The following is a 57007-nucleotide window of genomic DNA, read 5'->3' on the forward strand; positions in this document are numbered from 1 at the left end:
CGCACCATTCGGCCAGTCGGGTCAGGGAGACTCCGGCGACCGTGACGTCGGACACGGAGGTGGTGGTGAACTCGGGCCACAGATCGCGACCGAGCGGGTTCGGCACGGAGGCGCGCAGCGAAGGGATGAGGTGCGTCAGGGTCATTCGACACCTGCTGACTGAAGGTTGTTCACAAGCGACGGTTCTACGCCGCCCCGGCGGGCGCCGGTGCCCTCCTAACGGAACCCCGACGGGCGGCCGGCCGAAACTAACGGTTCGCGAATGGGCGCCTTGCGCGGTCCGGTCGCAGCCCGCAGAGTGCGCGTCGTGAGGCTGAACCACCCGATTTCGGGGGGAAAGCGTTAGGACTTCGGTCGCGGGCGTATGGATCGCGTTAGGACGGCCTTCCGGGCGGTCGGATTCCACTTGTATGGGTGCTTGGTTCCGGCAGAGCGCCGGATCCCCGTGTCTCGCCGATGGTCGGGACGCGGAAACCCGGATGGAGACATTCCCGTGTTGGACCTGATTTGCGTTGTGGGGATCATCGCGCTGGGCGCGATCGTCGCCCTGGTCGGCAGAGGGGTGGAGAAGCTGTGATCTTCTTCAACCTGCTCGCGGCGGCACTGGCCGTCGCCTCGATCGCGTACCTCGTTTACGCCCTGCTGAAGCCGGAGAAGTTCTAGATGACGTTCTGGCTCTTCGTGGCGCTGCTCGCCACGCTCGTCCTGATGCTCGGGCTGTCGTACCGCCCGCTGGGCGACTACATGGCCGCGACCTTCACGTCGCGGAAGGATCTCCGAGTGGAGCGCGGCTTCTACCGGATCATCGGCGTCGACTCGCGGGTCGACCAGAGCTGGCCGGTCTATCTGCGCAGCGTTCTGGCTTTCTCCGTGCTCGGCGTGCTGCTGGTGTACGCGCTTCAGCGGGCCCAGGCGGTGCTGCCGTACTCGCTCGGCCTCCCCGCTGTTCCGGAGGGGTTGTCGTTCAACACGGCGATCTCGTTCGTGACGAACACGAACTGGCAGTCGTACTCGCCAGAGGTGACCATGGGCTACACGGTCCAGATCGCCGGTCTGGCCGTGCAGAACTTCCTGTCCGCCGCTGTCGGCATCGCGGTCGCCATCACGCTGGTGCGCGGTTTCGCCGCCCACCGCTCCGGCACCATCGGCAACTTCTGGGTTGACATGACCCGGGCGACGCTGCGCATCCTGCTTCCGCTCTCGATCGTCTTCGCCGTCGTCCTCGTCGTCGGCGGCGTTGTGCAGAACTTCAACGGGTTCACCAGCGTGAGCACCATCACCGGGGGCACGGCGACGATCCCCGGTGGTCCGGTCGCCTCGCAGGAGGTGATCAAGCTCCTGGGCAACAACGGCGGTGGATTCTTCAACGTGAACTCCGCTCACCCGTTCGAGAACCCGACGGCGTGGACGAACCTCGTCGAGATCTTCCTGATGCTGCTGATCCCGTTCTCCCTGCCCCGGACGTTCGGCAAGATGGTCGGCGACAACCGCCAGGGCTACGCGATCCTCGGCGCGATGGCGACGATCTTCGTCGTCTCGCTCGTCGCACTGACCCTCTTCGAGCTGCAGGGTGCCGGCACGGCGACGCAAGCCGCCGGCGGGGCGCTCGAAGGCAAGGAGCAGCGGTTCGGCATCCTCGGCTCGACCCTGTTCGCGACCACGAGCACCCTGACCTCGACCGGTGCGGTGAACTCGATGCACGACAGCTTCACTCCGCTGGGCGGGATGATGACGATGATCAACATGATGACCGGTGAGGTCGCGCCAGGTGGCATCGGCGCCGGTCTCTACGGCATCCTCGTCGTCGCGATCATCTCCGTCTTCCTCGCCGGGCTGATGGTCGGCCGCACCCCCGAGTACCTGGGGAAGAAGATCGGCTCGCGCGAGATCAAGCTCGCCAGCCTCTACATCCTGATGACTCCGACGCTGGTGCTGCTCGGCACGGGCCTGAGCTTCGCGATCCCGGCGATCAAGGACAACATTGAGAAGGTCTCGATCTTCAACCCGGGCCAGCAGGGCTTCTCCGAGGTGCTGTACGCGTTCACGTCGGCGGCCAACAACAACGGTTCGGCGTTCGCGGGTCTCACCGCGAACACGCCGTGGCTGAACGCCGCGCTGGGAGCCACGATGTTCCTCGGCCGGTTCCTGCCGATCGTCTTCGTCTTGGCACTGGCCGGTTCTCTCGCGGCGCAGGACAAGGTCCCTGCGACGTCGGGCACACTGCCCACGCACCGGCCCCTGTTCGTCGCCTTCGTCGTCGGCGTGGTCATCATCGTCGCCGCACTCACCTATTTCCCCGTTCTCGCGCTGGGTCCCCTGGCGGAAGGGCTGCACTGATCATGTCGACACTCACCAACACCGCGGACCCGCGCGGACAGCACCACCAGGATCACGGTGACAGAGCACCGAAGGGCGCGTTCAACGCCCGGCAGCTCATCGCCGGCCTGCCCGGCGCGTTCCGCAAGCTCGACCCGCGCGACATGTGGCACAACCCGGTCATGTTCATCGTCGAGATCGGCGCGGCACTGACCACGATCCTGGCGATCGCCGAGCCGTTCCTCGGCCAGCAGAAGTCCGGCGGGACCGTGACGACCATCGCCTTCACCTGGTCGATCGCCGTCTGGCTGTGGCTGACCGTGCTGTTCGCCACCCTGGCCGAGTCGGTCGCAGAAGGCCGCGGCAAGGCGCAGGCGGCCAGCCTGCGCAAGACGCGCACGACGACGGTCGCCAACCGGGTCACCGACTACGACGAGAAGTCCGACGCGGCAGCCACCTCGGCCGCGGTCACACAGGTCGCATCGGCCGATCTGACGCTCGGCGATGTCGTCGTGGTGACCGCCGGCGAGCTGATCCCGGGCGACGGGGACATCATCTGGGGGATCGCCTCGGTGGACGAGTCGGCCATCACCGGCGAGTCCGCCCCGGTGGTCCGCGAGTCCGGCGGCGACCGCAGCGCCGTCACCGGAGGCACCCGGGTGCTCTCCGACCGCATCGTCGTGCGCATCACCAGCAAGCCGGGTGAGACGTTCGTCGACCGGATGATCAAGCTGGTGGAGGGCGCCGCCCGGCAGAAGACGCCCAACGAGATCGCGCTGAACATCCTCCTCGCCGCGCTGACGATCATCTTCGTGGTCGTCGTGCTCGTGCTCGGCCCCACCGCGGGGTTCGCGAACGCCGCTCCGAGCGTCACCGTTCTCGTCGCCCTCCTCGTGTGCCTCATCCCGACCACGATCGGCGCTCTGCTCTCCGCGATCGGCATCGCCGGTATGGACCGGCTGGTGCAGCACAACGTGCTCGCCATGTCGGGCCGTGCGGTCGAAGCGGCCGGCGACGTGACGACCCTGCTGCTCGACAAGACCGGCACCATCACCTACGGCAACCGCCAGGCCGCGGAGTTCACCGCGGTCGAGGGCGTGGCGCAGGCCGACCTGGTCAAGGCCGCGGCCCTCGCGTCCTTGAGCGATCCGACCCCCGAGGGTTCCTCGGTGGTGGCCCTCGCCGCGCAGCTCGGCTACACGCACGAGGGCGACCTGGCGGGCGAGGTCGTGCCGTTCACGGCGCAGACCCGGATGAGCGGCGTCGACTTCGCCGACGGCTCGCAGGTCCGCAAGGGCGCCGCGTCGATGGTGGTGGCGTGGGCGGAGGAGTCGGCCCGGGTGCCGTCCTCGATCCTCAGCGACCTGGACGAGAAGGTGCTGCACATCTCCGAGGCCGGCGGCACGCCGCTCGCCGTCGCGACCAAGTCCGCGTCGGGTGAGGCCACGATCCTGGGTGTCATCTACCTGAAGGACATCGTCAAGACCGGTCTGACCGAGCGGTTCGCCGACATGCGCCGGATGGGCATCCGCACGGTGATGATCACCGGCGACAACCCGGTCACGGCCAAGGCGATCGCGGCAGAGGCGGGCGTCGACGACTTCCTGGCCGAGGCGACCCCGGAGGACAAGCTCGCTCTGATCCGCAAGGAGCAGGAGGGCGGCAACCTGGTCGCGATGACCGGTGACGGCACCAACGACGCACCGGCACTCGCGCAGGCGGACGTCGGGGTCGCGATGAACACGGGCACGTCGGCCGCGAAGGAGGCCGGCAACATGGTCGACCTCGACTCCGACCCGACCAAGCTCATCGACATCGTCCGCATCGGCAAGCAGCTCCTGATCACCCGTGGCGCCCTGACGACGTTCTCGATCGCCAACGACGTGGCCAAGTACTTCGCGATCATCCCTGCGATGTTCGTCGGGGTGTTCCCTGGCCTGCAAGCGATCAACATCATGCAGCTGCACTCGCCGTCCTCGGCGATCCTGTCGGCGGTGATCTTCAACGCGATCATCATCGTCATCCTGATCCCGCTCGCACTGCGCGGTGTGCGCTACCGGGCCACCTCGGCCTCGTTGCTGCTGCGCAGCAACCTGCTGATCTACGGCCTGGGCGGCATCATCGCCCCCTTCATCGGCATCAAGCTGATCGACCTCGTCATCAGCCTGATCCCCGGATTCTAAGAAAGCAGAACGGAACTCATCATGAATGCTTCGGCACGTGGAACCGGGCGCCAGTACTGGGTCGGCCTGCGGGCACTGCTCATCCTCACCGTCGTGCTGGGGGTCGCCTACCCGCTGGTGGTGACCGGGATCGGTCAGCTCGCCTTCCCGAACCAGTCCAACGGCTCGACCGTCAGCTCCGGAGGCAAGGTCACCGGCTCGGCCCTGATCGGGCAGTCGTTCACCGACAAGAAGGGCAACCCGCTTCCGCAGTGGTTCCAGTCGCGGCCCTCCGCGGCCGGCAACGGCTACGACGGCGGCTCGTCCAGCGGCAGCAACTACGGCCCGAACAACCCCGACCTGCTGAAGGCGATCAAGCAGCGCCAGCAGACCATCGAGAAGACCGACGGTGTGAGCGCGAGCCAGATCCCGGCCGACGCGCTCACGGCGTCCGGTTCCGGTCTGGACCCGCACATCTCGCCCGCCTACGCCCTGCTTCAGGTGGACGCGGTGGCGAAGGCCCGCGGGATCAGCGCCGACTCGGTTCGCAAACTGGTGAACGACCACGTTCAGCAGCGCGACCTCGGCTACCTCGGCGAGCCCACCGTCAACGTGCTTCAGCTGAACATCGCCCTCGCGGCGATGGACCCCAGCGGCAACAAGTAGGAGAACGGTCGGATGGCGGTTCGAGGCCGGCTCCGGGTGCTGCTCGGCGCAGCACCCGGGGTCGGCAAGACCTACATGATGCTCGAGGAAGGGCATCGGCTGCACGACCTGGGCAAGGACGTGGTCGTCGCCGTGGTGGAGACCCACGAACGCGAGGCGACGGCCGCGCTGCTGCACGGACTCGAGCTGGTGCCGCGCCGGACGGTCGAGCATCGCGGCATCACCCTCACCGAGATGGACCTGGACGCCGTCATCGCGCGCAGGCCGGCCATCGCGCTGGTCGACGAGCTCGCACACACCAACGCCCCCGGCTCCGCGAACGCGAAGCGGTGGCAGGACGTCGAGCAGATCCTCGCGGCGGGGATCGACGTGATCTCGACCGTCAACGTCCAGCACATCGAATCCCTGAACGATGTGGTGGAGCAGATCACCGGCGTCCCGCAACGCGAGACGATCCCCGACTCCATCGTGCGCAGCGCCGACCAGATCGAGGTGGTCGACCTCACCCCGCAGTCCCTGCGCGACCGGCTCGCCGACGGCCAGGTGTACCCGGCCGCCCGCATCGACGCAGCGCTCTCCAACTACTTCCGGCTCGGCAACCTCACCGCCCTACGCGAGCTGACGCTGGTCTGGCTGGCCGACGAGGTCGACCACTCGCTGCAGCGCTATCGCGCCGAGCACGGCATCCAGGAGAAATGGGAGGCCAGGGAACGGGTGGTCGTCGCCCTCACGGGCGGCCCGGAGGGCGAGACGCTCCTCCGTCGCGGCGCCAGGGTCGCCGCGCGCTCGGGGAGCGGCGAGCTGCTGGCCGTGCACGTCGCCAGTCAAGACGGCCTCCGCGAGACCGACCCGGCCGCCCTGGCCGCACAGCGCAAACTCGTCGAGGAACTCGGCGGCAGCTACCACCAGGTCGTCGGCACCGACACCCCGGAGGCGCTTGTCGCCTTCGCGAAGGCGAGCAACGCGACGCAGCTCGTGATCGGCGTCTCGCGGCGCAACCGGCTCACGGCATTCCTCACCGGCTCGGGAGTCGGTGCGACGGTCATCCGCGAATCCGGCGACATCGACGTGCACATCGTCTCGCACGCCGCCGCGGGAGGCCGCAACCTGCCCCGCTTCCGGCGCACCGGCGCTCTGAGCGTCCGACGGCGCGTCTACGGGTTCGCCCTCGCGCTGATCGCGGGCCCGCTGCTGACGTTGGCCCTGACGCAGATCCGCAGCAGCGACTCGCTCACCGCGGAGGCGCTCAGCTACCAGCTGCTGGTGGTGGTCGTCGCGCTCGTGGGCGGGATCTGGCCCGCCCTGTTCGCCGCTGTGCTGTCGGGACTGACCCTCGACTTCGTGTTCGTCACCCCCTACAACACGCTCACCATCGGCCGGCCGACCCATCTGATCGCCCTGGCCCTCTATGTCGTCATCGCGGTGCTGGTGAGCGTGGTCGTCGATCAGTCCGCGCGCAGGACGCGAAGCGCAGCCCGTGCCGCTGCCGAGTCCGAGTTGCTGGTCACCATCGCGGGAAGCGTGATCCGCGGTGGGGACGCCGTGCAGTCCCTGGTGTCGCGCACCCGCGAGGCGTTCGGGTTGAAGGCGGTGCGGTTCTCCGCCGACGACGGCGCCGTGCAGAACGTCGACGGGGAGATCCCCGCCGACGCGGTCCCGACCCGCGTCCCGGTGGGGGAGCGCGGAGCCCTGGAGCTGTACGGCGACGACCTCCAGGCCGGCGACCGGCGTCTGCTCTCGGTCATCGTGACGCAGCTCGACGCCGCACTGGAACACGCCGACCTCAGCACTGCGGCGCAGGAGGTCGGTCCGCTGGAGGCCACCGACCGCGTCCGCACGGCCCTGCTCGCCGCCGTCGGCCATGACCTGCGCCGCCCGCTCGCGGCGGCGACGGCGGCAGTGACCAGCCTGCGCTCGGCGGGCAGCCGGCTGTCCAGCCGCGACAAGGTCGAACTCCTGGACACGGCGGAGGTCAGCCTGCGCAACCTCGCCGACCTGCTGACCAACCTCCTCGATGTCAGCAGGGTGCAGGCGGGCGTCCTCGCGGTCTCCCTGCAGCCCGTCGACCTCGAGGATCTGCTGCCGCCGGTCCTCGACGAGCTCGCGATCAAGCCGGGTGAGGTGACCATCGACGTGCCCGACGACCTGCCGCCGGTGACGGCCGATCCCGTGCTGCTCCGCCGTGCCATCGTGAACCTGCTCAGCAACGCCCTGCGGTACTCCCCCGCCGGTCAGCCGCCGCGCCTCAGCGCCAGCACCTTCGGCGGCCAGGTCGAGCTCCGCGTCGCCGACCACGGCCCCGGCGTGCCCGACGACCGCAAGGAGGAGATCTTCCATCCGTTCCAGCGGACAGGGGACACGGACAACAGCGCGGGAATCGGCCTCGGTCTGGCCCTGACGAAGGGGTTCGTCGAAGGGATGGGCGGAACACTCGACGCGGACGACACCCCGGCAGGCGGTCTCACCATGGTCCTCGCCCTCCCGGTCGACCGTGAGGACCTCGACGGTCCGGTCGCCGAATCCGTGAAGGACGTCTGACGATGAAGATCGTCGTGGCGGACGACGACCCGCAGATGCTCGGAGCGCTGAGGATCATGCTGGGCGCCCACGGCTACGAGGTCGCTCTGGCCCGCAACGGCAAGGAGGCTTTGAGCCTCGTCGTCAACGAGCATCCCGACTTGCTGATCCTCGACCTCGGCATGCCCCAGCTCAGCGGTGTGGAGGTGATCAGGGCGATCCGCGGCTGGAACACCGTTCCCATCCTCGTCGTCTCCGGCCGGACGGACTCGTCGGACAAGGTCGGCGCGCTGGACGCGGGCGCAGACGACTATGTCGCGAAGCCGTTCTCCGCCGACGAACTGCTCGCCAGGATCCGAGCCCTCACCCGCCGGGTGACGGGAGCGGTCGAGACGCCGGTGGTGCGGTTCGCGAACGTGTCGGTCGACCTCGGCGACAAGATCGTCCTCGTCCAGGAGGGCGGCACGGACAGGCCGGTGCGGTTGACGCCCACGGAGTGGCAGGTCCTCGAGCTGCTGCTGCGGAACCCGCGCAAGCTGGTCACCCAGCGCACGATCCTGACCGAGATCCGCGGCCCGCAGCACATCAGCGACTCGGGTTATCTGCGGCTGTACATCGCGCAGCTCCGCAAGAAGCTCGAACCCGACCCCGCTCGGCCGCGGTTCATCCTCACCGAGCCGGGGATGGGCTACCGCTTCCAGCCGGATCCCGAGCGGGAGAAGGACGGTTCGGGGTCGGCGCCGTGAGGCCGGGTGCCGCGGAAGCGCCCTCGGAGTTTGTTAACTTCTCCGCCTGAGAGAGTTCACATCCTGTACCCCTGCGACCGCCAGGGTGACGACCATGCATCGAAAAGTCTCCGCGCTCCGGCGCGCCGTCGTCGTGGGCGCCGTGGCGGCGTTCGGGCTCGCCGGCCTCGTCTCCGTCGCCGCTCCCGTCTCCGCCGCGCCGGCCTCAGCCGCACCGTCCGAGGGTCTCCGCATCACCGAGTTCTCCTATGGCGGGCTCGTCGCGGGCGCCCACGGCGACGGTGAGTACACCGAGCTCACGAACCTCGGATCCAGCCCCATCGACCTCACCGGGTGGGGGTTCGAGACCGGGACCACCGCCACAGCGGCCGGGGCGCTGTCGCTGTCGTCGCTCGGTGTCGTGCAGCCCGGGCAGTCCGTCATCGTCACGGATCTGACCGTGGCGGAGTTCCGCGCGGAGTGGAACCTGACGGCGTCGACCAAGATCCTCGACAACAACAAGACGCACACGCTCAACAAGGGACCGAGCGGCATCCACATCTTCGATGCCGGCGGCGCCGAGGTCGACGCGCTGACCTACAACGGCTTCCTGTCCGGCAAGGGCAAGGCCGCCTGGGTCGATGCAGCCCACGTCGGCGCCAAGGGCGACGTCGCCCTCGGCGGGTGGACGGTCGCCTCCAGTGCGGACGCCGAGCACAGCTACACCAGCGTCACCGGCGCCATCGGCTCGCCGGGGATGTCCACCCTCTCCGCGCCGTTCGCCGGCGCCCCGAAGGTGAAGATCACCGAGTTCGCCTACGGCGGCAAGGTCGCCGCGGCGAAGGGCGACGGCGAGTACACCGAGATCACCAACCTCGGCGTCGCCGCGGCCGATCTCACCGGATGGTCGTACGACACCGCGGCGACGGTCACCACCCCGGGGGCCCTCTCCCTGTCGTCGCTCGGGCTGCTGATGCCGGGTGAGTCGGCGCTGATCACCGACGTCACGCCCGCCGAGCTGCGGACCGACTGGGGCCTCCGCGACTCGGTCAAGGTCATCCCCGACAACGGCACCACGCTCAACAAGGGCCCGATGACCATCCGGCTCTACGACAACGGCAACACCCTCGTCGACTCCGTCGCCTACGCGAGCGGGTTCCTGTCCGGCAAGGGCGTCGCCGCGTGGGTCGACGCCGCACACGTCGGCCAGAAGGCGGGCACCACCGGGTGGACCATCGCGACGTCCGCGGACGCCGAAGCGAGCTGGGCCAGCGCGACCGGCTCCATCGGGTCGCCCGGCGCCTCCACCCTCGGCGGCAACACGCCGGCCGACGTCCGGGGTACCGGCGGCGGAAATCCCGGCGGCGGGACCGATCCCGGCACCGGCGTCGGCACCGGTGGCGTCGCGTGGCCCGGCCCGCAGACGGTCACGAACGTCGACCGGGGCGGCGTCTTCGGCCAGAACCTGTCCGGTCTCTTCTACGTGGCAGGCGCCACCCCCGCCGACGACTACATGTGGGGCGTCGCCAACGGCTCCTCCTCCGGCGGCAGCGTGAACACCAGCCAGTCGAGCTACTTCAAGATCGGCCAGAACAGCGACGGCACGTGGGGACCGGCGAGCGGCTGGGAGCGCGGCGTCCAGCTGCACTACTCCGACGGCACCGGCCAGCCCGACGCCGAGGGCATCACCTCCGTCGGCGGCAAGGTCTTCATCTCGACCGAGCGCGACAACTCCAACAACAAGGTGTCACGGGTGTCGATCCTGCAGTACGACCCCGCCCAGGTCGACTGGGCGAACCACTCGGCGAACGCCGCTCAGCAGTGGGAGCTCGAATCGGACCTCGGTCCCGGCACCGACGCGAACCTGGGCTCCGCCGATGCCAACCTGGGCGCGGAGGCGATCGCCTTCGTCCCGGACGGCTACCTGGTCGCCAACGGCTTCCGCACCGACGCCGGCACGCTCTACGATCCGGCCCAGTACGGTGACCACTTCGGCGGCGTCTTCTTCGCCGGAATCGAGAAGAACGGCAAGCTCTACGGCTACGTGCTCGAGAACGGCACGGGGAAGTTCACCCGTGTGACCTCCTTCTCCAGCGGCCTGAAGAACTCCGCCACCACCTTTTCGGTGATGGACGCGGCCTGGGATCCGTCCCAGGAGGCGCTCTGGCTCGACTGCGACGACACCTGCCAGGGGCAGACGTCGATCGCGAAGATCAACACCACTCCCGGTGACCCGGCCCAGGGGCACTTCCAGGTGACGACGATCTACAACCGTCCGACCGGCGGCCCCAACGTGAACAACGAAGGCTTCACGTTCCAGCCGATCAGCCGCTGCGATGCGGGTCTGCGCTCGGTCTGGTGGTCGAACGACACCGGCGACGGCGGGTACGCGATCAGCACGGCCAAGGCGACCTGCCCCGCGCCCATCGCCGGCCAGATCGGCACCACGGTGCGGACGGACTACGTCTATCAGGGCACGAGCGTGGAGGCGGTGAAGGACTCGACGGGTGCGTACCCGCTCCCGGTGACGGCGACCTTCACCTGCACCCACGTCAACGCCGTGTTCCTGCAGGCCTGCCCGTCCCCGGTCACCGTGACGGCCACGCAGGCCGCGACGACCGTGGCGACGCTGACCGACACGCTCGGCACGGTGACGCCGGTCGCACTCCCGGCCATCGCCATCCGCCAGGTGCCGCCTGCCAGCCCGATCGAGCTTCTCGTCGCGGCGCTGCCGAACCCGATCCAGTCGCGCTCCGACGCCGACCAGGTGGCCGAGGTCACGAAGGCGTACGAGGCGCTCACGAGCGAGGAGCAGGCTGCGGTCTCGGCGGACGCCAAGGCGACGCTCGCCGAGCGGCAGCGTCAGGCGGGCATCGCCAACCACGGCGACGCCGCCCACTCGGCGCTCGCGACGGGGGCGAACCTCCCCTGGTACGTCCGCGTGACGGCTGCCCCGATCGCCGGCACCGACGAGGGCCACGCGGCCTTCGTGGCGAAGCTCGGCGACGCCCGGCTCGTGGCCCTGTACGACATCACGTTCACGGACACGCTCGCCGGTCGCGGCTGGGAGCCCGGCGCGGGCGAGACGGTGACGATCGCGATCACCAGCCCGTCCTTCGCGGGGCTGACCGGCATCGGGATCAGCCACCTCAAGGCCGACGGCAGCATGGAGTCGGTCGCGGCGACCCTCGACGGGAACACGATCACCTTCACGGGGCGCTCGTTCAGCCCGTACGGCATCACCGCGGCGGCAGCGCCCGGCGGCGGCACCGCCCCGACCGGCAACGGCGGCACGACCGCCCCGGCGCAGACGGCCGGCTCGGGCGGGCAGCTCGCGAGCACCGGTCTGGAGACGGCACCGCTGATGCTCGGCGGTCTGACGCTCCTGCTTCTCGGGGCGATCGCCCTGGTCGCGCGTCGACTGACGAAGCGTCAGGCGAACTGAACAAGCGGAAGGGGCGGCACGCTACGCGCGTGCCGCCCCTTCTGCTCCCTCAGGCGCGCCGGAAGCGCGCTGCCGCCGGACAGTCGAAGGGGTCGCGGGCGGAGAGCCCGACCCGGTTCAGGTAGGCGATGACGATCCGGTAGGAGTTCACCAGGCCGGTCTCCGTGTACAGGATGCCGTGGGCGGCGCAGTGCTCGCGCACGAGCAGCCGAGCGCGCCGCAGATGCGGGCGGGGCATGCTGGGGAACAGGTGGTGCTCGATCTGGTGGTTGAGCCCGCCCATGAGCACGCTCATCGACCAGCCCCCGCGGATGTTGCGGGAGGTCAGCACCTGCTTGTTGAGGAAGTCGACCCGGGCACCCGCCGGAAGCTGCGGCATCCCCTTGTGGTTGGGCGCGAACGAGGCGCCCATGTAGACGCCGAACACGGCGAGCTGCACGCCGAGGAACGCGAACGCCATCCCGACGGGCAGCATCAGGAAGACGATCGTCAGGTAGACGGAGAGCCGCAGACCGATCGCGACCAGCTCCCGAGCCCGGTTGTCGACCGCCCCGGGAGCGAGGAGGGAGCGGATCGAGGTCACGTGCAGGTTGACGCCCTCGAGAAGCAGCAGGGGGAAGAACAGGTAGCCCTGTCGCCGGGTGATGAGCGCGAGGAATCCGGTGCGCTTCGCGGCGTCCTCCTCGGTGAAGGAGATGGTGTCGACGGCGATGTCCGGGTCTTTGCCGACCGTGTTGGGGTTGGCGTGATGCCGCGTGTGCTTGGTCATCCACCACTGGTAGCTCATGCCGACCAACCAGGTCGCGATGAGACGTCCTGCGCGGTCGTTGGTGGGGCCGGAGGCGAACACCTGGCGGTGCGACGCCTCGTGACCCAGGAACGCGAACTGGGTGAAGATCAGTCCGAGTGCGGCGGCGATGAGCAGCTGGAACCAGGAGTCCCCGAGCAGCACGAATCCGGTGACCGCGCCGAGCAGGCCGGCCGTGAGAGCGGCGAACATCGCGATGTAGAGGCCGCGGCGGCGTTCGAGGAGGCCTTCGGCCCGCACGCGCGTGAGCAGCTCGTTGTAGGTGCTGGTGACCGGAGGGCGGGCCTCCGAGCGCGGCCTGGTCTTCAAGACCGGCCCGAGAATGGTTGCGGTCATGCGTCCTCCGCTGTGTCGTGACGACTTCCCAGCCGAGGGTGTGGGCGAATGCCCGAGATGCCGCAAGCGTAGGCGCGCTTTCTGTGTGTTCGTCGGTGCGCCGCTGTGGAGACGGCGCCCGGTCTCGCGACCGGGCGCCGTAGCGATCAGGCCTGGCGGATGTTCGCGGCCTGGGGACCCTTGGGGCCCTGTGCGAGGTCGTATTCGACCTTCTGGTTCTCGTCGAGGTTGCGGTAGCCGCCGGTGGAGGCGATCTCGCTGTAGTGGGCGAAGACGTCGGCGCTGCCGTCATCCGGGGCGATGAAGCCGTAGCCCTTCTCCGAGTTGAACCATTTGACGGTGCCAGTGGGCATCTTTTCTTCCTTCATTCTTCGGGAGCCGTGAGGACGGCTCCGGTCGCCGCGCCCGAATCGGCGCGGACGGTGGTGGGCACCGCGGCGGACGCGGTGCGGTTCCGAGCGGCGGAGGAGGGCCTCCGCGTCGGCGATCGTGGGTGCGGTCCCGACGGCGCGCGAACGGCCGTCGAGCACACGGAATCGGCCGTTGTCGAGCTCGGCGATGCCGGCGTAATCGTCGCCGGAGGTGGCGACCCAGACGGTGTCGTCTGCTTGGCGCCAGGTGAGTGCGGCCGTGGGCCGCGGAGTGCTGGTGATGGGGAGTCCTTTCGCCTCTGCGGAGGCGGGATGTGGCCGCGGCAACGCTGCTGCGGGCGGAAGCTGAGGGCCGGGTCGTGGGCGGTGGATGCGGGCCTCTCGCATCGGAGTGGATGGCGGCCCCGCACGCGACACCCGGCTGGGATGGACCGGTTTCTGATGCGGGACCGTCTCGGTCACACGATCAGAAACGCGTGAACAAGCTCGGCGGAGCGGCGAACGCCCTCGGCCGAACTCAGCCCACCTTACACGGCGAGGGTGAACATCGCCTCGGTGTCTCACGGATCGTGACGCGGCTCGTAGCTCACGAGCCCGACGGTGTTGCCTTCGCTGTCTTCGACGAACGCCATCCACTCGTCGTTCCCCGCGGGGCCGATGGCGTCGTCGGCGTGGCTGAAGATGACGTGCGGCTCGCCGATGATCGTCACGCCTTCGCCGCGCAGTCGCTCCACCAGCTGCGCCACGTCGTCGACCTGGAGGTAGACGAGTGCCGACGGTGCGCCCTTCTCGAGCAGCAGGCGACCGATGCCGATGTTGAAGAACAGCAGGCCGGGCGGATCGAATCGCCCAGCGGGCGCTTCTCCGAGCAGGTTCTCGTAGAACGCGGCGGCGCGATCGAGATCGTCGGCGTGCTGTGCGACCTGCAGAATCTCCACGGAGACAGTATCCGGGGCGCGGGGCCGCGGGCGCCAGTCCTGTTGAGCGGCGGACAGCGGCCCTGTCGCCGCGCTGTGGCAGGATTCGGTGGTGAGTTCCGCGCCCGAGATCGTCCCCGCCGGCAGGACCCCGCGCTGGAGTCAGGCCCGGAGGGTCTCCATCGTGCTCGGGCTCAACGCCGCCCTGATCGTGGGGCTGGTCGTCGTCGGCGTGCTCGCCGGTTCGGTGAGCGTCCTGGCCGCTGCGGGCGACACGGTCGCGGACTGCCTCGCCCTCGTCCTCGGTCTGGTCGCGATCGCCCTGCGTGATCGGGACCCCGACCATCCGCACGCGAACCGCCCCATCGCGATCGCGGCTCTCGTCAACGGGTCGTTGCTGCTGGCCGTCACCGTCTCGGTTGTGGTGGAGGCGACCACCCGCCTGCGCGAGGGCTCGCCGCCGGTCGAGGGACTCCCCGTCGTGATCGTCAGCCTGGTGACCATGATCGTGATGCTCGCCGGCGCGTTGGTCCTCGGCCTCTCCGCGGGCGACGAGGACCTCCACATGCGGTCGGTGCTGCTGGACGCGCTTGCGGACGCGGCCGTCGCCGCCGCCATCGTGATCGCCGGCGTCATCATCCTGCTCACGGGCGGTGCCTACTGGCTCGACCCGGTTCTCGCGCTGGGGGTCTCGCTGGTGATCGCGATCGCCGCGATACGACTGATCGTGAAATCCGTCGCCGCGTTGCGAGGCAAGGCGGTCGACTTCGACGACGATTGACCCGACCCGTCGCGGATCGGGTGTGGTCGGATGAACGGAGGCGGCGTGCTCGCAACGATCGTCACCGCCGTCGCGGTCTTCGCGGGGACGAACCTCGACGACCTCCTCGTGCTGACCGTGCTCTTCCTGTCCGCGCGCGCGACCGGAAGGCCGAGCGTGACGAGGATCTGGGTCGGCCAGTACCTCGGGATCGGCGCGCTCGTCGCCGGCTCCGTCGTGCTCGCGATGGGTCTCGCCGTGATCCCCGACCGGTGGGTCGGGGTGCTCGGGCTGATCCCGCTCGGCCTCGGGGTCCGCGGGCTGGTGATCGCGATCCGCACCCGGGGGAGGACGGACGGCGAACCGCGGCTGCGCACGGCCACCGGCGTCCTGTCGGTCGTCGGGATCACGGTCGCCAACGGCGCGGACAACCTCAGCGTCTACACGGCCCTGTTCCGCACCATCGATGCGCCGGAGATCGTCCTCACCGTCCTGGTGTTCGCGGTCTGCGTCGCAGTCTGGTGCCTCGCCGGGATGCTGCTGGGCGCCCATCGCGCGGTGATCGCCGGGGTCCAGCGGTTCGGGCACTGGATCGTCCCGGTCGTGTTCGTGGTGATCGGAGTGGTGATCATCCTGCGGTCGGGGGTGCTCGCCGGCTGACGGACTACCCCACCACCTCCAGGCTCTCCAGCCGGGAGGCCGCCGCCGGGTCCGCGTACACCACTGCGTCGGGGTGCAGCCGCAGGAACGAGGCCGGGCAGGCGGCGTCGATCGGCCCGGACACGGCCGCCGCAACGGCCTCGGCCTTCGCCGTTCCGGTGGCGACCGCGATGATCGAGCGGGCGCGCAGGATGGTGCCGATGCCCTGGGTGATCGCTCGGTGCGGCACCTCGTCCGGGTCGTCGAAGAACCGGGCGTTGTCGGCGCGGGTGCGGTCGGCCAGCTCGACGACGCGGGTGATGGAGTCGACGGTCGATCCCGGTTCGTTGAACGCCAGGTGCCCGTTCGCGCCGAAGCCGGCCAGCTGGATGTCCACGCCGCCCGCGTCGAGGATCGCGCGTTCGTAGTCGCGGCAGGCCTGGTCGAGATCGGGGCGAGTACCATCCGGGACGTGCAGTGCGGAGGTGTGAAGACCGAGCGGGCGGGCGAACGCCTCCTGAAGGGTGGCGGCGTAGCTCTGCGGGTCGTCCGGGCCCATGCCGACGTACTCGTCCAGGGCGAACGCCTGCACCCAGGACACGTCGAGGCCGGCCGCGACGCGGGCGGCGAGGGCGCGGTAGACGCCGAGCGGGCTGGAGCCGGTCGCCACGCCGAGCACGGTCTGCGGGCGCGCGGTGACGGCACGCGCGATGCGGTCCGCGACCGCCTCGGCGAGTGTGTCGGGGTCGGTTACGACGATCAGTTCCATATGTCCTCATTCCTTGTATGATGTGTGCCCTGACAGGTTGAGAACCGGAGGAAGCAGTGCCACCTACGGCGCAGACGAACGATGACGGATCCGGTCCTGGGGGGCAGAAGCGGGTGCTCAGGTACCAGCACGTGTACGACCTGGTCGTGAACCTGATCCAGGACCAGAACCTCCGGCCGGGGGACCAGCTCCCCAGCACGGCCGAGCTCGCGGAGATGGCCGGCGTCAGCGTGATCTCCGTGCGGCGCGCCCTCGACGAGCTCACCCACCGCGGCAAGATCGTGCGGCACCAGGGTGTCGGCACGTTCGTCGCGCCCCGGCGCATCGTCAGCGAGCCGTCCCGTCCCGGCGCCCTCCTGCAGACCCTGCGCGGCCCGTCCGGCGACGACGTGCAGCTGGAGACGGAGCTGGTGAGCATGGTGGTCGGCATCCCGAGCGACCAGCACGCCACGGCTCTCGGCATCGAGCCGGGGTCGCCGGTCTGGGAGGTCACCCGCCTGCGCCGCCTCGGCTCCACCCCCAAGGTGCTCGAGACCGCCGTGCTTCCGCTGTCGCTCGTCCCCTCGCTGGACGAGGCGCACCTGGCCGCGGGCGGTTCGCTCTACGAGCTGCTGGCCGACCGGTACGGCTACACCGACGACTTCGTCGAGCAGGCGATCGAGGTGGACGAGCCGACCGCGTGGGAGCGTCAGCACCTGCTGCTGTCGGCCAAGGACAACGTCGTGCGCATCCGCGGGGTCAGCCTCGGCGACGACGGAGTGGCGTTCGACAGCTTCCAGCAGACCTACCCGGCGCACGACTTCGTCTTCTACGTGTCGGGGACCTCGCGACAGCGGCTGGTCGAGCCGCACCGCGACGGGAGCTGGGCGGTGCGACCGCTGGGAGCTCCGCGGCCCGCTGACCCGTCCGACTGAGCCGCCCCGGCGCTCACGACGCATCGCGGCGCAGCGGGTCGGGGCTCGGGACGCTCTCGAGCAGCTTCCGCGTGTACTCCTCGCGCGGATCGTTGACGATCTGCCACGGGTCGCCCTGCTCGACGATCCGCCCGGCGCGCATCACGACGATGCGGTCGGCGTAGGCGGCCGCCGTCGACAGGTCGTGCGTGATCATCAGGATGCCCATGCGGTGCTCGCGGCGCAGCCGGTCGAGAAGCTGCAGCACCCCGGTGCGCACCGAGACGTCGAGCATCGACACCGGTTCGTCGGCGAGCAGGAGGCGCGGGCGCAGCACGAGGCTGGCCGCGATCGCCACGCGCTGCCGCTGGCCGCCGGACAGCTCGTGCGGGAACCGGGTCGCGTACACCTCGGGGTCGAGCCCGACGTCGAGCAGCGCCTCCGCGATCAGCGCCCGGCGTTCGGCGTTGGACGAGCCGATGCGGTGCACCTGCAGCGGTTCCATGACGAGGTCCTGGATGCGGAGGTGGCCGTCGAGGGCCTCGTACGGGTCCTGGTAGATCAGCTGCACGTCGCGGCGGAGCGGCCGCCACTGCCGGGGCGACAGGCCGGTGACCTCCGTGCCGTCGATGCGGATGGAGCCGGAGGTCGCGGGCTGCATCCCCACCACCGCCTGGAGGGTCGTGGTCTTGCCGCAGCCCGACTGCCCGACGAGGGCGACGAGCTCGCCTTCGCGCACGACCAGGTCGATGCCGGCCACGGCCGCAACGGGGGCCGTTGTGGAGTCCTCGTCGGCGTCGGCGACGGCGATCACCGTCTCGTCGTCGCTCTTGAGCCGCCCGGTCGCGATGCCCTCCGTCGGCGTCGCGATCGGCGTCGGGGCCGGATCGGTGAAGTCGATCGCGCCTGGCACGGCCCCGCGCCGTGCGCGGCGCGCCTTCTGCCCGTAGACCACCCGGAGGTCGCGCACCTGCAGCAGGTCGGCGCCGTCGGCGGTGCGGTCGACCTCCGGCACGTCGTAGAGGTTGGGCGTCGCCTCGAACAGCTCGCGCGTGTACGGGTGCTTCGGCCGGCGGTAGAGGTCGTCGAGGTCCCCCTCCTCGACGATCTCGCCCGCGCGCATGACGGCGGCCCTGGTGCAGGCCTGGGCGACCACGCCGAGGTCGTGGGTGACCAGCACGAGCGCGAGGTTCAGGTCGCGGGAGAGTCGCACGAGGAGCTGGAGGATCTGGTCCTGCACGACGACGTCGAGCGCCGTCGTCGGCTCGTCCGCCAGCAGCACCCGTGGCTCGCACGACAGCGCCATCGCGATGACGGCGCGCTGCTTCATACCGCCGGACAGCTGGTGCGGGTAGCGGACGTCGGTACCCTCGGGGAGGCCGACCTGGCGCAGCAGTTCGCGGGTGCGCGCCGTGGCCGCCTTGCCGGTGGCGACCTTGTGAACTTCGAGCGCCTCACGGATCTGCCAGCCGACGGTGCGCACCGGGTTGAACGCGCTCATCGCACCCTGGAACACCATCGCGATGTCGGTCCACCGGTGGGCGCGCATGCCGGCCTCGCCGCGGGCGATCACATCCTCCCCGCCGACCAGCACCGAACCGGACACCGACGCGGTCGCGGGCAGCAGGCCCATCGCCGCGAGGATGGTGGTCGTCTTGCCGCAACCGGATTCGCCCACGAGCCCCACCCGCTCGCCGGGCGCCAGGGCCAGGTCGATGCCGCGCAGGGTGTGCACCGGCTCGCCCCCGCGCCCGTCGCGCGGGTCGAACCAGACGTTGAGATCCCGGATCTCCAGGGCGTTGCCGGTCATAGCGCGTCCTTCCCTCGACCGACGAGCGGTCGCATCCGCCAGGTCCTGACCGAGAGGTACGAGGCTCGCAGTCGCGGGTTGAGGGCGTCCTCGATGGCGCTGCCCAGCAGGTAGCAGCCCATGATCAGCAGGGCGACGGCGATACCGGCCGGAACGATCGCCCACCACGCGCCCGTGCTGATCGCATCGCGCTCGAAGGCGTGCTCCATGATCGTGCCCCAGGTGACCGCGGTCGGGTCGGAGAGTCCGAGGAAGGCGAGCGCCGTCTCGTTGAAGATCGCCAGCGTCACGGCCAGCACCGCGTTCGCGATGAGCAGTGGGCCGAGCTGCGGGAGGATGTGGCGCACGATCACCCGGGTGCTGCCCGCACCGATGGATTCGGCGCGCCGGATCGAGACGCGCTCCCGCAGTGTCTTGACCTGTGCGCGCACGATGCGCGCGGTGCTCGTCCACATCAGGAAGCCGATGACCAGCACGACGTGCGAGAGGCTCGGCCCCCAGACCGTGGCGACGACGATCATCAGCACGATCTGCGGGATGACGATGAAGTAGTCGGTGATGCGCATCAGCACGACGTCGGTCGCGCCGCCGAAGTATCCCGACAGGATGCCGAACAGGGCGCCGATCACGATCGCGATCACGGCCGCCGTGAAGCCCACGATCATCGAGACCCGGCCGCCCAGGAGCACCAGGCTGAGCACGTCGATCCCGCCGTCGTCGCAGCCCAGCCAGTGCTCGGGCGACGGCGGCGCGAAGACCGCGCAGCTCGGCTCCGTGGTGCTGTACGGGGCGAGGACGTCGGCTGCGACCGAGAGCACCACGAAGAACGCGATGATCACGATGCCCACGATCGCCGGGGCCGCGGTCAGGGAGCGTGCCAGCTCGGCCCAGACGCCGCCGCGCGAGTGCGAGCGCGCCGTGGTCTTCGGCGTTGTCGTGCCGGTCGAAGTTGCCATCGTCGTCTCCTTGGTCATCGGGACACCCGGGGGTCGAGGCGGAAGTACACGAGGTCGGCGAGGTAGTTCAGCAGCACCACGACGACCGTGATGAAGAGGAAGCCGCCCTGGAGCATCGGGTAGTCGCGCTGCAGGACCGCGTTGTAGAGGGCCCGGCCGATCCCCGGCCACGAGAAGATGACCTCCACGAGGATGGAGCCGCTCACGATCGCGCCGAGCGAGAGCGCGATCTGGGTGATCGTCGGCAGTGCGGCGTTTCGGAACGCGTAGGCCGAGATGATCCGCCGCCGCGGGAGCCCCTTCGCCCGGGCGGTGAGCACGTAGTCGGCTCCGAGGGTCTCGAGCATCGCCGAGCGGACGATGAGCGCGTTCTCCGCGTAGAGGCTGAGCACCAGGGTGAGCACCGGCAGGATCATGTGCCGGAGGGTGTCGACGAACTGATCCCAGGGCGACATCGCTATCGCGAACGGATCGTTCATCCCGACCGACGGCAGCACTCCGGCGAACAGGATGAGGATCATCATGCCGAGGAACTGCGTGGGGAACGCGTAGAAGACGACCGCGAGGTTCGTCGAGAGGTGGTCGCCGATCGTGCCGCGCCGCACGGCCGAGAACACCCCGACGCCGATGCCGAGGACGATCGCGATGACCGTTCCGGCGGTGACCATCGGAAGTGTGTTGGCGAAGGCCTGCCAGAGGTTCTCCGCCACCGGCTGGCGGTTGGCGAACGAGACGCCGAGATTCCCTTGGAACAGCTGTTGCAGGTAGAGCAGGTACTGCCGCCAGATCGGCTGGTCCAGTCCGAATTCCACCTCGAGCGCGTGCTTGAGCGCCGGCGAGGCGTTGGGAACGCGCGAGATGCGGGTGACAGCGTCACCCGGCAGCACGCGGAACAGGACGAAGTTGATCGACAGTGCGACGAAGATCGTCACGACGGCGAACAGCGAGCGTTTCCAGACGTAGCCTCGCATCCGGTCTCCTTCCGAAGCTTGACCTCTCGCGGTGGTGGTCATCATACTAAGCGCAATAAGAGTGTGAAACCGAGCACCGGATTCGAAAAAGCGACGTCACGAGGGAAGGTTTACATGAAGGTAATACGAGCCCTGGCCGCGGCCGCCGCAGTCGCGGTGACCGCCGGGCTGTTGGCGGCCTGTTCTTCCGGCGGATCGAGTGACACGGTCCTGCGCATCGGCGCCAGCGCCACGATCGATTCGCTGAACCCGTTCGTGTCGAGCTCCGACTACAGCAGCGTCGTCTACGAGTACGTCTACCCGCACCTCACCGAGTACGACACCAAGGACCTGTCGCTCGTGCCGTCGTTCGCCACCTCGTGGAAGACGTCGGAGGACGGCACCACCTGGACGTTCGACACCGTCACGGGCGCGAAGTGGTCGGACGGCAAGCCGCTGACCGCCGAGGACGCCGCCTTCACCATGTCGATGATCCTGAAGTACAAGGACGGCCCCACCGGCCAGCTCGCCGGTTTCGTCAGCCACCTGGCTTCCGCCGTCGCCACCGACGCGCACACGCTCACGCTCACCTACGACCAGCCGGTCGCGAACGTGCTCGCTCAGCTGCAGCAGCTCCCGATCCTCCCTGAGCACGTCTGGAAGCCGCTCGCCGCCGGCGAGGGCAAGGAGATCACCTCCTTCCAGAACGGCACGCCGATGGTCTCGGGAGGCCCGTTCCAGCTGACCCAGTACAAGAAGGACCAGCTCGCGCTGTTCCAGACCAACCCGAACTGGTGGGGCAAGACGAAGCCCAGCATCACGGGCTTCGGGCTGCAGTTCTTCGCCAACGACGACGCGATGGTCACGGCACTCAAGACCGGCCAGGTCGACATGATCGGCGAGTCGACGCCCGCCACCGCGGTCGCGTCGCTCAAGAAGGCCGGCCTGGAGGTCGGGACGGCTCCGTCGGTCGGGTTCTACGACTTCATCATCAACACCAACCCCAAGAAGAAGAGCCACCCCGAGCTGCTCGACCCGAAGGTGCGCGAGGCGTTCGAGTACGCGATGGACCGCCAGTCCATGGTCAAGACGGCCTGGCTCGGCCTCGCCACCCCCGGGTCGACCATCGTCTCCCCGGCCAGCGGCTGGCACGACGACTCCATCCAGGGGCTGCCGTTCGACATCGCCAAGGCCAACGCGATCCTCGACTCGCTCGGCTACGCGAAGGGATCCGACGGGATCCGCGTGGCGAACGGTCAGCCGATGGCCTACGACGTCGTCTTCCCGACCGAGATCAACGGCGCGGGCGACCGGATGTTCCAGATCATCCAGAACGGCCTCAAGCAGGCCGGGGTGAAGCTGACCATGCGCAAGATGGACACCGACGCCGCCACCACCGCGATCAACGGGCCCGACCACACGTACGACCAGTTCGATCTCGCGATGTGGGACTGGGTCCCTCCGGTCGACCCCGACTTCCAGCTGAGCGTGCTGACCTGTGCGCAGTGGGGCAACAACAACGACAGCGGCTACTGCAACCCCGCGTACGACGCCCTCTACGCCCAGCAGGCCGTCGCCCCGAACCGGGAGGCGCGCCAGGCCATCATCGACCAGATGCAGAAGCTCGCGTTCGACGACCGTCCGTACATCGCGCTGGTGAACCAGTACGTCGTCGAGGCGCAGTCGCCGAAGTGGACGGGCTTCGAGCTCTCGCCGCTGGTCGGCTCGGTCAACAACCTGTCGACGCAGACGCTGCTCGGCGTCCACCGGGTCAAGTGATGGGGGCGGCGATCGTCGCCGTCGACGTCGACGGCATCGCGGCGGCGCTCGCCGAGCGGCCCGGCGCGACGCTCGTCGTCGGAGTGCGTCGGGCGGAGGGGAGGTTCGCGGCGGGCGCGGGGGCCGGTGCGGCGGAGCGCGTGCTCGGCATCGACGCTGCAGGGCTCGCCGCTGCGGTGCTCCCGAGTGGGCGCGCCGCGTTCGCGACGGGGGTCGCTGCTGTGCCGTCGGCGCACGGGATCCGCCGGGTCGTCCTCGCGGACCTCGGTGAACTCGCGGCGGGAGCGGCGCCGTCCGCCGAGACCCTGTTCGGTGCGGCGCTGGCCGCCTCCCGCGCAGCCGAGGGTCCGGTGGTCTCGCTGCTCGGCCTCGAGGGGTCCGATGCGGCCGGGCTGCGGCTGGTCGCCGAGGGGCATGCGGCGGGCGGTTGGCGCTATCGCGCAGGGGCTCGGCCGGCGAGTGAGATCGTCGTCGCGACCCGCGGTGTCGCGGATGCCGAGCGCGACCTCGAGCGCGCTCGGATCGTCGCGGACGCGGTCGCGTGGGTGCGGACCGTCGTGGAGACGCCCCCCAACCTCCTGGGGCCGGCCGCCTTCGCCGAGGCGGTCACCTCCTTCGCCGCCGAGCTGGCAGGGGACGCCGTCTCGGTCGCCGTGTGGGATGCCGGGGCGCTCGCCGAGCGCGACTTCGGCGGCACCCTCGGCGTCGGGCGCGGGAGCGCGCGACCTCCGCTCGCGATCGAGCTGCGCACCTTCGGCCCCGGACCGGTCACGGCCCTGGCCGGCAAGGGCATCACCTTCGACTCTGGCGGCCTGAACCTCAAGCGCGATCCGGGGGAGATCTCCTGGATGAAGACCGACATGGCCGCGGCCGCCTCCGTCGCCGCCGCGGTCATCGCCGCTGCCGCACTCGGCGGCTCCGGTCCACTGCACGCCGTGCTGCCGGTGGCCGAGAACATGCCGGGAGGGGGCGCGCAGCGTCCCGGCGACGTCGTCCGGCATCCCGACGGCCGCACCACCGAGGTGATCGACACCGACTCCGAGGGACGGCTGGTGCTCGCCGACGCGCTGGCCTGGCTCGCGCGCGGACGCCCTGGCCGCCTCGTCGATGTCGGCACGCTGACCGACTCCGGAGCGGTGGGCACCGCGTTCTGGGGGTGCTGGGGCACCTCCGTCGCCGTCGCGGAGGAGCTGCTCGCGGCGGGGCGCGCCGCGGCGGATCCCGGCTGGCGGCTGCCGCTGCACCCCTCCTATGCGGAGCTGCTGGAGTCGCGGGTCGCCGACATCGCCAACTGCTCGGTCGACGCGCCGGACACCGGCCAGCTCGCCGCCACCTACCTGCGGACGTTCACGGGTGACGTGCCCTGGGTGCACATCGACAACGGCTCCTCGGCGTGGCTCGAGCGCGACGCCGCGCCCTGGCCGGCCGGCCCGACGGCGGCGCCGGTGCGCGCGCTGATCGAGTTTCTCAGCCCCTCCCGAGGATGACATCGATTCGGGGATGACGTTCCTGCGAACATGTCTATATACTCTGTATAACAAGTAGTCTTCACAGGAAGGGCGGAGATGACGTTCACCACCGCATTCGCCGAGCGCACCGTCGCGACCAAGGCCCTCTTCGAGCGCGCCAAGGTCACCATCCCGGGAGGGGCGGGCAGCACCGCCCGGCTCCCCCGCAACGGCTGGAAGCCGTACCCGCTGTTCATGGCGGAGGGCCAGGGGTCGCGCCTGCGCGACGTCGACGGCAACGAGTACATCGACTATCTGCTCGGCCTCGGCCCGATGATCCTCGGCCACCGGCACCCGCAGGTCACGCAGGCGGTCACCGACGCCGTCGCCGAGCTCGGCACCTGCTTCGGCCTGCCCTACGAGCTCGAGATCGAGGCGGCGGAGAAGGTGGTCGCCGCGGTGCCGGGCATCGACCAGGTGCGGTTCACCAACTCCGGTTCGGAGGCGGTCGGCACGGCCGTGCGCCTGGCCCGCGCCACCACCGGCCGGCGCCTGATCGTCCGGTTCGAGGGGCACTACCACGGTTGGCAGGACACCGTGTACTGGTCCAACCACGTCGACCCGGAGCTGGCCGGCCCGATCGATCACCCGCGCCCGGTCGCGATGGGCGGCGGTGTTCCCGCCGAGCTGCAGGACACGCTCGTCGTCCTCAATTGGAACGACCCGGAGAGCTTCATCGCGCTGATGGAGACCCGCGGGCACGAGGTCGCGGCGGTGCTCACCGAGCCCGCCGTCTTCAACACCGGGTGCATCCTCCCGGAGCCCGGCTATCTCGAGCTGCTGCGCGAGCAGACCAGGAAGCACGGCGCCCTGCTGATCTTCGACGAGGTCATCACCGGCTTCCGGTTCGCGCGCGGCGGCGCGCAGGAGTGGTTCGGCGTCAACGCCGACCTGGTCACTTACGCCAAGGGGATCGGAGGCGGGTTCCCGGTCGCGGCGATCGGCGGCACCAACGAGGCGATGCGCCTCATCGCCGACGGCACCTACTCGCACTCGGGCACGTACAACGCCAACGTCGTCCAGTGCGCAGCGGTCTCCGCGACGATGGACGTGCTCGCCGAGCCCGGCCTGTACGAACGGCAGCGCGCACTCGGCAACCGGCTGGCCCGCGGGCTGGAGGGCATCGCGACGGCCAAGGGCATCGACGCGTACGTGGAGGGCATCGGCACCGTGTTCCAGCTGTGGTTCGCCGACCGGCCCATCCGCAACTGGCGCGACGCCGCCGCCCACGCCCGCGAGGACATCTTCACCCGCTGGTACGAGGAGATGATCGTGCGCGGCGTGCTCTTCCACCCGCTCCAGTTCGAGAACCTGTTCGTCTCGCTGGTGCACACGGACGAGGACATCGATGCGACGCTGAACGCCGCGGAGGACGCCCTGAGCGTGGTCGCGCGCGAGTTCTAGAGTGGGCGGAAGCGCACACGACCGCGAAGGGACGCGAGTGACAGACCAGGGTGAGCTGGCCATCGGACTCGACTTCGGCACGAGCGGCGCCAAGGCGCTGGCGGTCGCCCGCGACGGCGGGGTGGTCGCCCGCGCGACCGCGCCCTACGAGACGCGGCGACCGGAGCCCGACGCGGCCGAGCAGGACCCGGGAGACTGGATCCGCGCCCGCGACCGCGTGCTGGCCGACCTCGCCGCGCAGACCGATCCCGGCCGGTGGGGAGCCATCGCCCTCTCGGCGATGCTCCCCACCCTGGTCGAGCTCGATCCGGCCGGCCGACCGCTCGCCCCCGCGATCACGTGGGAAGACGGCCGAGCCGACGCGGACGGCCGCCGGATCGCCGAGAGCGTGGGGGAGGCGCTCGTCTACCGGACGACGGGCCAGCGGCTCGACGGCCGCTACCTCCTGCCGATGCACGCCCGCCTGGCCCGCTCGGGCGCGCGCGACGACACGACGATCGCGGGCGCCAAGGACCTCCTGTTCGCCTCCCTGACCGGCAGCCTGCGCACCGACCCGAGCACCGCGGCAGGCTACGGCGCGTACGCGCTCCGCGGCGGCTGGAACGAGGCGATCCTCGCGGCGTCCGGGGTGACCGCCGACCGCCTTCCGGAGGTCGCGCCGTCGACGAGCACGGCTCCGCTGCGCCAGGAGGCCGCAGCTCTGTGGCGCTGCCGGCCCGGCCTCCCCGTCGTGCTCGGCGGGGCCGACTCGGTGCTCGGGGCGTACGGCCTCGGCGTCCGTTCGCCGGGATCCGTCGCGTACGTCGCCGGGACGAGCACGGTGATCCTGGGCTGGTCGGCCTCCGCCGATCCCGACCCCTCCGGCCGGTACCTCGTCACCCCGATGGCGGACGACGGCTACGGGCTCGAGATGGATCTGATGGCGACAGGGTCTGCGCTGGCCTGGCTGGCCGGGCTCCTCGGCATCGAGGGCGGGGCGGCCGGGGCGATGGCGCTCGCCGACGAGGGCTCCCTGCTCGACGCGCCGCTCGTCCTCCCGTTCCTCTCGCCGGGAGAGCAAGGAGCCCTCTGGGATCCTCAGCTGCTCGGCGCTGTCGAGGGGATCACGCTGCGCACGACCCGCGCCGACCTCGCCCGCGGCCTGGTGGCCGGAATCGTCGCCGAGTCCCGCCGCTGCCTCGCCGCGCTCGCCGAGACCGAGGGCGCCGGAGCGGGCCCGGTCGTCGTCAGCGGGCGCGGGGGCGCCTCCCGAGCGTTCCGCCAGGCGTTGGCCGACGCGAGCGGCCGGACGGTGCTGCACGACCCCGGCGAGCAGGATCACTCCGCCCTCGGCGCGGCGCTGCTCGCGGGGCGCACGGCGCTCGGCTGGCCCGACGACCCGGCGGCCCACCGCGACGCTTTCGTCGCCGTGCGCCCCGACCCGGCCGCGGCCGCAGCCTGGGCCGACCGGTACGACCGCCACGAGCGCGCCAGGCTCGCCCAGCGCGCCCGCCTGAACTGACCCGCCCGACCCGATCCGCCGACCCGACCCGCAGACCCGCCACGGAGGAGACCATGAGCGACACCACCCTCACGCCGGCCGACATCGACCTCTCCCTCTACCCGGAGGGCACCCGGCTGGACGACCACGGCCGCCTCCAGATCGGCGGCTGCGCGGTCGCCGACCTGGCCGAGCAGTACGGCACCCCCGCCTACCTGATCGACGAGGGCGCGCTGCGGACGCGGGCCAGGGAGTACGTGCGCGCGTTCCGGGAGCGGCACCCCAATTCGCTCGTGCTGTTCGCCTCCAAGAGCTTCCCTTCGGCCTCGGTCATCGGGGTCGTCGCCGAGGAGGGCTGCGGCGTCGACACCGCGGCCGCCGGGGAGCTGCGACTCGCGCTCGCCGCCGGTGCCGACCCCGCTACCGCGGTCTTCCACGGCAACGCCAAGACCGACGACGACATCCGCACCGCCGTCGAGGCAGGCGTGCGCTACATCGTGATCGACAACCTGGACGACGTGGAGCGGATCGCTCGCATCGCGACCGAGCCCGTTCCGGCGCTGCTGCGCGTCAGCCCCTCGCTGGACGCCCACACCCACGCCGCCATGATGACCGGGCACGACACCTCCAAGTTCGGCATCCCGCCCGCGCAGGTGGCCGACACGATCGCGGCCATCCGCCGGGAGCCGATGCTCGACCTGCGCGGTCTGCACGCCCACGTCGGCTCGCAGCTGCTCGGCCTCGAGCAGTTCGAGGCGGAGGTGGAGGCGCTCGCCGCGTTCGAGCGGTTCGGCGTCTACGACCTCGGCGGCGGCCTGGGCGTGCGCTACGTGCCGGGCGACGTCGCTCCCTCGGTGGACGAGTACGCCGAGCGCGTCGTCGCCGCCGTGCACAAACACCTCGGCCGCGACGTGGAGCTGCTGGTGGAGCCGGGACGCTCGATGGTCGCCCGCAACGGCGTCACCGCGTACCGGGTCGTCACCGTCAAGCGCGGCGGGCGCGTGCACGCCGCGGTCGACGGCGGGATGGGCGACAACCTCGAGGTCTCGCTCTACGGGCAGGCGTTCACGCCGTCCGTCATCGATCGCTCCGGACCGGCGGAGACCGTGGACGTCGTCGGGCGGCACTGCGAGTCGGGCGACTATCTGGCCAACGACGTGCGGGTGGTGAGTCCCCGCGTCGGCGACCTCGTGACGGTCCCCGTCACCGGTGCGTACTGCTACACCATGTCGAACAACTACAACACCGCCCTGCGGCCGCCCGTCGTCTTCTGCGACGAGGGGAGGTCGCGGCTCGCGGTGCGCCGCGAGACGTTCGACGACCTCCTGCGCCGCGAGCAGCTGCTCGGGGACCGCGGGTGAGCGGGTCGGGCGCCGCGAGCGCCGCAGATGCCGCCGCCGACGTCGTGGAGCGGATCGCGGCCGAGTGGACGGTGCCGGGCGTCGCCGTCGCCGTCACCGACCCGGACGGCGTCGTCTGGCAGCACGTCAGCGGGCACGCCGACCTCGCCCGCGGCATCCCGCTGCGGTCTGACCACCTGCTCGAGATCGGCTCGATCAGCAAGGCGGCGACCGCCATGGTCGTGCTGCAGGAGGTCGCAGCGGGGCGCCTCGCGCTCGACCGGCCGATCGGCGACATCCTGCCGTGGCTTCCCTCGCCGCTTCTCGCCCCGGCCATCACACTGCAGACCCTCCTCACCCACACGGCCGGGCTGGTGGGCAGCGTGGACGCGCTGCCCGACGAGCGCGCGCAGGTCGCCGGCTACGCCGGCGGGACGACGGGGTCGGTCCCTGGTACGCGGTTCCACTACTCCAACGTCGGGTTCCTGCTCCTGGGGCTCGCAGCCGGCACCGTCGCAGGACGGCCCCTGCCGGAGCTCGTGCGCGAGCGGATCTTCGGGCCGGCCGGGATGCGGGACGCGATCCCGGTCATCACCGCCGCCGATGCGGGCCGGCTCGCCGTGGGGCACCAGCCGCTGGCCGAGGACCTCCCCTGGCTGCCCGGCGACCCCCTGGTGGCGTCGCCGCTGGTCGAGACGGCGGGCAGCGACGGCAGCATCGCCGCGACGGCGGCGGATCTCGCGGCATTCGCGCGGGTACTGCTGCGCGGCGGGCGCGGCGACGCCGGCGTCGTGCTCGACCCCGCATCGTTCGAGGCGATGACCGAGACGCTCGCCCCGAGCGGCGAGGACGTGCTCGTGTTCCCGGGGCGATCGGCGCCCGAGTGGAGCAGGTACGGGCTCGGCATCAACGTCGAGCACTCGCGCCGCGGTCGCGTGCTCAGCCACGGCGGCGGCATGGTCGGCTACGCGTCGTTCCTGCTCGCGGACCCCGCCGCGGGCCGCGCCGTGGTCGTGCTGACCAACGCCGACGGCGACAGCCCGATCGCCGAGGCGATCGCGCGGTCGGTGGACGCGGTGTTCGACGGCGGCCCCGTGCCCGGCGATCCGGGGCTGTCGGGAGCGCGGTGGGCGCCTCCCGGAGAGTCGCCGGCGGCGGGCGACCACGTCAGCGTGCGGCCGCGGGCCCTCCCGCCGGAGGCGAACGGCGTGTTCGTCGCCGACGGCAGGCGCCTCGAGGTGCGCGCGGCGGACGACGGCCACGAGGTCGTGCTCGACGGATCCGCTGCGCCGCTGCGCTGGACCTGGAGCGACCGGTGCGTCACGTCGCTGCCGGCCCTGCGTCGGTTCGCCTTGGTGTTCGACGGGACCGGGTGGAGCTGGGGTCCCGAGGAGTTCCTCCCGGAGAGGGCCGCCGGCGGCTCCCCCTCCCGTGCGCCCGGGCTCGACCCGACCGATTCCGCGCTCGCGACCGTCCCGGGCCACTACCGCTCCTACACGCCCTGGTACCCGCACCTGCGGATCGTCCGCCGCGGCTCCCGACTCGTGCTGATCGCCCCGCGCGGGGTGGAGGCCCCGGCCGACGACCAGCCGCTCGTCCCGCTGGGCGACGGGGTGTTCCGCATCGGTGCCGATCCCGCGGCGCCGGAGACCCTGCGCCTGGGCCCGGTCGTCGACGGCGGCTGCGCGTGGATCGAGCGCGACGGCTGCCGGTATTCGCGGTCGTTCACGCCCTGAGCCGCGCGTCAGCCGCCGCCGCGGAACGCCGCGACCCCCGTGTCCGTGCCGACGAGCAACAGCCCGAGCGCGGTGCTCGGACTCGCGAAGTGCGGCACGGAACCGCCGACGGACTGCCGCTGCAGCCGAGCTCCGCTGGCGGCGTCGAACTGGGTGATGACGCCGTCCGGATACTGCACGGCCCAGACCGCGCCGCCGACGACGATCGGAGCGCCGTTCGCGCCGGAGAGCAGTGGGCCGCGCTCGTCGCGGCCGAGATCGACGCTCTGGATCCCGCCGTCGCTGCACGGGACGAACAGTCGGTTCGCCGTCCGGTCGTACGCCGCGCCGCCGTCGGGGTCGCTGCCGCAGAGCCCGTCGATGCTCGCTACCGGGGAGAGGTCGGACTGGCGGAGGATGAACCCGACGTCGGTCTTGCCCGCGACGAACAGCAGTCCGTCGGCCAGCAGGACCGGGTTGCCGGTGCCGAGGTCGTCGTCGCCTCCCGCCGACCGGTCCTTGAAGGCGGCCAGCGGCTTCAGGTCGGCGGACAGCTTGACCACGCTCTCCGCATAGGTGATCGGGTCGGGGCCGCCCGCAGGCGGGTCGGGGTTGGAGTTGCCCGTCGACACGTACAGATCGCCCGCGGCGTCGATCGCCGGCGCGCCGCCGCCCTGCCAGATGGCGCCGCCCTGCCCGTCCGGCGCCGTTTCGAAGGCGACGAGGTCGGGGGCGCCGATCTCGTTCACTCCGACCACCCAGCCGTGGTAATCGCCGCAGTCGCCGTAGTTGCCGCCGTACGAGACGTACACGCGTCCGTTCGCCACGGCGAGCGATGCGCGCTGCAGCAGGTGCACCGGGTCCTCGCCGGCGGGGAGCGGCGGATCCACCGCTTCCGAGAGCACGACCTGGCCCGTCGCGATGCTGAGGCCCTCCAGCTGGTGGTGCACCGAGCCTCCGCCCGTACTCACCTCGCCGACGACGAACACCGTCCCGCTGACCGTGTCGATGGCCGGCGTGCTGGTGACGCCGAGCGGATCGATGTCTCCGCAACCCGCCTTCGACCCCACATCGGTCAGCGGAGCGCCGAGGGACGCCGACCACACGACGTTCCCGTTCGCCCGATCGAGCGCGACCACCCGGTTCGTCTCGGTGGCGGCGATCACGCGGCCGGAGGCGACGACGGGCTGACCGAACACCGCGCCGCCGAGGTCGGCGGACCAGGCACGGGTGAGCGAGGCCAGGGACGCGCCCGCTGCCACGTCGCCGGTCCGTGCCGGGTCGGCGTGATACGACGGCCACGCCGTGACGCCCGGGATCGGAACGGCGACCGGAGTCCCTGTGCCCGTCGGCGACGGGCGGAGCGGCATCGGCCGGGCCGTCGGCGTGGTGCCCGGGTGCGCGGAGGGTCCCGGGACGGTGCATCCCGCGAGCAGCAGCAGACCGCCGAGCGCGATCGTCCAGAGGCGAGCGCGCCCGCGGCCGTCGGATCGCCGCCGCACGCGGTGCATGGCGACAGCGTATGCCGGACCGCCGGCCGAGACGACAGCGGGGTGCGTGACGAGGGGCTCAGCCGTTCGGGTACGAGACGTACGCGAACCGGCGCGAATCGCGAGCCCAGCTGTTGACGTTGATCGTCCCCTGCCCGCCGGGGACGGCGATCCGTTCGAGCGGGGTGCTCCAGTCCGCCACCTCGACCACGACCAGCGTCACCGGGAGGTCGGCGGGATGCCCGACCGTCCCGGCGGGGAACTCCAGGTACACGGCGAGGCGGCCGTCCGGCGAGAGATGCGGGAACCAGTCCACCGTCCCCGACTCGAGCAGGCGCTCCGTCTCCCCGCCGCCACTCGGGACGCGGGCGAGCTGGGCGTGACCCGTACGGTCGGCCCACCGCTCGGTGTTGAAGTAGATCCACCGGCCGTCGGGCGACCACTCGGGGCCGTCGATGTGGCCGGGACCGGTGTCGACGACGGTCTCGCCGCTCCCGTCGCTCCCCACGACGGCGAGGAGGCCCGGCTCGTCGAACGAGCGCATGCGCACGTACGCGAGTGTCCTGCCGTCGGGTGAGACCCCGTGGAGGAAGTGCCAGACGCCGTCCTCTGTCGTCACCCGGGAGACCTCCCCGCCGGAGAGGGGTCCGCGATAGATGTGGCCGTCGTCGGCGGACAGGAAGACGTCACCGCCGGCAGGGTCGAGCACGTGATCGTTGTTGATGGCAGGCAGCCCGCGGAACCGGATGCGCTCCGGTGCGCTCCCGGCTTCAGGTCGCAGCGACCACAGCTCTCCGTGGCCGTTGACGAGCAGGGATCGCCCGTCGACCGACCAGTTCGGGGCTTCGAAGAGGATCTCCGCGTCTTCGTGGACGACGACATCCTCGCCGGCCTCGACATCGTGGACGTGGATGCGCGCGGTCTGCCCGGGCGCCAGGGTGCGATACGGCATGACCAGGATTCTTCCCCATCGGTCCCACCCCCGGCGTCGGACCGGACGACGCACACTTCGGCTCCAGGTCAACCGGTTGGCGGGAGCGGATGCCCGGAATACGTTCCGCGCAGAGAACCATCAGAACGGAGAAAGCACATGGCGACCACCTCGAAGAACCAAACCACGAAGACGAAGGCAGCGGCCGCTCCGCGCACGACCCGCGCCAGGGGAGCCGCGCCCGGCGAGCACGAGACCCGGCGCGAGAACTCCGAGAACGGCTTCGTCGCTTCGGCGACGCTCGCCACCAGCCTGCAGCGGGTCCAGGTCGACCTGATCGAGCTGTCGTTGCAGGGCAAGCAGGCGCACTGGAACATCGTCGGCCGCAACTTCCGCGACCTCCATCTGCAGCTCGACGAGATCGTCGAGGCCGCCCGCGCGTTCAGCGACACGGTCGGCGAGCGACTGCGCGCGCTGCACGCGACGACCGACGGCCGGTCGCGGACCGTGGCAGAGACGACGGCGCTCGCCGTGTTCCCGAACGGCGAGATCGACACCTCCGACGCGGTCGACCTGATCACCGACCGCCTCGAGACCGTCGTGCGCACGATGCGCTCGGTGCACGACGACGTCGACGAGGAGGACCCGACCTCGGCCGACATCCTGCACCAGATCATCGAGCGCCTCGAGCAGCTGGCGTGGATGGTGAGCGCGGAGAACCGCCGGCCGGCCACGCGGTGAGCGGAGCCACGGCGTCCGTCAGGGCGTGGGCATCCCGCCCGTCACGGTGAGCGTCTCGCCGATGACGTAGCTCGATTCCGGCGACGCCAGGAAGACGTAGGCGGGCGCGAGCTCGGCCGGCTGTCCCGGTCGGCCGAGCGGCGTCTGCGAGCCGAAATCGGGCAGCTTCTCGGGTGGCTGCCCCGAGCTCACCTGCAGCGGCGTCCAGATCGGGCCGGGCGCGACGGCGTTGACCCGAATTCCCTTCGGCGCGAGCTGCTGGCCGAGAGCCTTCGTGAACGTGTTGATCGCCGCCTTGGTCGTGGCGTAGTCCACCAGCAGCTCGCTGGGGAGGTACGCCTGAACCGAGGTCGTGTTGATGATGGTCGCGCCCGCCTGCAGGTGCGGCAGCGCCGCCTTGGTGAGCCAGAACATCGCGTAGACGTTGGTCTTCATCGTCGCGTCGAACTGCTCGTCGGGCAGCTCGGACAGGTCGGTGCAGAACAGCTGCTTGCCCGCGTTGTTGACCAGGATGTCGAGGCCGCCGAACGCGTCGACGGTGCGCGCGACGACCTGGTCGCAGAACGCCCGGTCGGTCAGATCTCCGGGAATCATCAGAGCGGTCCGCTGCGCGCCGCGGATCTGCTCCGCGACGGCGTTCGCATCGACCTCCTCCTCCGGCTGGTAGACGATCGCGACGTCGGCGCCCTCCCGTGCGAACGCGATCGCGACGGCTGCGCCGATCCCGGAGTCGCCGCCGGTGACGATCGCCCTGCGGCCGCTGAGCCGCCCGGCGCCGACGTAGCTGGACTCGCCGTGATCGGCAGGCGGGTCGAGCTCGCTGTCGCGGCCCGGCTCCGGCACCTGCGCCTCGGGCGGGTGGATGTGCGGGTAGCGGTCGACGGGATTGTCGAACTGGTACTGGCTCTCAGGCATGCGCCGAAGTCCTCCTCTTTCGTGGTCGCCGGCTCAGCGGTCGTCCGCACCGCCGCCCGAGGCGGTGTCCGCGCCGTCGTCCGGCTGCTCTGAACTGGTGCCGGTCCCGTCCGGCAGGTCGTCGGGGTCGGGGCGGTGGCTGTCTCGTTCGGTCATGGTCCGTCCTTCTGTCGTGGTTTCGTGGTCCCGTGCGCCACTGGACGCACCGCACATCAGCCCTCGTCGATCTCCTCGAGGAGCTTCTTGCTCGCCTTCGCGATGTCGTCGTGGTCGTTCTGGGCCGCGCGGCTCTCGAGCGAGATGACGGCGCAGCGGTGGACCCTGGCGAAGTCGCCGTAGGGGAAGCTGAACCGCCCCTTCGTCTCCTCGCTCGCTTCCGCGTCCTCGCCGAGATGCCAGAGCGCATACGCGTCCCAGCCGTGCTTCTCGATGAAGGTGTTCTCGTCGTCGGCGCTCGGCGCGTCCTCGCTCCAGTCGTCGCGCTCGTCGTGGACGACGGTGCCCTTCTCCACGAGAGAGCGGGCGTGCTCGAGAGCCTTCCGGTTGAGTTTGACGGTCATGTCCCTGCCTTCCTGCTCGCCCCGACGTTCCTGCTTGGTGCGGATGCAATGCCCGTCTGTGTGCGAGCGCAAGGGGTTGACCGGATTCGCAGGAGGCGCGGAGATTGGCGCGATGCCGGGCTCCCTACTCCGCGAAGAGTAGGGGGATCTACTCCACCCAACGCATGACAAGGCTCCAGCGCGCGAACACAATGGGCCTATGCGGCGCGACCGACCGGGAATGCGCCGCCGACCGAGAGGAGACATCGATGTCCACGATCGCGAATTCCTCCGCGGACCTGGTCCCGCGTTCCAGGGAGGCCCTCAGTGCGCTCGCCGTGCAGTTCCTCCTCGGGATGGGCGCGAACCTCGTCGGGAGCCCCGAGGAGAACGAGGGGGCCGCTCGGGTCGTTGCGGGGATCCTTCTCGGCCTCCACGGGCTCGTCGGGATCGGGCTCGTCATCGTGGCCGTGCGCGTCTGGACGACCGCGCGGCGGGCGGGGGCGGGGCAGCGCGCAGCGCTCTGGGCTTTCATCGTGATCATCGCCACGTTCCTGGTGGGGATCGGGACCATGTTCACGGGCAGCGCGTGGTTGTCCTTCGCCATGTCCGTCGGGTTCGTCGCCGCCGCGGCGCTGTACATCGCCATCGGGGCGGGTGCCCTGGTGCGGCAGCGGTCGACCGTCGCCGAATGAGCTCCCGGACTGAGCTCGCGGGGTGCCGCGCCCTCAGCCCTCCACGTCGAGCACGAACGTCAGCAGCTGCAGTTCGCGGCCGTCGGGAAGCACGATCACGTCCTCGCGCTCCGACCGCCTGCTGAAGCCGAGCTTGCGATAGAGCGCGTGTGCTCCCAGCATCTCGGGCCCGCTGTGCAGCACGACCGCGCGCTGCCCGCGGCGGCGCGCCTCCGCGATGGCGAACCGGGTCAGCTCGGCGCCGATGCCACGCCCGCGAGCCGAGGGGTGGGTCGCCAGGAGGCGGAAGTACAGCTCGTCCGGCGCGATGCGCCCGTCCTGGTCGTGCCCGGCGCGCAGCACCGCGATGGTGCCGACGAGCGCCCCGGTCGCCTCGTCCTCCGCCACGAAGAAGTCGAACGCGTCGAGGAGCGCCTCCGGGTGCTGCAGCTGGCGCCGGTAGTCGTCGGAGAGATCCGTGTAATCGTTCGAATACGCCGCGTAGGTCAGCTCGCCGATCGCGGCGTACTCGCCGTCGACGGCGGGTCGGATGCGCACGGTTGCTGCCGGGACGGGGGTGCTCATCGCACCAGGCTACGTCACGCCTCCGACGGTTACGGCCGTGCGGCCGCCCGCGGCATCCCACCCGATAGGCTGGGCGCGTGCTTCTCTCCGATCGTGATATCAAGGCCGAACTGGGTGCCGGGCGGATCGCGCTGGAGCCGTACGAGCCGGCGATGGTGCAGCCGTCGAGCATCGACGTGCGGCTCGACCGCTTCTTCCGCCTGTTCGACAACCACAAGTACCCCTTCATCGATCCGTCGGAGGATCAGCCGGAGCTCACTCGGTTCGTCGAGGTGGACCCGGACCAGCCGTTCATCCTGCACCCGGGGGAGTTCGTCCTGGGGTCGACGTTCGAGCTGGTCAGCCTCCCCGACGACGTCGCCGCCCGGCTCGAGGGCAAGAGCTCGCTGGGCAGGCTGGGGCTGCTCACGCACTCCACGGCCGGCTTCATCGACCCCGGATTCTCCGGTCATGTCACGCTCGAGCTGAGCAATGTCGCGACGCTGCCGATCAAGCTGTGGCCGGGCATGAAGATCGGGCAGATGTGCTTCTTCCGGCTGACCTCGCCGGCCGAGCGCCCGTACGGGTCGGCAGAGTACAGCTCGCGCTACCAGGGCCAACGGGGCCCGACGGCATCGCGTTCGTACCTCAACTTCCACCGCACCGACGTCTCCGCGAACGACGCCGGGCGACCGTCCAGCTGATCCCGAGAGCCGAGGGCTGCCCATGAGCGAGTCGACCGATTCCCTTTTCGCGCGTGCCCTGATCTCCGCCGGACCGACCCCGGAGCGGCCGCAGCGCATGGAGCTCTTCGGGCGGCTGGTCGGCAGCTGGCGCACCGACGTGCGCTTCCTCGACGAGACGACGGGGGAGTGGCGGGAGTCCGTCGCGGAGTGGGTCTTCGCCTACACGCTCGGCGGTCGCGCGGTGCAGGACGTGCTCATCGCGCGCGACGCCGACGACCCGAGCATCCTCGACGGGCGCGGCTCGACGGTCCGCGTCTACGACCCGACCCTCGGAGCGTGGCGGGTCAGCTGGTTCGGAGCGGCGGCGGGCGACTTCTGCACGCTCGTCGCGACACCGCACCGCCGTGACGGAATCCGCCAGGACGGCACGCAGACCGACGGCCGTCCGATCCGGTGGAACTTCTCCAACATCACCGACGACGCGTTCGACTGGGACGGCTGGGTCTCGAACGACGAGGGCCGCACCTGGTGGCTCGAACAGCACATCCACGCCACCCGCACCGGCTGACGCTCCTCTCCCTCGGCGTGGTTTACCGGTGCGGGTGCGCAACTGCTACCCGGGTTAGCTGCTTCGGGTGCGAATGGATTCGGCTCGCGGCATACGTCGGCGGAGTTATCCACAGTGGATTACACAGGTGGAAAATAATGAGCGCGACTCACAGCTGGCCTGAAGCTTCGGCTGCATCATCCGCGTAGAGGGCGGGGAGCTGCAGGGTCAGCCAGGGGCTGAACGCCCACGGCGTCGCGTCCACGGCCGCCAGCAGCACCCGCGGATCCACCCACTCCCACTCGGCGACCTCGGCGGCGACCGGATGGAGCGCACCGGCGATCGTCGCGGTGTAGACCGGGCAGACCTCGTACTCGACGATGCCGGCGGCGTCGGTCGCTCGGTACCGGAAATCGGGGAGGGCGACGACGAGGTTCTCGACGGTCGTTCCGAGCTCGTCGGCCGCGCGCCGGGCGATCGCGTCCTCCATGGTCTCGCCGGGAGCCGGGTGCCCGCAGAACGAGTTCGTCCAGACCCCTGGCCAGGTCGCCTTGGCGAGCGCGCGTCTCGTCACCAGGATCCGGCCCTCGCCGTCGAAGAGGTGGCACGAGAACGCCAGATGGAGCGGCGTGTGCGCGGTGTGCACGGTCGCCTTGTCCGCGGTCCCCACCGGGGTGCCGTCGTCGGCGAGCAGCACGACCTCTTCGCGGGGTGGCGTCATGCGTCCATCCTAGGCTCGGCCGCACGGGCGGGGCGGGAGACCGGGGAACCGGGGCGGCGCCGGTGCGGAGCCGCCCCGAGCGATCAGTCGGTGGCCGGGTCGTCGCTCCGGGTCTCGGCGTCGGAGGCTTCGCCACCGGCCGTCTCGCTATCGGCCGTCTCGCCATCGGTGTCTTCCGCGGCGGGCGGTGTCCAGCCGAGGTTGCGTGCCATCGCCTCCAGTGTCGCCAGGGTGGTCGCCAGGTCTGCCGGGTCGATGCCGGCGGAGACGGAGGCGCGGAGGGCGCTGATCCGCTCGAAGGCCGCATCGTGGGCGGCGCGTCCCTCGTCGGTCAGCGTCGCCGTGTCGCCGTCGAACCAAACCCAACCGCGCTCGACGAAGTCGGAGAGCACGCGGTCGACGCCGGCGCGGACGTGGTCGCCGCAGCCGCCGCGGCGCGCGAACGGCGGGCGTCCGTAGCCGTGGCTCCACGCGAGGCCGTCGCCGTATCCGCGCGCCGGGCCGAACGGGCCGTGCCCGAACCGGCCGAATCCGCCGGGCCCGAATCCGCCGGGCCCGAATCCGCCGGGTGCGAAGCGCCCGGGGCCGAACGGCGTCGCGCGGTCGAACCCGCGGACGAAGCCGCGCTCGAAGCCGCGCTCGAACGCCTGCTGCGAGCCGTGCCCGCCGGAGTGCGGGCCGTGGTCGTGGTGGTCGTGGTGGTCGTCGTGCCCGCGCTCGGCTCCGTGCTCATGGCCGTGGTGGTCATGCTGCTCGTGCTCGTGGTGATGCTCGTGCTCGTGCTCGTGCTCATGCGGGTCGGAATGCGGGTGCTCTCTGTCGTGCTCCATCCAGGCGCGGTACATCTCCTGGCGGCGCTCCCATTCGCGGCGCATCCAGTCCGGACGTCCGCGCCACTCACGGCGCCCCGACGCGGAGTCGGAGGCGGCGCCGTGGCTCGTGCCGCGCTCCGCCCCGTGGCGGTCGCCGCCGGGCGCGCGCCGTTCGTCGTGGTCGGGTCGGCCCGCGTGGCCGCGGCGGCCGTGTCGGGGCAGGGCGGCGGCGAGTTCCTCCGCCGTGGCGGGGCCGTCGGCGAGGGTGTGCAGGATGCGCCACCCGCGGCGGCCGAGGTCGAGATCGTGGAGTTCGTCGCGCATGCGGTCGCGGAGGCGACCGTTCAGCTCGCCGAACCAATAGCCCGGCGGCGTCGTGTTCGAGTCGTCGATGTTCGTCATCGGAGACTCCCTTCTTTTCTATGTACTGTTACAAGTAAATGTATAGTTACATGCATGGGTGAGGATCGTCAAGAGCAGAGCGGTTCGCCGCAAGCGGACATCGTGGCGCTGATCGAGCGCTCGCTGGTCGCCGTGCGCCGCGACCAGTCGCGGCGCAGGCCACAAGGCCCGTGGGCGGGCCAGGGTCCGTGGGGAGGACAGGGCCCCTGGGCACAGGGAGGCGCTCCCAGGCATCACGGCGACCACACCCATGGCGATCACGCGCATGGCGACCACACCTACGGCGATCACGCGCACGGCGATAACGCCCACGGCGAGGGCACCCACGGCAATGGTGCCCACGGCGAGGGCACCCACGGCAATGGTGCCCACGGCGAGCCCGCACACGGCAACGGTGGCCACGGCGAGCCCGCCCACGGCGAGCCGACTCACGCCAGGCCCGCCCACGGCGACGACGCCCACGAAACCCCCCACGGCTGGGGACCTCGCGGCCCGTGGGGCGGCTTCCCCGGCCCCTTCGGCGACTCGGCTCGCCCGGGACCGGGCCGTCGCGGGCGCGACGGGTCCCTCGGCCGCATCGCGCGCTTCCGCATGCTTGAGGCTTTGGCCGCCGCCGAGACGGAGGAGCGTCAGCTCTCCGTGAGCTCGCTCGCGGCTGCCATCGGCGTCGATCAGCCCCGCGCCAGCCGCCTCGTGCAGGAGGGTGTCGAGCGCGGCCTCGTGCGCCGCGTCCCCGACCCCTCTGACGCCCGGCGTGCGCTGCTCCAGCTCACAGCCGCCGGCCGTTCCCAGCTCGGAGAGGTGCAGAACCATCGCCGGTCGGCCGTCGAAGCCGCGCTGGCCTCCTTCACGCCGGAGGAGGCGCGCACCTTCGCCGAGCTCTTCGACCGGTTCGTGCGCGCGTGGCCGCGCTGACCTCCCGCGAGGAACCTAGTTCGCCCGCGTCTCCCGCGGCGCCTGCACCGGAAGCAGGAGCAGCAGGCCGACCAGCAGCACCAGCACGATCCCGAGGATGCCCCAGTACTGCGCTCCGCCGACGGCGACGAACGCGGCGAACAGCAGCGGGGCGACGAACGACACCGCGCGGCCGCAGGTCGCGTAGAGGCCGAAGACCTCGCCTTCCCGCCCGGCCGGAGTGACCCGGGCGAGGAAGGTGCGGCTCGCCGACTGGGCGGGGCCGACGAACAGGCACAGGAGGAGGCCGAACACCCAGAAGATGATGGCGCCGGAGTCGTGCAGGAAGAACACCGCGAGGCCGGCGATGACGAGCCCGACCAGCGCGGTGACGATCACCGGCTTGGCGCCGAACCGGTCGTCGAACCGTCCCGACAGGATCGTGCTGATGCCGGCGACCACGTTCGCCGCGATCGCGAAGTAGATCACGCTCTCCTGCGAGAAGCCGAACGTCCCCTTGGCGAGGATCCCGCCGAACGTGAACACGCCGACCAGGCCGTCGCGGAACAGCGCTGACGCGATGAGGAACAGGACGGTGTTGCGGCTGTCCCGCCACAGCGCCGCGATGTCGCGGAACAACAGTCGGTAGGACGCGATGAACCCCACGCGCGGGAGTCGCCGGTTCGCCTGCGCCTCGGGGACGCGCACGAGCACCGGGACCGACAGGGCGAGCATCCAGACCGCCGCGACGACGGCCACGAGTCGATAGTTGAGACCCTGCTCCGTCGTCACGCGCAGCAGACCCCCGGTGCCGTCGCCGTTCAGCTTGGCGAGCAGGAACAGCACGACGACCAGCAGCAGGATGCCGCCGAAGTACCCGCTGGCCCAGCCGAGTCCACTGACGCGGCCCACGGTCTTGGGGGTGGAGACCTGCACGAGCATGGCGTTGTAGTTCACGGTCGCGATCTCGTAGAAGACCGTCCCGACGCCCACGAGCGCGACGCCGAAGAGGAAGAACGACGGCTCGCCGACGACGAAGAACATCAGCGCGGTGACGAGTACGACGACGCCGGTGTTGATCCCCAGCCAGAGCTTGCGGCGTCCCGACCCGTCGGTGCGCCGGCCGAGCACGGGCGCGAGCACGGCCACGACGATGCCGGCGATCCCGACGCCCCACGCGACGCCGCTGGAGAGTTCTGCGACGGCGCCTGCGACGGCGTGGTGCGCCGGCCCTGACGTGTCCTTCTCGGCGTTCTGGGCGGCGAGGAGCGCGGGCGAGATGAAGTACTCGCTGGTCAGGTAGACGGTGAAGACGAACGTCGTGATGACGGCGTTGAATGCGGCACCGCCGGCATCCCACAGCGCCCACGACGCCACCCAGCTGCGCGGGATGCGGCGGTCGGTCGCGCTGTCGGCGAAGATCGGACCCGCCGCCGTCGCGAGGGCGTCGCCGTCGCCGCCCGATCCGGCGTCGGCCGGTCTGTCGCTGGTCATGGGGACAGCGTAGGGCGTGGCGGGGAACTCACGGTGAACGCCCGACGCGTCACTCCGGCGTGCCGGTCACATTCGCGCGCAGCCACGCTGTCAGCGGCGCGCTGTCGTCGAGGAACGCCGCGATCCGCTCGGCGGCATCCGGTGTGGTGAACCAGTCGGGGACGCCCCAGTCCGCCCAGGTGATGATGCCCTTGTAGCGCAGCAGCTCGGCGCGCGGATGCGCGGCGTCGAAGCCGCGCGGGGAGGTCTTCAGCGCCTCCGGGATCTCGATGCCGACCCCCTTTGCGCGCAGGTCGGCGAGTGCGGCCTCGAGCTCCACGCCGGTGCGTGGCGCGTCGACGGCACGCCGATACCGGTCGAGCTGCTCCTTGTCGAGCTGGTACGCGCCCGCGCCGCCGGCGACACCCTCGGCCGAGACCTGCACGTAGCCCCCGCGCTCGAAGGTCAGTGCGGCGTGCAGCTTGTACGGCGACTTGTCCGGCGAGAACCGCACGTCGCGGTAGGGACGGAACAGCCGGGCCGGCCCGAAGCGCGGCTCGAGCTCGTCCGCCAGCTCGTGCATCGGGCCGGCGACCCTGGCCTCGTAGCGGTCGCGGTTCGCGAGCCAGAACCCGCGTTCGTTGTTCAGGGTCAACTCGCGGTAGAACGCGATGGCGTCCTCGTCGAACCCGGTGAAAGCCATGGCCTGATCGTACGTCGCCCGGCGGGTTCCGGCGTCACGACCACTGCGTGAGCTTGTCGGGGTTCCGCACCATCCGGATGCCGGTGATCACGCCGTCGCCCACCGCGACCGACGCGACGCTGTCGAGCCGGTCGCCCAGCCGCACGAGCACGGCGAGCCCGTCGCCGGTCGGTGCGAGCTCGGCCGTCGATTCCGGGTACTTGGCCGCGAGCCCGAGCAGGAACCGTGCGACGTTGTCGGCGCCGACGACCGGCCGGCGCGCGGCGCTGACGCGTCCTCCGCCGTCGGAGACCAGAACGACACCGGGGTCCAGGACCGCCACGAGCGCGCCGAGGTCGCCGCCGGCGGCGGCCGCCGCGAACGCGCGAACGACACGGTCGTGCTCCGCGGGCGTTGCCGTCCGCCCGCGCTCGACCTCGACGCGGCGGCGCGCGGAGGACGCGAGCTGTCGGCAGGCCGCCGGACTGCGCCCGACGGTCTCGGCCACCTCGGGGAACGGCATCCCGAAGACGTCGTGGAGCACGAACACCACGCGCTCCGCCGGCGTCATGGTCTCGAGGACGAGCAGCAGGGCGGTGCTGATCGAGTCGTCGAGCGCGGCGTGGTCGAGCGGGTCGCAGGCCGTGTCGGCCAGGGCGGAGGCCCGCGGGAACGCGTAGGCCGGCACCGGTTCCGGCAGCCACTCGCCCACGTAGCGCTCGCGTCGCGCGCGCGCCGATCCGAGCATGTCGAGGCAGACCCGGCTCGCGGTGCGGGTGAGCCAGCCGCGCGGCGACACGACGTCGGCGCGCTCCGCCTCCGTCATCCCGAACCACCGGGTGTAGGTCTCCTGCACCGCGTCCTCGGCGTCGGAGACGGTGCCGAGCATCCGGAAGCCCAGCGCCAGCAGGTGCGGGCGCTCGGCGATCGCCGCGTCGTCGTGCCCGTCGGCCATGCACCCTCCTCGCCCGGTCTCCTGCCCATCCTGGCAGCCGACCTCACACTTCGCGCGGCTGCGTCGTCCTGAGGGTATGAACACACCACTCCGTCGCACCCTGCTCGGTCTCGCGGCCGAGAGCGTCGCCGCCGTCTTCGTGCGCAGCGCCCTGCCGGGCCATGTCGTCGCGCTGCCGTCCCGGTGTCCCGATCCGGGCACGGCGCTCGGAGCGGAGGCGGCGCGATGAGGATCGCGGTGGCCGGCGGGACCGGCGTGGTCGGCGTGAAGACCGTGGAGGCCGTGCGGGCGGCCGGCCACGAACCGGTCGTCTTGAGCAGGGCGGCGGGTGTCGATCTGCTGGCCGCCGCGAGGGACAAGCGGGAGGCCGAACGGCTCGCGCGGACGCTCGAGGGCTGCGCGGCGGTCGTCGACGTCACGTCCGTCATGGCGACGAGCGCGAAGAAGTCGACCGCCTTCTTCGAGACGGTCACCCGGGCGCTGCTCACGGCGGAGCGCGCCGCCGGGGTTCCGCACCACGTCGCGCTGTCCATCATCGGCGCGGAAACCGCGCCCGCGGCCTACTACGCGGGAAAGGCCGCGCAGGAGCGGGCCGTGATGGCGAGCGGCGGCGGGTGGACGCTGCTGCGCGCCGCCCAGTTCCACGAGTTCGCCGCGCAGCTCTCCGCGCGAGGCGGGGGCATCCACGTCGTGCCCGCGATGCGATCGCAGCCCATCGCCGCGGCGGAGGTCGGTGCGCGTCTCGCCGAGCTCGCGATCGCGGCGCCCTCCGGGCTGAGCCGCGATCTCGCCGGACCGCGGGTGGAGGACATGCCGACGCTCGTGCGCCGCTACCTGGCCGCGATCGGGCGCCCCGCCCGCGTGCTCGCCGTGCCGCTCCCCGGCCGCTGGGGCCGCGCCCTGCGCGACGGCACCCTCCTGCCCGGCCCCGGCGCGCAGCTCGGCACGATCACCTTCGACGCCTGGCTCGCGACGGTCAGCCGGCCGCCGTCGGAGGGGTGACCTGTGTGTGCGAGTGCCGGGGGCCGCCGCTCAGCGGCACCCCGGCGACCGCGAGCACGAGCGCGAGGAGGGCGCCGAAGAAGATGGCGATGTCGGCGACGTTCCCGATGAACCAGTTCGCGTAGGCGATGAAGTCGACGACGTGCCCCTGGCCGAACGAGGGCGCGCGGAACAGCCGGTCGCCGAGGTGCGTGACCGCTCCGCCCAGGAGCAGGCCGAAGGCGACGGCCCACGAGCGAGCACCGACCCTGCGCGAGAACCAGAGCAGCGCGACCACGGCCAGGGCCGCGATGATCGTGAACACCCACGTCGCGTTCACCAGGAACGAGAACGCCGCACCCGAGTTGTAGGTCAACTGCAGCCCCAGCAGCGTGCCGATCAGCGAGTGGTACGCGCCCTCGGTCAGAGTGGAGGTCGCCCAGAGCTTGGTGAGCTGGTCGGCGAGGACGACCACGAGGGCGATGGCGAGGATGATCACGAGCGCGCGCGAACGGCGGGCGCGGAATGCCAGGGCGGAGTCCCGCCCGGGCTCGGCCTCCGCGGCCGTCGGCTCGCCTACGGGTTCGTCGCTGTCGCTCACCCCGCCATCTTTCCATGCGCGCGGAGCGGCCTGTGCCGCGCGGGTGCGAACGGACTACACCGAGATCGGCAACGCGTAGTGCACGCCGCCGCCGTCCCCGCGCACCTGGCGGTGGATGTCCTCCATGGTGATGTCGAGCTGGCCGGCGGTGCTCGCGGCGGCGGTGAGGTCGCGCAGCAGCGCGTCGGGGACCTCCCCGTCGTACTTGTAGTAGATCTTGTGCTCGAGGCTCGCCCAGAAGTCCATCGCGACCGTGCGCAGCTGGATCTCGACCGGCACGGCGACCGGGCCCCCGCTGAGGAACACGGGCACCTCGATGATGACGTGGAGGCTCTTGTAGCCGTTGGGCTTGGGGTGTGCGATGTAGTCCTTCACGCGCAGCACCCGCACGTCCTCCTGCGCCGTCAACAGCTCGAAGACGCGGTACACGTCGGAGACGAAGGAGCAGACGATCCGCACCCCGGCGATGTCGGTGATGGCCTCCCGGATCGCGTCGAACGACGGCTCGCAGTTCTTGCGGATCACCTTCTGCTCGATGCTCTCGGCCGATTTGAGGCGGCTGGAGATGTGCTCGATCGGGTTGTACTCGTGCAGCTCCGCGAACTCCTCGCGGAGGATCGACACCTTGGTGGAGATCTCGTCGATGCCGAACTTGTACGGCATGATGAACCGCGCGAAGTCCTCGCGGAACGCCTGCACCTCGCTGAGCGTCGCGGGATCGATACTCTGCAGCGCCTCGATCGCGCGGGTGGAGAGAAGCGGGGCGGGGTCCGGATCCATGTCTTCGACGCTAGCGAGACGGGTTGTGCGGACGGTGTGAATCCACTGTCGCCAAACCGCTGGGTCGTGTGCGACCGTGAGCGCATGAGCGGCGCAGAGGGCGCGACCGCGCCCTTCAACTCACGTCTCGCGATCCTGCTCGCGATGGCGATGTTCGTGCTCGTCGTCGACACGTCGCTGATGAACGTGTCGATCTCCGCGGTCGTCCACGACCTGCACACCACCGTGAGCGGCGTACAGGGTGCGATCGCCCTGGAGGCGCTGGTCTCGGCCGCGTTCATCCTGATCGGCGGAAAGACGGGCGACCTGATCGGCCGCAAGCTCGCGTACGTCCTCGGCCTGCTCGGCTACGCCGTCGGCGCCGTCGCCATGACGCTCGCCCAGAACCTCTCGGCCATCATCATCTTCTGGGCGATCGTCGGCGGGATCGGCGCCTCCCTGCTGCTGCCCGCGATGCAGTCGCTCATCCACGGCAATTTCGAGGGCGACCAGCAGAAGCGCGTCTACGCCCTCGTCGGCGCATCGGCCGCCATCGCCGCCGCGGTCGGCCCGCTGCTCGGCGGCTTCATCACGACGTTCCTGTCGTGGCGGGTCGGCTTCCTCCTCGAGGCGCTGATCATCGCCGTCGTGCTGGCCGGCATCGGGCTGGTCAAAGACGTCCCGTACACGGGCGACCGCGCGATCGATCTGTTCGGCGCGCTGCTCTCGGTGGTCGGGATGGGCGGCATCGTCACCGGCATCCTGGTCTGGCAGGAGGGCGGTCAGTACGTCCTGCTCCTCATCGTCGTCGGGGTCGTCGCGCTCACCGGGCTGGTGTTCTGGTTGCGGGCGCGCAGCAGGCGCGGCAAGCCGACCCTCCTCGACCCCGCGCTGTTCTCGTCGAGGCTCTTCCGCACCGGCGTGAGTGGGCAGCTCCTGCAGCAGGTCTCGCTGGGCGGGACGATGATCGTGCTCCCGATCTATCTGCAGATGGTGCTGGAGTACAACGCGCTGCAGGCCGGCCTGTCGATCGCGCCGCTGTCGCTGAGCATGTTCGTCATCGCCCTGCTGGCGGGCCGGAGGGCGAAGGGTCGCCCTGCGAATCTCATCCTGTGGGGCTTCCTGCTCGCCGCGGCCGGAATCGTCATCCTGCTGCCGATCGTGCCGATCGCGACGAACGGCTGGTATCTCACCGTGCCGTTGGTCATCTCCGGAGCCGGGCTCGGCCTGCTGGTCTCGCAACTGAACAACTACACGCTGTCGCCGATCAGCGACGAGCGGGTGAGCGAGGCCGCCGGCGTCAACTCGGCGGCGGGATCGTTCGGGCTCTCCTTCGGTCTCGCGTTCGCCGGCGCCATCATGCTGGCGACTCTCGCGTTCACGTTCACCTCGATGACGAACGCCAGCACCGTGCTCCCGGCCGCCGACAAGCAGCAGGTCGCCGCAGCGCTCGAAGAGGACGCGCAGGTGATGTCGAACACCCAGCTGCAGAAGCAGCTCGCCACCGAGACGCCGGAGGTCCGCGCCGAGGTCGTCCGCATCAACACGGACGCCCGGCCGATCGCTCTGCAGGTCGCCCTGCTCGTGCCGTTGTTCTCCGCACTCCTCGGTGCGGGGAACGCCCTCCGGATGCGCCGCCTGCCCGATCCCACGCCCTCCGACAGCGATGCCCCGGTGCTCGGCTGAGCAGATCGGCCCCGATCGGGGAATACCCACGCCTGCCCCAAAGTTGAGTCAACTGTACTCAAGTTTTGAGATCTGCGGCTTGACAGCCTCCCCGCGAGGGTGACAAGCTTGAGCCGTCGAGGCTCAACTCTTGACCCCAGACTTGAAACGGCCAACGAAGCCAGCAACAAAGGAGAGAAAGCACACATGTCACGTGCAGTAGGAATCGACCTCGGAACCACCAACTCCGTCGTCTCGGTGCTCGAGGGCGGCGAGCCGACGGTCATCGCCAACGCGGAAGGCTTCCGCACCACCCCGTCCGTCGTCGCGTTCACGAAGGACGGCGAGGTGCTCGTGGGTGAGACCGCGAAGCGCCAGGCGGTCACCAACGTCGACCGCACCATCTCGTCCGTCAAGCGCCACATGGGCACCGACTGGACCACCGAGATCGACGGCAAGAAGTACACCGCCCAGGAGATCTCGGCCCGCATCCTCCAGAAGCTGAAGCGCGACGCCGAGCAGTATCTCGGCGACACCGTCACCGACGCCGTCATCACCGTGCCGGCGTACTTCAACGACGCCGAGCGCCAGGCCACCAAGGAGGCCGGTGAGATCGCGGGCCTCAACGTGCTCCGCATCATCAACGAGCCGACCGCAGCGGCGCTCGCCTACGGCCTCGACAAGGGCAAGGAGGACGAGCTCATCCTCGTCTTCGACCTCGGTGGCGGCACCTTCGACGTCTCCCTGCTCGAGGTGGGCAAGGACGACGACTTCTCGACCATCCAGGTGCGCGCCACCGCAGGTGACAACCGTCTCGGCGGCGACGACTGGGACCAGCGCGTCGTCGACTGGCTGATCAAGCGCTTCAAGGACTCGACCGGTGTCGACGTCTCCAAGGACAAGATCGCGCTGCAGCGCCTCAAGGAGGCGGCGGAGCAGGCCAAGAAGGAGCTGAGCTCCTCGATGAGCACCAGCATCCAGCTGCCCTACCTGTCGCTCACCGAGAACGGCCCGGCCAACCTCGACGAGACGCTCACCCGCGCCCAGTTCGAGCAGATGACCAGCGACCTCCTCGACCGCACCAAGAAGCCGTTCCAGGACGTCATCCGCGAGGCCGGCATCAAGGTCGGCGACATCGCGCACGTCGTGCTCGTGGGTGGTTCCACCCGCATGCCCGCCGTGAGCGAGCTCGTGAAGCAGGAGACCGGAGGCAAGGAGCCCAACAAGGGCGTGAACCCGGACGAGGTCGTCGCCGTCGGCGCCGCCCTGCAGGCCGGTGTCCTCAAGGGCGAGCGCAAGGACGTCCTCCTGATCGACGTCACGCCGCTGTCCCTCGGCATCGAGACCAAGGGCGGGATCATGACCAAGCTCATCGAGCGCAACACGGCCATCCCCACCAAGCGAAGCGAGACCTTCACCACGGCAGACGACAACCAGCCGTCCGTCGCGATCCAGGTCTTCCAGGGCGAGCGCGAGTTCACCCGCGACAACAAGCCGCTCGGTACCTTCGAGCTGACCGGAATCGCCCCGGCCCCCCGAGGCATCCCGCAGATCGAGGTCACCTTCGACATCGACGCGAACGGCATCGTGCACGTGTCCGCCAAGGACAAGGGCACCGGCAAGGAGCAGTCGATGACGATCACCGGCGGCTCCAGCCTGCCGAAGGACGACATCGAGCGCATGGTGCGCGAGGCCGAGGAGCACGCCGCGGAGGACAAGAAGCGCCGCGAGTCCGCCGAGACCCGCAACCAGGCCGAGCAGCTCGTCTACTCGAACGAGAAGCTGATCAAGGACAACGAGGACAAGCTCCCCGAGGACGTCAAGAACGAGGTCCAGGGCGACATCGACGCGCTGAAGACCGCGCTCGCCGGCGACGACGACGAGGCCGTGAAGACCGCGTACGACAAGCTGAACGAGAGCCAGCAGAAGATCGGCCAGGCTATCTACTCGGCCGCGCAGGCGGCAGAGGCCCCGGCCGGCGACGCCGGCGAGGCGGGCGCTCAGGGTGAGGGTTCCTCCTCGTCCGACGATGAGGACGTCATCGACGCCGAGGTCGTCGAGGACGAGGAGAAGAAGTAACCATGAGCGACGAGAACCGCGACGGGCACGGCTCGGAGGAGCCGGAGCGGGAGGAGCCGATCATCCGCGACAAGCGGAGGATCGACCCCGAGACCGGCAAGGTTCGCGAGCCGCAGGGCGAAGAGCACGACCTCGCGCACGAGGAGCTGGTGGACGTGGGTCCGGGTGAGGAGGAGAGCGTTCTGTCCGACGACGACCTCGACATCCTCTCCGGCCAGACCACGGCCGACCAGCTCGCGGCGGAGCGGCTTGCCGACCTCCAGCGGGTGACCGCGGAGTACGCGAACTACCGCAAGCGCACCGAGGCCAACCGGGAGGTCGAGCGCGAGCGCGCGGTCGGCGAGGCCGTCAAGGGCCTCATCCCGGTGCTCGACGACCTGGAGCGTGCGGACAAGCACGGCGACCTGACGGAGGGCAGCGCGTTCGCGACCATCGCGGCCAAGCTGCGCTCGTCGGTCGAGCGGCTCGGCCTCACCCCGTACGGCGAGAAGGGCGAGCCTTTCGACCCGCAGATCCACGAGGCGATCTTCCAGCAGCCCACCCGCGGCGTGACGGCCGACACCGTCGCCGAAGTGGTGGAGACCGGCTATCGGCTGGGCTCCACCGTGGTGCGGGTCGCGAAGGTGGTCGTCGCCACCCCGGCCTGACCGGCCGGACGATGAGCGCCGGGAGCGGCGGGACGCGTGTCCCGCCGCTCCCGCCTCGGCAGAACATGCAGACTTCACAGACAGCAGTGCCCACGGCGGCACGGACCACGACAGCACAGCCAGGAGAGGAGGCGCCGTGGCAAGCCAGGACTGGTTCGACAAGGACTTCTACAAGGTCCTAGGCGTCTCCAAGGACGTCAGCGAGGCGGAGCTCAAGAAGACCTACCGCAAGCTCGCCCGCAAGTACCACCCCGACTCGAACCCGGGCGACCCGGCAGCCGAGGCCAAGTTCAAGGAGATCAGCGAGGCCCACTCGGTGCTGAGCGATCCGGAGCAGCGCAAGGAGTACGACCAGGTCCGTGCCATGGGCTCCGGCGCCCGGTTCACCGCTCCGGGCTCCGGCGGCCAGGGCGGTTTCGACGACGTGTTCGGCGGGATGTTCAGCGGCGCTCAGGGCGGTCAGCGCTACACCTTCCAGCAGGGCGGCGGCCAGGGCGGTTTCGACGACGTCTTCGGCGGCCTGTTCGGCAACGGCCGGTTCGGCAGCGCGAGCGGAGGCTACCGCGGTTACGGCGGCCCAACTCGCGGCAACGACGTGACCGCGCACACCACCATCGACTTCGTCACTGCTACCAAGGGCGAGACCATCAGCCTCCAGGCCGGGGACGGCAAGCCGTTCAAGGTCAAGATCCCCGCGGGAGTGGCCGACGGCCAGAAGATCAAGCTGCGCGGCAAGGGCCAGCCCAGCCCGGACGGCGGCGAGCCAGGCGACATCGTCCTCACCGTGACCGTGCGCAAGCACCCGGTGTTCGAGCGCGACGGGCTGAACCTCCGTGTCACCGTGCCCGTCACCTTCGTGGAGGCCGCGCTCGGCGCGACCATCGAGGTGCCGACGCTGGGTGGCGAGCCCGTCAAGCTGCGCGTCGCCCCTGGCACCCCGGGCGGCCGCGTGCTGCGCGTGAAGGGCCGCGGGGTGCAGACCGCCAAGGGCACCGGCGACCTCCTGGCCGTCGTGCAGATCGCGGTGCCGTCGCACCTGTCGAGCGAAGCCAAGGAGGCTCTCGAGGCGTTCGCCGAGAAGCTCCCCGACGAGAACCCGCGAGAGGACCTCCTGGCCAAGGCGCGAGGGTGACGATGGACGAGAACACGCAGGTCTTCGTGATCTCGATCGCGGCCGAGCTGGCCGGGATGCACCCGCAGACCCTCCGCCAGTACGACCGCCTGGGGCTCGTGAGCCCCGGCCGCACGCCCGGAAAGTCGCGGCGCTATTCGATGCGCGACGTCCAGAAGCTCCAGGAGATCGCGCGTCTCGGCTCGGAGGGTGTGAGCCTGGAGGGCATCCGCCGCATCCTCGAGCTCGAGGACCACGTGAACGCGCTGAGCGACCGGGTGCGCGAGCTCGAGACGGCGCTCGCCGACGAGCTGCTCAACCGCCCGGGTCGTCGCGTGTTCGCGGCGGGCTCGGAGGGCGAAGTCGTCTCGATGCGTGCGGGCACGCGCGTGCGCCGCAGCAACCAGATCGTCGTGTGGCGGCCGCTCGAGCGGTAGCCGTAGCGAGCGCGTGAGCCCAGGAGAGCGAGGGGCCCGCTGCCATGATCCTCCCCCGATGGAGATCGTGGACTGCGGGCCCCTCGCGGCTTTGTGGCTGGTCGTCGGACGGGGCCGTTCCCTCGGAACGGTGTTTCAAGTCTGCGTTCGCCGTGCGGTCTTAGGGGCCGGTGGTGGTCGAATTGGTGGCGTCCGCAGGTGCCGCGTCGCCGATCGGCTGCGGAATGCGGGAGCGCCGTGAGCGGAGCTGAGTAGTCGCAGCGGTGGCTGCGGCTGCTGTGCGATCGGCGTTCAGTGCGCCGACGAGTGTGCGGTGACCTCGAACAGCTCGTGTCGGTTGGTGACCCCTGCCTTGCGCATCGCGCGGGCGAGATGGTTCTCGACCGTTCGCGGGCTCAGCGAGAGCCGCTCGGCGATATCGGCATTGCTCAGCCGCCCGGCCAGCAGGGCGACCTCCTGCTCCCGGTTCGTCAGGAGCGGGCCGCGCGCCTCTTCCTCGCCGTCGAGCCCGGTGTGGGTCGGCCATTCCGCGACCACGCGGTCGCCGCCCAGCGAGCTGCCGATCCGTTCCAGGACCTCCCGGCGGTGCTCGTCGGTCTCCGAGCGCGCGGCCGAGAGCACCAGCCGCACCGTCGATGCGTTGTACGCGGCTTTGCGGACGCCGTCGGCCCAGCGGGTGAGACCGTCGACCGTATCGGTCTGCAGCAGCTCGATCAGGGAGCTCGCGTGGTCGAATCCGGGAGTCTTGAGCTTGCGCACGACCCGCTGGAACTCCTGCGCGGTGTTCGCTCCGAGGTGGTACTGCAGGCCGTAGAGCGCCTGCTGCGCGGCGCCGACGAGGTAGCCGAGCTCGCGACGTCGCCGGACCGAGGCGGCGAGGTGCTGATCGAACAGGAGGGGCGCGTGACGTTCCACGGCGATCGTCGTCGCGAAGTCGACGCCCATCCCGAAGAGGGGTCCCGGCCGCGACTGCAGCCGCTCCGATTCGCGCAGGAGGGCGCCGCGCAGCGAGGACGAGCCGCCGCGACCCTGGTCGAGCGCGTGGACCTGGAGGAGCGCGGCGTAGAACGACTGGAAGAGATACTGGGGTCGTCCCACCAGCAGGACCGAGTTGAGCACGCCCTGGTAGGCGGCCCTGCGCCCGAGATCGTAGTTCGCGAGCGCTGCCACGTACGAGCCCAGGATGTAGGCGCCCCGGAGCTTGTGGTACTCGCCCTGGTTCATCAGGCGTTCCGCGGCGCTGAGGGCGGCGTCGAGCCGGCCGTCGACGAGGTCGGCGATGGCGGTGACCGTCGTCGACGTCGCCTTGGAGACCTGCTTGGTGGGAGCCCCCTCCGCCAGCGTCCTGGCCGCGTCCGTGTCGCCGCCGACGAGCGCGCGGGTTGCCCGCTCCAGGCGGACGAACCCCGTCGGCTCGTCGTCGCTCTCCGTCCTCGGGACCTCGACGCCCGAGCCGAGCATGAGCGACATCGCCCGGCCGGCCGCGGCCGCCGGCGCGCGCCACTCGGGGTGCAGCGTGCCATACGACTCGAGCAGGTCGCGGCAGTCCGTCTCCCGCTGCTCCTCGAAGGCCAGCCAGTTCGCCTGCTGCACCACGAACTCGAACGAGGTGGACGACGCGTCTTCCAGTTCGACCGCCGTCTCGGCGAACACGCGCACGACCCGCTCGCGCTCCTGGGCGACCCCGAGCGCTTCGACGATGTAGGCACCGGCGGTCGTCGGGTTCGGCGACATCTCCCACGCGGCGAATGTGGTGGTGACCGCCCGGCGCTCGTGCTCGCGGAACAGCTGCGAGAGCGACGCCAGCGACGCGCCCTCCACCTCGGGCGACAGGTCGGTGGGCACCAGGGCCGACTCGTGCTTCCAGATGGTGGCGAGCGGGATCGTGCTGCGCTGGTAGCGGTCGCTGAACATGCGCGGCCACACCTGGAGCGCGCCGCCCAGACCGGTCTGGGTGAGGCGGACGAGTCCGTAGTCGCAGGCGAGCTGGGTCAGCCGGGGGTCGAATCGTTCCGTCGCGATGTCGAGGGCGACTTCGCCGGGCTCGGCCACCGACCGGACGAGTGCGCAGACCTCCGGCTCATAGTCCGTCAGGATGCCGTCGATCAGCGGGGTCAGGTCGTCGTTCCAGAACGAGGCCGTCGCCTGGCGCCACATCCCGTTGTGCTGCACGATCCTGCCGTGGTCGCGCGCGCTCGTCACGACGGCTTTGCTGAGCAGAGGCAGCCCACCGGTCTTGGCGTAGATGCGCGAGACCACGGCGGGGTCCGTCTCGCCGCCGAGCTCCTCCGTCACCAATTCGCTGGTCGAACCGATGCCGATGCCGCGCATGGTGATCACAGTCTGGGGCCAGGCCGGGGCGATGGTCCGTTCGGGGTGGTGCATGCCCATCCCCGTGAGCTCGGTGAGCAGGAATGCGGCGCCGGTGCGCTTCCTGAGCGCCTCCAGCAGCCGCAGCGAGCGCTGGTCGACGAGATGGGTGTCGTCGATGGCGATGACAGTCGATGCGCGAATGGCGGGAGCCACGAGGTCGAGCGGGTCGCCCTCCGCCGTCAGGCGCACCCCGAGCTGGCGCGCGAAGCGCAGGAAGGCGGCGCCGGGCTGCGTCGACGCACGGTCGGCCTCCACGGAGACGACGGGTGTGCCGGTCTCCTCGAGGATGCGGACGGTGTTCCGCAGAAGCTCCGATCGCCCGCTGCCGTGAACACCGACGATGCTGACGGTCCTCTGCGCTCGTGCCGCCGTGACGGCGCGCTCCAGTTCCGCTCCGAATGCGAACACGTCCAGCCCCTCGCTCCTCGTCCGCGCGTCCGACTCCGACGCGCTTCGATGCGACTGTCATACCAGTCGCCTGGAGTGCAACATGCTAAAAGGCTGTGGTTCGACCGCCCTACCGTGGCGTCTGCACGGAGAGTTCGCCACGGTCTTCACCTCGCGCCCGCCTGCGGTCGCAGGGCAGAGGCGCGCCGCCGTCGCCTCCCGCAGGAGCCGACGGCGGCGCGGAGCTCAGCGCTCCGACGAGGCGGGGAGCGCCTTCGTGCCTTCGATGCGCACGGCCTGGAGGGCGCGCGGGTCGAGGCCGAGCTGCCTCAGGATCGTCGGGGCGATCTGCGTGGTCTCGACCGGCGCGCCGATCCGCTGGGCGTGCTTCGAACCGGGTGTGGAGACGAGGATGGGCACGTTGCGGTCGTCGGCGCTCGCGCCGCCGTGCTCCGCGATCTTCGAGGTGCCGCCGGTGTAGACGACGCCGGTCTGCGCGATGCCCAGCACGTCCGGGATCCGCGGGTCGGTGGCGGAGGTGCCGAAGTACTTCGCGACCCCGGAGCCGGCGTAGATCGTCGTGAGTCCGGAGGCCTGGACGGTGATCGGCGCCTTCGCGATGTCGTTGCCCGCTGCAGTGTGCGTCGCCAGGTACTGCTTGGCGAAGTCGTCTGCGGCCTGCGAGTGGTCGTTCAGCCACAGCTGCATAATGTCGTCGTCGGTCGAGAAGGCGACGAGGTCGCCGGCGCCCGGGTGCGCGGCTTTCCATGCGGCGTTCAGCCCGGCGATGATCGGGCCGTCGTCGATGCGCTTCAGCGCCGCCGGGTTCGTCGGGGACTGCCCGTGCTTGGCCGACAGGATGATGGTCGTGTCTCGCGTGTGGCCCGTCTTCGCCAGCTCGGAGGTGAACGCGCCGACGGAGGCGTTCACGTAGTCGAGGGCCTTGCTCAGCAGCGGCCCGGGCGTCGAGCCGTCGGCCAGGTAGCCTCCGGTGAGACCGTCGGAGGTCGGCAGCTTCTGGGCGGTGGACACCGTCTGGAAGTTCATGCCGAAGATCGCGGGAACCGGCTCGGCGGTGGTGCCCGAGTGGTCCTTGCCGTCGATCTCGTTGAGCACGGCCTTCACCTTGTAGCCGTCGTACTGCTGCGTGGCGAGGTTGTCCTTCGTCCAGTCGCCGGTGAACGGAGCGGCGGCGTTGCTGTTGATCTCCGGGGTGAACAGGTCGTCGACGCCCGCGCCCGACGGCCCGTCGAGGATCTCGTATGCCGGGTGCTTGTCGCTCCACGCGGTGTGCAGCCCTGCCTGCTTGACGACCTCGAACACCGTGTTCACCTTGAGGTACTGGTGCGGGTAGACGGGCTTGCAGGTCGCGGGGTCGACCGGCAGCTGCGCCGGGTCGAGCAGGGTGCCGGGCGTTCCCGTCAGGGAGAGGATGCTGCCGGGGAGGCCGGAGAGGCCCTGCCCCGCGTCGATGCTCGACTGGTTCTTGTCAGCGGCCTCCGTGAACGCCACCTCGGCGCCCGGCTTCACGCCGACGCAGTTCGTGGTGCCTGCGGGGAGCAGTGCGTGGTTGTACGTGTCGTCGTAGTACACGCCGGTCGTGCCGGGGTTGCCGCCGGTCACCTGGGCGACCATGCCGGGGAACGAGTCGGATGGCACCGGGGTGGACGCGTGCGTGTAGTCGGTCCCGTGCTGCGCCAGCGCCGCGATCGCCGAGGCCGGGTGCGTGCGGACGTACCAGTCGAGGTCCTTCTGGTGGAGGCCGTCCACCGAGAGCAGGAGGACGTGCTTCACCGCGGTGCGACCGTCGTGGTCGCCTCCTTGGCCATCGTCGGCGAGTGAGGGTGCGGCGGTCACGCCGACGATGAGGGCGCCGCCGAGGACGGCCGCGCCCGCCGCGAGGATGCGCGGTCGAGCGGTCGATCTGATGGAGGGCATCAGGATCCTTTCCAGAGGTCGCCCCCCGAGTAGGGGCGTTCAACCGGGTCGATCCTGGCCCGCCGTCCGTCCGTCCACCATGCGCTCGCGCGACTGCTCGCACAGGCTTCACCTGGCGTTCACCGCGCGGGGGACGGCTTGGAGCGCGCTCTCAGGCTGGGCGGGCCGAGTCTGAGAGACGCCGAAGGGGCACTTCGTCAGTAGGCCACCACCGTCGCGTTCTGCCAGGTGCTCGCGATGGTCTTGGCGCCCGGGGGGATCGTCGTGATCTTGACCGGTGTCGTGACCTTGGTGGGGCCGCCCGATCCCATGCCCCAGCAGTTCTCGAAGTTGGTTCCCGCGAACCACACGTCGCCGGAGTTGTCGAGGATGAGGATGTGCTGGTTGCCCGTCGAGATCTCTTTGACGTCGTCGACGAGCACCCGCGTCCAGTTCTGACTGGCGACGGTCGTGCCGTTGGCGAGGGTTCCGTCGTTGTTGCCGCCCACCGCCCAGAGCTCGTTCGCCGCGTTCTTGATGTAGAAGCTCGTCGCGTAGGCGTTGGTGGGCTGGTGCGCCCAGATCTCGACGAGGTCGCCGGGAGGCGCCTCGATCTCGTGGACGTATCCGTCGTCCACGTACCCGCCGGGAGTGTATGCGGCCGTGGCGGAGCCCGAGAAGAGCACGCGGCCGTCCTTGGCGAGCATCATCAGGGTCCAGTCGTCGGCCTGTACGGCCTTCGCGATTCCGGTGACAGG

At 70.5% G+C, this 57007-nt stretch carries 52 protein-coding genes (2 of these 52 only partly in view); 28 read left to right on the top strand and 24 right to left on the bottom strand.

All coding sequences use genetic code 11. From position 1 onward, the window contains the following. Positions 1-145: the start of a hypothetical protein gene (locus tag JNB50_RS04730; protein WP_208038926.1), read on the bottom strand. Its footprint begins 419 nt before the window's first position; 145 of the gene's 564 nt are visible here — the first part of the coding sequence; its start codon is at positions 143-145; the stop codon falls past the left edge of the window. A 428-nt stretch (positions 146-573) separates the two neighbouring features. Between JNB50_RS04730 and kdpF the strand changes: the two genes are divergently transcribed. The 7 genes from kdpF to JNB50_RS04765 all read left to right on the top strand — a co-directional run bounded on the left by kdpF (position 574) and on the right by JNB50_RS04765 (position 11831). Beyond that, on the top strand, positions 574-663 hold the full coding sequence (gene kdpF, locus JNB50_RS04735; protein WP_081815236.1) for a K(+)-transporting ATPase subunit F: 90 nt from the start codon (positions 574-576) through the stop codon (positions 661-663). Then, on the top strand, positions 664-2337 hold the full coding sequence (gene kdpA, locus JNB50_RS04740) for a potassium-transporting ATPase subunit KdpA (protein WP_208038927.1): 1674 nt from the start codon (positions 664-666) through the stop codon (positions 2335-2337). A gap of 2 nt (positions 2338-2339) precedes the next feature. Beyond that, positions 2340-4499 carry a potassium-transporting ATPase subunit KdpB gene (gene kdpB / locus JNB50_RS04745; RefSeq protein ID WP_208038928.1) on the top strand — a complete coding sequence of 720 codons (2160 nt, stop codon included), beginning with the start codon at positions 2340-2342 and terminating at the stop codon, positions 4497-4499. Positions 4500-4520: 21 nt separating this feature from the next. After that, the gene (gene kdpC, locus JNB50_RS04750) at positions 4521-5144 is read left to right on the top strand and encodes a potassium-transporting ATPase subunit KdpC (RefSeq protein WP_208038929.1); all 624 of its coding nucleotides are present in this window, start codon (positions 4521-4523) and stop codon (positions 5142-5144) included. Between the two features lie 12 nt (positions 5145-5156). Further along, a complete protein-coding gene (locus JNB50_RS04755; protein WP_208038930.1) occupies positions 5157-7682 on the top strand; it encodes an ATP-binding protein in 2526 nt (841 codons plus the stop codon). Positions 7683-7684: 2 nt separating this feature from the next. After that, positions 7685-8407, top strand: coding sequence for a response regulator transcription factor (locus JNB50_RS04760; protein WP_279553601.1), 723 nt, complete (start codon positions 7685-7687; stop codon positions 8405-8407). Between the two features lie 94 nt (positions 8408-8501). Beyond that, positions 8502-11831 carry a lamin tail domain-containing protein gene (locus JNB50_RS04765; RefSeq protein WP_208038931.1) on the top strand — a complete coding sequence of 1110 codons (3330 nt, stop codon included), beginning with the start codon at positions 8502-8504 and terminating at the stop codon, positions 11829-11831. A gap of 49 nt (positions 11832-11880) precedes the next feature. On the opposite strand, the gene JNB50_RS04770 is transcribed toward JNB50_RS04765, so the two are convergent. The 3 genes from JNB50_RS04770 to JNB50_RS04780 all read right to left on the bottom strand — a co-directional run bounded on the left by JNB50_RS04770 (position 11881) and on the right by JNB50_RS04780 (position 14284). Continuing rightward, positions 11881-12975 (bottom strand): acyl-CoA desaturase, encoded by a 1095-nt coding sequence (locus tag JNB50_RS04770; RefSeq protein WP_208038932.1) that lies wholly within the window; start codon positions 12973-12975, stop codon positions 11881-11883. Positions 12976-13121: 146 nt separating this feature from the next. Beyond that, complete coding sequence (locus JNB50_RS04775; RefSeq protein WP_179604383.1) at positions 13122-13328, bottom strand: cold-shock protein; 207 nt, start codon at positions 13326-13328, stop codon at positions 13122-13124. A gap of 578 nt (positions 13329-13906) precedes the next feature. Then, the gene (locus tag JNB50_RS04780; RefSeq protein WP_208038933.1) at positions 13907-14284 is read right to left on the bottom strand and encodes a VOC family protein; all 378 of its coding nucleotides are present in this window, start codon (positions 14282-14284) and stop codon (positions 13907-13909) included. 91 nt (positions 14285-14375) lie between these two features. On the opposite strand from JNB50_RS04780, the gene JNB50_RS04785 reads away from it, so the two are divergent. Together JNB50_RS04785 and JNB50_RS04790 are read left to right on the top strand one after the other, a co-directional pair. Continuing rightward, the gene (locus tag JNB50_RS04785; protein ID WP_208038934.1) at positions 14376-15044 is read left to right on the top strand and encodes a cation diffusion facilitator family transporter; all 669 of its coding nucleotides are present in this window, start codon (positions 14376-14378) and stop codon (positions 15042-15044) included. Positions 15045-15089: 45 nt separating this feature from the next. Continuing rightward, a complete protein-coding gene (locus tag JNB50_RS04790) occupies positions 15090-15683 on the top strand; it encodes a cadmium resistance transporter (RefSeq protein ID WP_208038935.1) in 594 nt (197 codons plus the stop codon). 4 nt (positions 15684-15687) lie between these two features. Here JNB50_RS04790 and JNB50_RS04795 read toward each other — a convergent pair whose 3' ends face one another. Further along, a complete protein-coding gene (locus JNB50_RS04795) occupies positions 15688-16431 on the bottom strand; it encodes a glucosamine-6-phosphate deaminase (protein WP_208038936.1) in 744 nt (247 codons plus the stop codon). Positions 16432-16544: 113 nt separating this feature from the next. Between JNB50_RS04795 and JNB50_RS25715 the strand changes: the two genes are divergently transcribed. Beyond that, the gene (locus JNB50_RS25715; RefSeq protein ID WP_208038937.1) at positions 16545-17345 is read left to right on the top strand and encodes a GntR family transcriptional regulator; all 801 of its coding nucleotides are present in this window, start codon (positions 16545-16547) and stop codon (positions 17343-17345) included. Between the two features lie 13 nt (positions 17346-17358). Here JNB50_RS25715 and JNB50_RS04805 read toward each other — a convergent pair whose 3' ends face one another. The 3 genes from JNB50_RS04805 to JNB50_RS04815 are packed head-to-tail and all read right to left on the bottom strand — an operon-like array spanning position 17359 to position 21061. Further along, positions 17359-19134: an ABC transporter ATP-binding protein gene (locus JNB50_RS04805; protein WP_208038938.1), complete on the bottom strand. Its 1776-nt coding sequence runs from the start codon at positions 19132-19134 to the stop codon at positions 17359-17361. Further along, positions 19131-20090 carry an ABC transporter permease gene (locus JNB50_RS04810; protein WP_208038939.1) on the bottom strand — a complete coding sequence of 320 codons (960 nt, stop codon included), beginning with the start codon at positions 20088-20090 and terminating at the stop codon, positions 19131-19133. Before JNB50_RS04810 ends, JNB50_RS04805 begins: the two co-directional genes overlap by 4 nt. 14 nt (positions 20091-20104) lie before the next feature. Next, positions 20105-21061, bottom strand: a complete 957-nt coding sequence (locus JNB50_RS04815; protein ID WP_208038940.1) for an ABC transporter permease — start codon at positions 21059-21061, stop codon at positions 20105-20107. 114 nt (positions 21062-21175) lie between these two features. Here JNB50_RS04815 and JNB50_RS04820 point away from each other — a divergent pair, with 114 nt between their 5' ends. The 6 genes from JNB50_RS04820 (at position 21176) to JNB50_RS04845 (ending at position 30287) form a co-directional block, all read left to right on the top strand. Beyond that, entirely contained in the window at positions 21176-22819 is a 1644-nt protein-coding gene (locus JNB50_RS04820; RefSeq protein WP_208038941.1) for an ABC transporter substrate-binding protein, read from the top strand. Then, positions 22819-24306 carry a M17 family metallopeptidase gene (locus tag JNB50_RS04825; RefSeq protein ID WP_208038942.1) on the top strand — a complete coding sequence of 496 codons (1488 nt, stop codon included), beginning with the start codon at positions 22819-22821 and terminating at the stop codon, positions 24304-24306. The genes JNB50_RS04820 and JNB50_RS04825 overlap by 1 nt, the downstream gene beginning before the upstream one ends. A gap of 78 nt (positions 24307-24384) precedes the next feature. Then, positions 24385-25731, top strand: coding sequence for an aspartate aminotransferase family protein (locus JNB50_RS04830; protein WP_208038943.1), 1347 nt, complete (start codon positions 24385-24387; stop codon positions 25729-25731). A 37-nt stretch (positions 25732-25768) separates the two neighbouring features. Further along, a complete protein-coding gene (locus JNB50_RS04835) occupies positions 25769-27232 on the top strand; it encodes an FGGY-family carbohydrate kinase (RefSeq protein WP_208038944.1) in 1464 nt (487 codons plus the stop codon). A 53-nt stretch (positions 27233-27285) separates the two neighbouring features. Beyond that, complete coding sequence (gene lysA, locus JNB50_RS04840) at positions 27286-28572, top strand: diaminopimelate decarboxylase (RefSeq protein ID WP_208038945.1); 1287 nt, start codon at positions 27286-27288, stop codon at positions 28570-28572. Further along, positions 28569-30287, top strand: a complete 1719-nt coding sequence (locus JNB50_RS04845) for a serine hydrolase (RefSeq protein WP_208038946.1) — start codon at positions 28569-28571, stop codon at positions 30285-30287. Before lysA ends, JNB50_RS04845 begins: the two co-directional genes overlap by 4 nt. Positions 30288-30295: 8 nt before the next feature. On the opposite strand, the gene JNB50_RS04850 is transcribed toward JNB50_RS04845, so the two are convergent. Continuing rightward, positions 30296-31777: a PQQ-binding-like beta-propeller repeat protein gene (locus tag JNB50_RS04850; RefSeq protein ID WP_208038947.1), complete on the bottom strand. Its 1482-nt coding sequence runs from the start codon at positions 31775-31777 to the stop codon at positions 30296-30298. Positions 31778-31835: 58 nt separating this feature from the next. After that, positions 31836-32708, bottom strand: coding sequence for a PD40 domain-containing protein (locus tag JNB50_RS04855; protein ID WP_208038948.1), 873 nt, complete (start codon positions 32706-32708; stop codon positions 31836-31838). Positions 32709-32846: 138 nt separating this feature from the next. On the opposite strand from JNB50_RS04855, the gene JNB50_RS04860 reads away from it, so the two are divergent. Next, positions 32847-33428, top strand: a complete 582-nt coding sequence (locus JNB50_RS04860; RefSeq protein ID WP_208038949.1) for a Dps family protein — start codon at positions 32847-32849, stop codon at positions 33426-33428. Positions 33429-33446: 18 nt separating this feature from the next. On the opposite strand, the gene JNB50_RS04865 is transcribed toward JNB50_RS04860, so the two are convergent. The 3 genes from JNB50_RS04865 to JNB50_RS04870 are packed head-to-tail and all read right to left on the bottom strand — an operon-like array spanning position 33447 to position 34903. Beyond that, entirely contained in the window at positions 33447-34343 is an 897-nt protein-coding gene (locus JNB50_RS04865; protein WP_208038950.1) for a glucose 1-dehydrogenase, read from the bottom strand. Positions 34344-34376: 33 nt separating this feature from the next. Further along, on the bottom strand, positions 34377-34499 hold the full coding sequence (locus JNB50_RS25430) for a hypothetical protein (protein ID WP_279553611.1): 123 nt from the start codon (positions 34497-34499) through the stop codon (positions 34377-34379). 56 nt (positions 34500-34555) lie between these two features. After that, positions 34556-34903 carry a hypothetical protein gene (locus JNB50_RS04870; RefSeq protein ID WP_208038951.1) on the bottom strand — a complete coding sequence of 116 codons (348 nt, stop codon included), beginning with the start codon at positions 34901-34903 and terminating at the stop codon, positions 34556-34558. A 248-nt stretch (positions 34904-35151) separates the two neighbouring features. On the opposite strand from JNB50_RS04870, the gene JNB50_RS04875 reads away from it, so the two are divergent. Then, positions 35152-35577 (top strand): hypothetical protein, encoded by a 426-nt coding sequence (locus JNB50_RS04875; RefSeq protein WP_208038952.1) that lies wholly within the window; start codon positions 35152-35154, stop codon positions 35575-35577. Positions 35578-35610: 33 nt separating this feature from the next. Here the strand turns inward: JNB50_RS04875 and JNB50_RS04880 are convergent, their stop codons facing one another. After that, positions 35611-36141, bottom strand: a complete 531-nt coding sequence (locus tag JNB50_RS04880; RefSeq protein ID WP_208038953.1) for a GNAT family N-acetyltransferase — start codon at positions 36139-36141, stop codon at positions 35611-35613. A 77-nt stretch (positions 36142-36218) separates the two neighbouring features. On the opposite strand from JNB50_RS04880, the gene dcd reads away from it, so the two are divergent. Together dcd and JNB50_RS04890 are read left to right on the top strand one after the other, a co-directional pair. Beyond that, the gene (gene dcd / locus JNB50_RS04885; protein WP_208038954.1) at positions 36219-36824 is read left to right on the top strand and encodes a dCTP deaminase; all 606 of its coding nucleotides are present in this window, start codon (positions 36219-36221) and stop codon (positions 36822-36824) included. 22 nt (positions 36825-36846) lie between these two features. Further along, positions 36847-37374 carry a hypothetical protein gene (locus JNB50_RS04890; RefSeq protein WP_208038955.1) on the top strand — a complete coding sequence of 176 codons (528 nt, stop codon included), beginning with the start codon at positions 36847-36849 and terminating at the stop codon, positions 37372-37374. A 148-nt stretch (positions 37375-37522) separates the two neighbouring features. On the opposite strand, the gene idi is transcribed toward JNB50_RS04890, so the two are convergent. Continuing rightward, positions 37523-38074 (bottom strand): isopentenyl-diphosphate Delta-isomerase, encoded by a 552-nt coding sequence (gene idi / locus JNB50_RS04895; protein ID WP_208038956.1) that lies wholly within the window; start codon positions 38072-38074, stop codon positions 37523-37525. An 83-nt stretch (positions 38075-38157) separates the two neighbouring features. Beyond that, a complete protein-coding gene (locus JNB50_RS04900; RefSeq protein WP_208038957.1) occupies positions 38158-39288 on the bottom strand; it encodes a hypothetical protein in 1131 nt (376 codons plus the stop codon). 54 nt (positions 39289-39342) lie between these two features. Here JNB50_RS04900 and JNB50_RS25435 point away from each other — a divergent pair, with 54 nt between their 5' ends. After that, entirely contained in the window at positions 39343-40203 is an 861-nt protein-coding gene (locus JNB50_RS25435; RefSeq protein ID WP_279553617.1) for a MarR family winged helix-turn-helix transcriptional regulator, read from the top strand. 15 nt (positions 40204-40218) lie between these two features. Here the strand turns inward: JNB50_RS25435 and JNB50_RS04910 are convergent, their stop codons facing one another. From JNB50_RS04910 to sigJ, 3 genes are read right to left on the bottom strand one after another with little or no spacing between them, the layout of a single operon-like run. Continuing rightward, positions 40219-41676, bottom strand: coding sequence for an MFS transporter (locus JNB50_RS04910; RefSeq protein WP_208038958.1), 1458 nt, complete (start codon positions 41674-41676; stop codon positions 40219-40221). Between the two features lie 49 nt (positions 41677-41725). Further along, positions 41726-42358, bottom strand: coding sequence for a DUF2461 domain-containing protein (locus tag JNB50_RS04915; protein ID WP_208038959.1), 633 nt, complete (start codon positions 42356-42358; stop codon positions 41726-41728). Positions 42359-42392: 34 nt separating this feature from the next. Beyond that, complete coding sequence (sigJ, locus tag JNB50_RS04920) at positions 42393-43292, bottom strand: RNA polymerase sigma factor SigJ (RefSeq protein WP_208038960.1); 900 nt, start codon at positions 43290-43292, stop codon at positions 42393-42395. Positions 43293-43368: 76 nt separating this feature from the next. Between sigJ and JNB50_RS04925 the strand changes: the two genes are divergently transcribed. Further along, a complete protein-coding gene (locus JNB50_RS04925) occupies positions 43369-43521 on the top strand; it encodes a hypothetical protein (RefSeq protein WP_208038961.1) in 153 nt (50 codons plus the stop codon). Beyond that, a complete protein-coding gene (locus tag JNB50_RS04930) occupies positions 43518-44294 on the top strand; it encodes an SDR family oxidoreductase (RefSeq protein WP_208038962.1) in 777 nt (258 codons plus the stop codon). The genes JNB50_RS04925 and JNB50_RS04930 overlap by 4 nt, the downstream gene beginning before the upstream one ends. Here the strand turns inward: JNB50_RS04930 and JNB50_RS04935 are convergent. Continuing rightward, on the bottom strand, positions 44269-44874 hold the full coding sequence (locus tag JNB50_RS04935) for a signal peptidase II (protein WP_307794599.1): 606 nt from the start codon (positions 44872-44874) through the stop codon (positions 44269-44271). The two genes, JNB50_RS04930 and JNB50_RS04935, sit on opposite strands and share 26 nt — an antisense overlap. Before the next feature lie 54 nt (positions 44875-44928). Further along, positions 44929-45654 (bottom strand): GTP pyrophosphokinase family protein, encoded by a 726-nt coding sequence (locus JNB50_RS04940; protein WP_208038963.1) that lies wholly within the window; start codon positions 45652-45654, stop codon positions 44929-44931. Between the two features lie 84 nt (positions 45655-45738). Between JNB50_RS04940 and JNB50_RS04945 the strand changes: the two genes are divergently transcribed. From JNB50_RS04945 to JNB50_RS04965, 5 genes are all read left to right on the top strand, one after another. Beyond that, the gene (locus JNB50_RS04945) at positions 45739-47319 is read left to right on the top strand and encodes an MFS transporter (RefSeq protein WP_208038964.1); all 1581 of its coding nucleotides are present in this window, start codon (positions 45739-45741) and stop codon (positions 47317-47319) included. Positions 47320-47505: 186 nt separating this feature from the next. Continuing rightward, complete coding sequence (dnaK, locus tag JNB50_RS04950) at positions 47506-49377, top strand: molecular chaperone DnaK (RefSeq protein ID WP_208038965.1); 1872 nt, start codon at positions 47506-47508, stop codon at positions 49375-49377. A 2-nt stretch (positions 49378-49379) separates the two neighbouring features. Then, complete coding sequence (locus JNB50_RS04955) at positions 49380-50024, top strand: nucleotide exchange factor GrpE (RefSeq protein WP_208038966.1); 645 nt, start codon at positions 49380-49382, stop codon at positions 50022-50024. A 136-nt stretch (positions 50025-50160) separates the two neighbouring features. Then, a complete protein-coding gene (locus JNB50_RS04960) occupies positions 50161-51156 on the top strand; it encodes a DnaJ C-terminal domain-containing protein (protein ID WP_208038967.1) in 996 nt (331 codons plus the stop codon). Between the two features lie 2 nt (positions 51157-51158). Continuing rightward, entirely contained in the window at positions 51159-51572 is a 414-nt protein-coding gene (locus tag JNB50_RS04965) for a heat shock protein transcriptional repressor HspR (RefSeq protein ID WP_208038968.1), read from the top strand. A 291-nt stretch (positions 51573-51863) separates the two neighbouring features. Here the strand turns inward: JNB50_RS04965 and JNB50_RS25720 are convergent, their stop codons facing one another. The 3 genes from JNB50_RS25720 to JNB50_RS04980 form a co-directional block, all read right to left on the bottom strand. Further along, a complete protein-coding gene (locus tag JNB50_RS25720; protein ID WP_208038969.1) occupies positions 51864-54353 on the bottom strand; it encodes a LuxR C-terminal-related transcriptional regulator in 2490 nt (829 codons plus the stop codon). Positions 54354-54578: 225 nt separating this feature from the next. Continuing rightward, positions 54579-56270, bottom strand: coding sequence for an alkaline phosphatase family protein (locus tag JNB50_RS04975; protein ID WP_208038970.1), 1692 nt, complete (start codon positions 56268-56270; stop codon positions 54579-54581). Positions 56271-56467: 197 nt separating this feature from the next. Continuing rightward, positions 56468-57007 carry the final stretch of a hypothetical protein gene (locus tag JNB50_RS04980; RefSeq protein WP_208038971.1) on the bottom strand. The gene runs 1152 nt beyond the window's last position, so the window shows 540 of its 1692 coding nt (coding positions 1153-1692); its start codon lies beyond the right edge, outside the window; it ends in the stop codon at positions 56468-56470.

It is taken from the genome of Leifsonia sp. TF02-11 (assembly GCF_017565305.1).
In the GTDB taxonomy this organism is placed as follows: Bacteria; Actinomycetota; Actinomycetes; order Actinomycetales; family Microbacteriaceae; genus Leifsonia.

Excerpts from the sequence above, each read along its gene's own strand:
- kdpA (WP_208038927.1), top strand. The coding sequence starts at position 664 with ATGACGTTCTGGCTCTTCGTGGCGCTGCTCGCCACGCTCGTCCTGATG.
- kdpB (WP_208038928.1), top strand. The coding sequence starts at position 2,340 with ATGTCGACACTCACCAACACCGCGGACCCGCGCGGACAGCACCACCAG.
- kdpC (WP_208038929.1), top strand. The coding sequence starts at position 4,521 with ATGAATGCTTCGGCACGTGGAACCGGGCGCCAGTACTGGGTCGGCCTG.
- JNB50_RS04755 (WP_208038930.1), top strand. The coding sequence starts at position 5,157 with ATGGCGGTTCGAGGCCGGCTCCGGGTGCTGCTCGGCGCAGCACCCGGG.
- JNB50_RS04760 (WP_279553601.1), top strand. The coding sequence starts at position 7,685 with ATGAAGATCGTCGTGGCGGACGACGACCCGCAGATGCTCGGAGCGCTG.
- JNB50_RS04765 (WP_208038931.1), top strand. The coding sequence starts at position 8,502 with ATGCATCGAAAAGTCTCCGCGCTCCGGCGCGCCGTCGTCGTGGGCGCC.
- JNB50_RS04770 (WP_208038932.1), bottom strand. The coding sequence starts at position 12,975 with ATGACCGCAACCATTCTCGGGCCGGTCTTGAAGACCAGGCCGCGCTCG.
- JNB50_RS04775 (WP_179604383.1), bottom strand. The coding sequence starts at position 13,328 with ATGCCCACTGGCACCGTCAAATGGTTCAACTCGGAGAAGGGCTACGGC.
- JNB50_RS04795 (WP_208038936.1), bottom strand. The coding sequence starts at position 16,431 with ATGGAACTGATCGTCGTAACCGACCCCGACACACTCGCCGAGGCGGTC.
- JNB50_RS04805 (WP_208038938.1), bottom strand. The coding sequence starts at position 19,134 with ATGACCGGCAACGCCCTGGAGATCCGGGATCTCAACGTCTGGTTCGAC.
- JNB50_RS04810 (WP_208038939.1), bottom strand. The coding sequence starts at position 20,090 with ATGGCAACTTCGACCGGCACGACAACGCCGAAGACCACGGCGCGCTCG.
- JNB50_RS04815 (WP_208038940.1), bottom strand. The coding sequence starts at position 21,061 with ATGCGAGGCTACGTCTGGAAACGCTCGCTGTTCGCCGTCGTGACGATC.
- JNB50_RS04820 (WP_208038941.1), top strand. The coding sequence starts at position 21,176 with ATGAAGGTAATACGAGCCCTGGCCGCGGCCGCCGCAGTCGCGGTGACC.
- JNB50_RS04825 (WP_208038942.1), top strand. The coding sequence starts at position 22,819 with ATGGGGGCGGCGATCGTCGCCGTCGACGTCGACGGCATCGCGGCGGCG.
- JNB50_RS04830 (WP_208038943.1), top strand. The coding sequence starts at position 24,385 with ATGACGTTCACCACCGCATTCGCCGAGCGCACCGTCGCGACCAAGGCC.
- lysA (WP_208038945.1), top strand. The coding sequence starts at position 27,286 with ATGAGCGACACCACCCTCACGCCGGCCGACATCGACCTCTCCCTCTAC.
- JNB50_RS04850 (WP_208038947.1), bottom strand. The coding sequence starts at position 31,777 with ATGCACCGCGTGCGGCGGCGATCCGACGGCCGCGGGCGCGCTCGCCTC.
- JNB50_RS04855 (WP_208038948.1), bottom strand. The coding sequence starts at position 32,708 with ATGCCGTATCGCACCCTGGCGCCCGGGCAGACCGCGCGCATCCACGTC.
- JNB50_RS04860 (WP_208038949.1), top strand. The coding sequence starts at position 32,847 with ATGGCGACCACCTCGAAGAACCAAACCACGAAGACGAAGGCAGCGGCC.
- JNB50_RS04865 (WP_208038950.1), bottom strand. The coding sequence starts at position 34,343 with ATGCCTGAGAGCCAGTACCAGTTCGACAATCCCGTCGACCGCTACCCG.
- JNB50_RS25430 (WP_279553611.1), bottom strand. The coding sequence starts at position 34,499 with ATGACCGAACGAGACAGCCACCGCCCCGACCCCGACGACCTGCCGGAC.
- JNB50_RS04870 (WP_208038951.1), bottom strand. The coding sequence starts at position 34,903 with ATGACCGTCAAACTCAACCGGAAGGCTCTCGAGCACGCCCGCTCTCTC.
- JNB50_RS04875 (WP_208038952.1), top strand. The coding sequence starts at position 35,152 with ATGTCCACGATCGCGAATTCCTCCGCGGACCTGGTCCCGCGTTCCAGG.
- JNB50_RS04880 (WP_208038953.1), bottom strand. The coding sequence starts at position 36,141 with ATGAGCACCCCCGTCCCGGCAGCAACCGTGCGCATCCGACCCGCCGTC.
- JNB50_RS04890 (WP_208038955.1), top strand. The coding sequence starts at position 36,847 with ATGAGCGAGTCGACCGATTCCCTTTTCGCGCGTGCCCTGATCTCCGCC.
- idi (WP_208038956.1), bottom strand. The coding sequence starts at position 38,074 with ATGACGCCACCCCGCGAAGAGGTCGTGCTGCTCGCCGACGACGGCACC.
- JNB50_RS04900 (WP_208038957.1), bottom strand. The coding sequence starts at position 39,288 with ATGACGAACATCGACGACTCGAACACGACGCCGCCGGGCTATTGGTTC.
- JNB50_RS25435 (WP_279553617.1), top strand. The coding sequence starts at position 39,343 with ATGGGTGAGGATCGTCAAGAGCAGAGCGGTTCGCCGCAAGCGGACATC.
- JNB50_RS04910 (WP_208038958.1), bottom strand. The coding sequence starts at position 41,676 with ATGACCAGCGACAGACCGGCCGACGCCGGATCGGGCGGCGACGGCGAC.
- JNB50_RS04915 (WP_208038959.1), bottom strand. The coding sequence starts at position 42,358 with ATGGCTTTCACCGGGTTCGACGAGGACGCCATCGCGTTCTACCGCGAG.
- sigJ (WP_208038960.1), bottom strand. The coding sequence starts at position 43,292 with ATGGCCGACGGGCACGACGACGCGGCGATCGCCGAGCGCCCGCACCTG.
- JNB50_RS04925 (WP_208038961.1), top strand. The coding sequence starts at position 43,369 with ATGAACACACCACTCCGTCGCACCCTGCTCGGTCTCGCGGCCGAGAGC.
- JNB50_RS04930 (WP_208038962.1), top strand. The coding sequence starts at position 43,518 with ATGAGGATCGCGGTGGCCGGCGGGACCGGCGTGGTCGGCGTGAAGACC.
- JNB50_RS04940 (WP_208038963.1), bottom strand. The coding sequence starts at position 45,654 with ATGGATCCGGACCCCGCCCCGCTTCTCTCCACCCGCGCGATCGAGGCG.
- JNB50_RS04945 (WP_208038964.1), top strand. The coding sequence starts at position 45,739 with ATGAGCGGCGCAGAGGGCGCGACCGCGCCCTTCAACTCACGTCTCGCG.
- dnaK (WP_208038965.1), top strand. The coding sequence starts at position 47,506 with ATGTCACGTGCAGTAGGAATCGACCTCGGAACCACCAACTCCGTCGTC.
- JNB50_RS04955 (WP_208038966.1), top strand. The coding sequence starts at position 49,380 with ATGAGCGACGAGAACCGCGACGGGCACGGCTCGGAGGAGCCGGAGCGG.
- JNB50_RS04965 (WP_208038968.1), top strand. The coding sequence starts at position 51,159 with ATGGACGAGAACACGCAGGTCTTCGTGATCTCGATCGCGGCCGAGCTG.
- JNB50_RS04975 (WP_208038970.1), bottom strand. The coding sequence starts at position 56,270 with ATGCCCTCCATCAGATCGACCGCTCGACCGCGCATCCTCGCGGCGGGC.